This is a genomic window from Nonomuraea purpurea (assembly GCF_042650645.1).
Classification (GTDB): domain Bacteria; phylum Actinomycetota; class Actinomycetes; order Streptosporangiales; family Streptosporangiaceae; genus Nonomuraea; species Nonomuraea purpurea.
Window position 1 is genome coordinate 1 of record NZ_JBHSBI010000002.1, and the last position, 56,541, is coordinate 56,541.

A 56,541-nucleotide genomic window follows, 5' to 3' on the forward strand; every position below is an offset into this window, starting at 1 on the left:
GCTCCCGGTGGATGACCGGGTTGATAGGCCGGGTGTGGAAGCGCGGTAACGTGTGGAGCTGACCGGTACTAATAGGCCGAGGACTTGACCTCAAAGCATGGTTTGTTTTGGTGTGTGCTGCGCTCTGTTGCTCTTTGTGGGTTCAGGGCTGCGCCACATGGGAGAGAAACTTTTTTGCTCGCGTCCACTAAGCAATTCTGAGACAGCAAACAGCAGTGTTGTTTGTGTGTTTCATGGTGTTACGGCGGTTATGGCGGGAAGGAAACACCCGGTTACATTCCGAACCCGGAAGTTAAGCTTCTTTGCGCCGATGGTACTGCACTCGGGAGGGTGTGGGAGAGTAGGTCGCCGCCGGACAATCTTTAAAAGAAGGGCCCTCGGCCGTACTGGCTGAGGGCCCTTTCTGTTTTTCGTGGTGGGGGGTTTCCAGCTTCGGTTTCCGGGGTTGGGGGCCCTCCCTTTTTTGTTGTGTGGTTTGAGGGCTTCACGTTGGTCGCGTGGGGCCCCTTTTTTGTGGGGTTTTTGGGTTGTTCTTCTTGCTGCGGGTTGCTAGTTCGGGTGGTGATCGCTGTTGTCAGGGCCGCCTTGGGTCGAATGCGTCGGGGCGGGAGTTGTGGCCTCTGTTGAGGGTTTGACGGCCGCTTTGAGGCTTTGACGTCTGTTTCGGGTTGTGGTGTGGGGTTCGGGTTGTGGCTGTATGCCGGCGGTCGGCGGGTCGTGATCGGCTGGTGGATGATCGCGGTCCCGGCGTTCAAGTTGCTGTTCTGAGAACCGTTCCGGTCACTGTCCTGCTCTCTTGATCGCTGTCTCGCTGTCCTGCTGCCGTTCTGATCGCCGTTCCTGGGTTGCCCCCGGTGCTGTCCACTTCAGGCGCTGCCACCCGTTCTGGAGACCGTGATCCTGTCTCCAGGCCGTCGCTCGCCCCTTTGGGTGGTTCCCTGGGGTGGTGGCGGTTCGGGCGGGTGTCGTTCGGATTTGTGGTCGGCGATGTGTTCGCCCCGCGTCCGGAGCGCCTTGTGTGGTCAGTAGGGTTGAGGGGTGGATTATCGTGCGGTCGAACGTGCCATCATGGAGCGCGGCGTCGAGTGGGATTTCGAGCCGACGCTCGACAGGATCGCGGCACTTCTGGATCTGCTCGGCTCCCCGCAGCGGGCGTACCCGGTCATACATATCGCGGGCACCAACGGCAAGACGAGCACGGCGCGGCTCACTGAAGTGCTCCTCAGGGAGCGCAATCTGCGGGTGGGGCGGTTCACCAGTCCTCATCTGGTGTCGGTGCGCGAGCGGATCACCGTTGATGGGGAGTCGCTGAGCGAGGAGCGGTTCGCCGAGGTCTACGAGGAGATCATCCCGTATGTAGACCTGACCGACACGCAGGGCCGGCGCATCCAGTTCTTCGAGTTGCTGACCGCGATGGCGTTCGCGGCGTTCGCCGACACGCCCGTCGACGTGGCGGTGGTCGAGGCCGGCATGGGTGGGTCGTGGGATGCCACGAACGTGGCCGACGGCGTCGTTTCGGTGGTCACGCCCATTTCACTGGACCACACCGACCGGCTCGGGCCCGACATTCCCAGCATCGCCGGGGAGAAGGCGGGCATCATCAAGCCCGGCGCGACGGCGGTGCTGGCCCAGCAGGAACTGGCGGCGGCCGAGGTGCTGATGCGGCGGGCCGCCGACGTGGGCGCGGTGGTGGCGCGTGAGGGGCTCGAGTTCGGGGTGCTGAGCCGTGAGGTGGCGATCGGCGGACAGTTGCTGACACTGCGCGGCCTCAAGGGTGTATACGAAGAGGTCTACCTGCCGCTCTACGGGGCTCATCAGGCGAGCAACGCCGTATGCGCGCTGGCCGCCGTCGAGGCGCTGACGGGCGGTGACGACCCGCTCGACACCGATCTCGTACGCCAGGCGTTCGCCCAGGCGTCCTCCCCGGGGCGCATGGAGGTCATGCGACGCACACCGACGGTCGTGATCGACGCGGCCCACAACCCCGGCGGCATGCAGGCCACGCTCGAAGGGCTGCACGAGGCGTTCGACTTCGCCAAGGTGATCGGCGTGGTGTCGGTCATGCGCGACAAGGACGTCGACACGCTGCTCGAGCTGCTTGAGCCGGTGCTCGACCAGATCATCGTCACGCGTAACTCCTCGCCCAGGTCGATGTCGTCCGAGGAACTGGGGTCCATGGCCGAGCCGCTGTTCGGCGAGGACCGCGTGCACGTCGTGGACCGGCTCGACGATGCCATCGACAGGGGAATCGGCATGGCCGACGCCGAAGGCGAGTTCAGCGGCACCGGGGTGTTGATCACCGGGTCCGTCGTCACGGCGGGTGACGCGCGGAGGCTGCTGAAGGCGGATGGTTCGCGATGAACTTCCAGGTAACGCCAGGAATGCGCAGGTTGGGCGCCTCCGTGCTCGGCATGGAGGCCATCGTGGCGGGGCTGACCACGCCCGTGGCGATCAGCGTCGGCGGCGTGGCGCCTACGCTGGCCGTGACCGTCGGCATCGGGCTCGCCGTGCTGTGTGTGGTCGTCGTGGGCCTGCTCAAGCGGCCTTTCGGGTACGTCGCCGGCAGCGTCGTACAGGTGCTGGCCATCGCCACCGGGTTCCTCGTGCCCACCATGTTCTTCCTCGGCGCGATCTTCGCCGCGCTGTGGATCACGGCGATTATCGTCGCTCGCCGTGTCGAGGGCGCCACTTCCCGCTAAAGTCGGCCAACATGGCCGTCCCCCCGATCCAGCGGTCGCCCCATTCGGTCGGCGACAGACGCCCTTGGTTGCTCGAGACGTCACTCGGGCTGCTCGTCGTGGTAGCGCTGCCCCTGGCGATCGTCACGATCCCCAATACGCTCTCCGTCGTCGCCAAGCTGTTGCCCGGCGACATCGACCAGGTCGGGCTCATGCGCACGCACGGGCTTGCCCTGCCCGCCATGATGCTGACCGTGCCGTTCGCGGCCGTGGCGCTGCGCCGGGTTCCCGCCGCCCAGTTGCTGGTCGGCGCGCTGGCGCTGGTGGCGCTCTCCGACGTCGCGGGCGGCTACGCGGCCTCCGAGCTCATGGTCGGAGCGGCACGCGTGCTGCGCGGCATCGGCTCGGGTGCGGTCGTCGTGGCCACGCTGGCGGCGGTCTGGGACCGCGCGACGGCGCTGCGGGCCCTGTGGGTCGGCATGTTCAGCCTGAGTCTGCTCGCGGCGCAGGCGCTGGCCCTGTGGCCGCTCGACGACGTAAGCAGCTGGAAGGTCACGCTGCAGCCCTATCCCCTGGTGACCGGGGTGGCGCTCATGCTGGCGGCGACCCACCTGATCGCCTGGATGGCGCTGGGCCGTCCGGCCGAGCCTGGCCCCGACATCCGCGAGCGCGGCCGGTTGCTGCTGTCGGCGATGCCCGCGGCGGCGATCGCGGCCGCGGCGATCAGCACGGCGACCGAGGGCTGGCGGGCGATCCCGGTGATGTTGCTGGCCGGGCTGGCGATCGCCGGGCTGCTGGTGCTGGCCGCATTTGGTGCTGCACCGGGCAGGACGCAGGCCTACTCCATGGTGGCCGTCGGCGTCGTGCTGCTGCCGAGCGCGGCCCAGGTCACGATGGTGGAGATGGGTGGGCTCGGTGGGCCTGGGCTGAGAGGGCTCTGGGTGCCCTACACCGTGGCGGGAGTGCTCGCCGTGGCGGCCTCCGTCGCGGTGCGGCTGCTCGTGCCCGCCCCTGGGCGGTGGCTGGCGCCGTTGGGGCTGCTGACCATGGTGGTGGGGCTGTGCTCGCTGCGCCTGGTGGTGCCGTCGGCCGACGGGCTCGTGCTGATGCTTCCGTTCACGCTGCTCGCGGTGGGGGCGGCCGTGGCGTTGACGTCCGCGCTGCAGGGGACGAGCATGGGCGCGGCCGCGTTCGGGCTGTCACTGGGCGTTGCGGGGGTGCTGGCGGGGTTCCTGCTCGGCACCGGGGTGCAGATGGCCATGCTGGACGGAGTCGCCTCGGCGCAGGAACTCGTCGACGGCTTCGTCGGGGCGCTGCACCTGTGGGCGTTGATCGGCGGATTCCTGGTGGTGGCGGTGATCGTGCTCGCCTCCGTGATGACGCGCGGACCGGGGAGGAGGGCGGGGGCCGTGGACGACGACGGCTCCGATGTCCCGCCGTCAGGTCCGTCGGGGACGCGTGCCGCGAGTTCCGACACCCTGCCGTCCGACGTGCTGCTCGTTCGGGGAGCGCCTGATCCCGGGCCGGACGACGATGAGCCCACGGGAGTGGTGCCCTGTGTGGTGGCGCCCGTGTCCGCGTTCGACTCGATCAAGTCACCGGGCGAGGAGGAGGCCGCGTCCGCGATGCCGGCGAAGGCGCATTCGCCGGAGGACACCACCTCCGCCTAGCTCCGTATTTCGCACCTGCCGGTCCGTAACAGGTCAGCCGCCTTCGGCTTACCAGCCTCACTCCCATCCCTCGCACTTGCCGGAGCCGATGGCGACCGAGTCGAGGGCCGTTGTCAACCAGGCCCAGGGACACCCCTGCCGAAGTGCGGCGGGGTGGGGAATGGCGGGCAAGTTGTAGTGACGTGCGGAAAACGGGCTTGGCTCCCGTTTCTCCCCAAGGACACCCCTGCCGAAGTGTGGCGGGTGGGGAATGGCGGGCAAGTTGTAGCGACGTGCGGAAAACGGGTCTGGCTCCGCGAGATGAGGGTGGGGCGTGGGACGGTAAGCTGAGGCCCGGCCACGGCGACGTGTGGGCCCGTGCCCCGCGAAGCACCGCTCGCGGCGGTCCGTTGCCGCGACTTCAGACTGTTCGAAGGAGAACTCCAAGTGTCCGAGCGCACTCTTGTCCTGATCAAGCCCGACGGGGTTAAGCGCGGCCTCATCGGTGACGTGATCGCCCGCGTGGAGCGCAAGGGCCTCAAGGTCGTGGCGATGGACCTGCGCACCCTCGACTCCGACACGGCCAAGACGCACTACGCCGAGCACGCCGAGCGGCCGTTCTTCGGCGAGCTCGTCGAGTTCATCACGTCCGGGCCGCTCGTGGCGATGGTGCTCGAGGGGCCGCGTGCCGTCGAGGCATTCCGCGCGCTGGCCGGCCTCACCGACCCGGTCAAGTCGGCGCCCGGCACGATCCGCGGCGACCACGCCCTCGAGATCAGCGAGAACGTCGTCCACGGCTCCGACTCGCCCGAGTCGGCCGCCAGGGAGATCAAGATCTTCTTCCCGGACCGGTTCTGACCGAGCCCGCCCATGTCGCGCCCGCACAGCCGTCGCTGTGCGGGCGCGCCGGTTTTTGTCGGGCCTCTCGCGTAGGGTTGGCGGGCGTGGAGGTCATCTGACGGCGAGCTGATGTGTACCGTTTTGGAGCGTTCCATGCGCCGATGGGGCGCTGTGGGGCAATCCGGGCAAAATTGCGGTTGCGGTAGAGGCTGGAGATTTTTGACGGGCGCGAGGGCTCATTGCGCCCATCGGTGGGTACGTCACGTTACGATTCGAATTCGATCCGTAGTCATTCGCGAACGACGTTACGGAGGGCTCCGTTCCCCATGGGCAGCAAGCTCGCGTTTCTCGGCCGTGACATGGCGGTCGACTTGGGTACCGCCAACACGCTGGTCTACGTGCGCGGCCGGGGCATCGTGCTCAACGAGCCGTCAGTCGTAGCGATCAACACCGCCACCGGCAAGATCGTGGCGGTCGGCATCGAGGCCAAGCGAATGATCGGCCGCACACCAGGCAACATCGTCGCCGTCCGCCCGCTCAAGGACGGCGTGATCGCCGACTTCGACGTCACCGAACGAATGTTGCGATATTTCATCCAGAGAGTTCACAGACGCCGCCACTTCGCCAAGCCGCGCATCATCATCGCGGTGCCCAGCGGCATCACCAGCGTCGAGCAGCGCGCGGTGAAGGAGGCCGGCTACCAGGCGGGGGCCAGGAAGGTCTACATCGTCGAGGAGCCGATGGCCGCCGCCATCGGGGCCGGGCTGCCGGTCCACGAGCCGACAGGGAACATGGTGGTCGACATCGGTGGCGGCACCACCGAGGTGGCGATCATCTCGATGGGCGGCGTGGTCACCAGCCAGTCGATCAGGATCGGCGGTGACGAGCTCGACCAGGCGGTGATCGCGTACGCGAAGAAGGAGTTCTCGCTGATGCTCGGCGAGCGCACCGCTGAAGAGATCAAGATGGCCATCGGGTCCGCCTGCCCCGACGGCGAAGAATCGCATGCCGAGATCCGCGGCCGCGACCTGGTCAGCGGGCTGCCCAAGACCATCATCGTCTCCAGCCAGGAGATCAGGAAGGCGATCGAGGAGCCGGTCAACGCGATCGTCGACGCGGTGCGCACCACGCTCGACAAGTGCCCGCCCGAGTTGTCCGGCGACATCATGGACCGCGGCATCGCGCTCACCGGCGGTGGCGCGCTGCTCAAGGGGCTGGACGAGCGCGTCAAGACGGAGACGGGTATGCCCGTGCACCTGGTCGACAACGCCCTCGACTCGGTCGCCATCGGCTCAGGCAAGTGCGCGGAGGAGTTCGAGGCGCTGCAGCAGGTTCTTGTTCCGGAGTCGCGGCACTGATGAATGACTCGCGCCGGGCCCGGCTGATCCTCGGGGCGCTGCTGGCAGCGGCCCTGGTCATCCTGACCATCGATCATCGCACCGGCGACAGCTCACCGCTGCGCCCGCTGCGTGCGGCCGGGTCCTGGCTGTTCGGCACGGCCGAGCAGTTCGGCGGCGGGGTGGTGCGGCCGGTCGGCGACTTCGTGAGCGCCATCCTGAGCGCGCCGAGCGCCCAGCAGCGCATCGAGGTGCTCAAGGAGGAGAACGCCCGGCTGCGGGCGGGGCTGGTGGCGGGCAAGCTCGACGCGGACCGGTCCAAGCAGCTCCAGCAGATGCTCGGGCTGGCGGGGACCGGCGGATACAAGATCGTGACAGGCAACGTGGTCGCCAGGCGCGGGCAGCCGGGGTTCGAGGACGCCGTGCAGATCGACGTCGGCACGAGCGACGGGGTCCAGCCCGACATGACCGTGCTCAACGGCGACGGGTTGATCGGGCGGGTCATCCAGGCCTCCTCGCGTACGTCGACGGTGGTGCTGCTCAGCGATCCCGCCTCGGCCGTGGGGGCGCGGCTGGAGGGCGGCAAGGAGATCGGGGTCGTGCACGGGGTGGGGGAGAACGGACGGCTGGTGCAGTTTCGTCTGCTCGACTCGACCGCGCCGCTGACCAGGGGCGGGCGCATCGTCAGCTTCGGCTCCGAGAACGGGCGGCCGTACGTGCCCGGGGTGCCGATCGGGGTGATCGAGCGGGTGGAGTTGACGCCCGGAGAACTGACGCGCATCGCCTACGCCAGGCCCTTCGCGGATCTGACGGCGCTGGACGCGGTCGGCGTGGTCGTCCAGGCGCCCAAACGGGACCCGCGTGACGCGGTGCTGCCTCCCAAGGAGGGGGCGCGATGAGCGGGGCTCGGTGGGCGCTGACCCACGGGAAACCTGGGGCCGGTGGCGCTCGATTGGTGGTGGCCTGCGGGAGTGCTGTGGCCCGTGGTGCTCGGGAGGCAGTGGCCTGCGGGGGCTCTGGGGCAGGTGATGCCTCTGGGGTGATGACTCGCGGGGTCTTCGTGACGGATGGTGTCTCTGTGGCGGTGGCCGGTGGGGGTGCCGTGATGGTGGGTGCCGCCGGGACGGTGGGTCGCGGGAGTGCTTGGGCGGATGGTGCCTCTGGAGCGGTGGCCGGTGGGGGTGCCATGACGGGTGGGGTCGCCGGGACGGTGGGTCGTGGGGCCGGTGGTGGCTTTGAGGTGATGACTCGCGGGGGTGCGATGGCGAGTGATGCGCGGTGGGCGGTGGCTCGCCGGGGTGGCGTTCGGCCTGTCGTGGTCCCGGAGGGGGGCCTGGTGCGCTGCGGAAAGGGGATGCGGTGATCGGGGGGCTGGCCGTGCTGCTGGCGTTGCTGGCACAGGTCATGCTGGTCAATCGGGTGTCGCTGCCGGCCGGCGGGGCGCCTGACCTGGTGTTGCTGACCGTGGTGGGTTCGGCGCTGGAGCGCGGCCCGTCGTCGGGGGCGATGCTCGGGTTCTTCGCGGGGCTGATGGTCGACATCATGCCCCCGACGGCACACCTGGTGGGCCAGTACGCGTTCGTGCTGGCGGTCGTCGGCTACGTCGCGGGGCGCGGCGCGGGTGGGCCGGTGACGACCGTGGTGCTGTGCGTGCTGCTGGCGCCGCTGCTGGCGACGGTCGTGGCTGGGCTCATCTCCGATCCCCGCGTGACGTTGTCCACGCTGACCGAGCAGGCGCCCGTCACCATCGTCTACACGCTGCTGGCCGCCCCCATCGTGATCTGGCTGACCACCCGCGACGGGCACGCGAGGTTCTCGACATGATCAGGATGCGGGCTCGGCTGCTGGTGCTGCACGTCCTGGTGCTCACGCTGCTCGTGGTGCTGGCCGTGCGCCTGTGGCAGGTGCAGGTGGTGCGGGGGCAGGAGTTCGTCACGCGCGCGACGGAGACCAGGACGCGGGCGGTGATCGTGCCGGCGGTGCGCGGGCAGATCCTCGACTCGAAGGGGCGGCCGCTGGTCCGCAACAAGACCGCGCTGGTCGTATCCGTGGACCGCACCAGGCTGACCAGGATGCGCGACGGCGGCATCAAAGTTCTGACCAAGCTGTCGGAGGTGCTCGGCCGGCCGGTCTCGGACCTGCAGCAGCGGATCAGGCCGTGCGGGCCGGGGGTCGGCAAACCGTGCTGGACGGGGTCGCCGTACCAGCCCGTTCCGCTGGACGAGAAGGTGGACACCCGGCAGGCGCTGCAGATCCTGGAACGGCAGGAGGAGTTCCCCGGGGTGACGGCGGAGATCCATTCCGTCAGGCAGTATCCCGGGGGCAGGGCGGGGGCGCAGATGCTCGGCTACCTGCAGCCGGTCACCGAGGCGGAGCTGGAGAAACGCGAAGGGCTCAAGGCCAGCTTCTCCGGCGTCGACCTGGCTGGGCGCGATGGGCTCGAGTACGTCTATGACGACGCGTTGCGCGGCAAGTCCGGGCTGCGCCGGGTTCAGGTCGACAGGATGGGCAAGGCGCTCGGGGTCGAGGACCAGGTGATGCCCATCCCCGGCGATCATCTGGTGACCAGCATCGACTCGCGGGTGCAGGCCGTGGTGGAGAAGGCGCTGGACGACGCCATGAAGTCGGCGCCGGCGGCCGACGGCGGCGCCGGGGTGGTGCTCGACGCGCGTACCGGACGGGTGGTGGCGCTGGCCAGCGCGCCCGGCTACGACCCGGCGATCTGGGCGGGCGGGATCTCCACCCGCGGCTACCAGCGGCTGCTGTCGGACGAGTCAGGCAAACCGCTCGTGTCGCGGGCGATCAACGGGCAGTTCGCGCCCGGTTCCACGTTCAAGATCTCGTCGGTGTCGGCGATGTTGCGGGCCGGCTATCCGCTGAACGGCAACTACTCGTGCCCGGGGTCCTACGCGGTCGGCGGACGGGCGTTCAACAACTTCCGCGGCGTCGGGCTCGGCACGCTCAGCCTGCACACGGCGCTGGTCAAGTCGTGCGACACGATCTTCTACCGGGCCGCCTACGAGCAGTACCTCAAGGACGGCGGGCGCAGCCCGAAGAAGACGCCGAAAGAGATCTTCTCCAACACGGCCAGGTCGTTCGGGTTCGGCAGCCCGACCGGCGTGGACCTGCCAGGCGAGTCCCACGGCCGCATCCCCGACCGGGCCTGGAAGAAGGACATGTGGAACCGGACGAGCGCCACCAACTGCGAGCGGTCGCGCAAGGGGTACCCGGAGGTCAAGGACAAGGCGCGGGCGGACTTCCTCAAGCGGCTCGCGCTGGAGAACTGCACAGAAGGCTTCCTGCTGCGGCCTGGTGACTCGGCCAACTTCTCCATCGGCCAGGGCGACGTGCTGGTCACCCCGATGCAGTTGGCCAGGGCGTACATGGCGCTGGTGAGCGACGGCAAGGTGCGCAGCCCGCGCATCGGGTGGGCGCAGGTGCGGCCCGACGGCAAGGTGGTCCGCACGATCCCCGTGCCCGTGGTGGGCAAGCTGCCGATCAGCGAGAAGGAGCGGCTCTACATCAAGAACGCGCTGAGCCAGGTCGCCCAGGACGGCACCGCGGCGGGCGCCTTCGCCGGTTTCCCGATGGACAAGGTGCGCGTCGGCGGCAAGACCGGTACGGCGGAGGTGTGGGGCAAGAAGGACACCTCGTGGTTCGCCTCGTTCGCTCCGACGAAGAACCCGCAGTACGTGGTGGTCGTCATGGTCTCCCAAGGTGGCATGGGAGCGGAGACGGCGGCCCCGGCCGTGCGGGCGATCTACGAGGGCATCTACGGCATCAAACGGGAGAAGGCGGCGGTTCCGGGCGGGCGGCTGCAGACGAGGCTGCCGGAGTTCCGGCCCGATGGGACGGTGGCCAGGGGATGACGACCGTCCAGAGGGCCGGTGCGCAGGTGACCCGCACCAGGTTGTCGCCCAGGTGCTGGTTGACGACCGTCCAGGGGGCGGGGGTGCGGGTGGCTCATATCAGGTTGTCGTCCGGGGGTTGGCTGACGACCGTGCAGAGGGTCGGTGTGCCGGAATGAGCGCCAGGACCGTGGCCATTCGGAGGCCCTCGCTGCTGCGGAGGATCGCCGGTGAGGAATCGCCCGTCAGACGGCTCGACGGGGTGATGCTGGTCGCGGTGCTGGGACTGTGCGTGATCGGCACGCTGCTGGTCTGGTCGTCCACCAGGACGTGGGCTCCCGGCTCCACGGGACTGGTGAAGAAACACCTGCTCAACGAGGTCATCGGCGTGGTGCTGTGCGCGCTGGTGGCGCTGGTCGACCACCGGGCGATGCGGGCGTACGCGCCGCTGGTGTTCCTGGTGTCACTGGTGGGGCTGGTGCTGGTGATCACGCCGCTCGGCGCGACGATCAACGGGTCGCACTCGTGGATCCTGCTCGGCGGCGGGTTCGCGGTGCAGCCGTCGGAGTTCGCCAAGGTGGGGCTGCTGCTGATCATCGCGATGCTGCTGGCGCAGCCGGGCGAGGGCACCGATCGGCCGCGCGGGCTCGACATCGTGCTGGTGCTGGTCGCGGCGGGGATCACGATGGGGCTGGTCATGCTGCAGCCCGACCTCGGCACCGCGCTGGTGCTGGCGGTGATCACGGCCGCCGGGCTGGTGATCGGGGGAGTGCGCAAGCGGTTGATCGCCGTGCTGACGATGGTGGCGGCGGCCGGGATGTTCTCGGTGTTCTACTTCCAGCTCCTGGAGCCGTACCAGGTGGCGCGCTTCACCGCGTTTGTCGATCCGAGCGTCGATCCGCGCGGGGTTGGCTACAACAGCACGCAGTCGCTCATCGCGATCGGCTCGGGACAACTCCTGGGCAAGGGGCTGCTCGGCGGCGGGCAGACGACCGGCAGGTTCGTGCCCGAGCAGCACACCGACTTCATCTTCACGGTGGCGGGGGAGGAGTTCGGGTTTCTCGGGTCGGTCACGGTCGTGCTGCTGCTCGGCGTGGTGCTGCTGCGCGGGCTGAAGATCGCCAGGCAGTGCGAGGACCGGTTCGGGACGCTGGCCGCGGGCATGATCGTGTGCTGGTTCACGTTCCAGACGTTCATCAATGTGGGGATGACGATCGGGATCATGCCGATCACGGGTCTGCCGCTGCCCTTCGTCTCCTACGGCGGCACCGCCACGTTCGCCAATCTGATTGCGATTGGGCTTCTCCAGGCCATCAGGGTGCGTAGACAGTCGTTTAATTAGAGGTATGAGCATGTTCTTGGCTTATTGCGATGAATGCGAGGCGCGGTTCCTGCTGCCCGCGAACCATGTCGTCGCCGTGCACAACCTCGCCGCCGGTGTGATCGCCGTCGAGCTGACCTGTTACGAGGGGCACCACATCATGGTGCTCAGCGGAAACGACATCGACATCCCCGGACCTGCCACCGTCTGATCGCCGCTACCCTGATGGGTATGTCTGTCGAGTCGATTTTCCCCCGCCTGGAAGCGCTGCTGCCCAAGGTGCAGAAGCCCATCCAGTACGTCGGGGGTGAGCTCAACTCGACCGTCAAGGACTGGGATTCCGCCGACGTGCGGTGGGCGCTGATGTATCCGGACGCCTACGAGGTCGGGCTGCCCAACCAGGGTGTGGCGATCCTCTACGAGATCCTCAACGAGCTGCCCGGAACGCTGGCCGAGCGCACCTACGCGGTCTGGCCCGATCTTGAGGCGCTCATGCGAGCCGAGGGCGTGCCGCAGTTCACCGTCGACGCGCACCGGCCGGTGCGCGCCTTCGACGTGCTCGGTGTGTCGTTCTCGACCGAGCTCGGCTACACCAACCTGCTGACCGCGCTTGACCTGGCCGGCATTCCGATGCTCGCGGCCGACCGGGGTGAGGACGATCCGATCGTGCTCGCCGGCGGCCACGCGGCCTTCAATCCCGAGCCGATCGCCGACTTCCTCGACGCGGCCGTGCTCGGTGACGGCGAGCAGATCTCCATCGCCATCAGCGAGGTCGTCCGCGAGTGGAAGGCGGAGGGCCGGCCCGGCGGCCGGGACGAGCTGCTGATGCGGCTCGCCGAGTCGGGCGGGGTTTATATACCGAAATTTTACGATGTGGACTACCACCCGGACGGGCGCATCCAGCGCGTCGCACCCAACCGCGCCGACGTGCCGTGGCGGGTGCACAAGCACACCGTGATGGACCTCGACGAGTGGCCCTACCCGAAGAAACCACTGGTGCCGCTGGCCGAGACGGTGCACGAGCGGTTCAGCGTGGAGATCTTCCGCGGCTGCACGCGCGGCTGCCGGTTCTGCCAGGCGGGCATGATCACGCGGCCGGTGCGTGAGCGTTCGATCACCACGATCGGCGCCATGGTCGACAACGGCGTCAAGGAGTCCGGCTTCAACGAGGTCGGCCTGCTGTCGCTGTCGTCAGCCGACCACTCCGAGATCGGCGAGGTCGCCAAGGGCCTGGCCGACCGCTACGAGGGCACCAACACCTCGTTGTCCCTGCCCTCGACCAGAGTCGACGCGTTCAACATCGACCTGGCCAACGAGTTCTCCAGAAACGGCAGGCGTTCGGGCCTGACGTTCGCGCCCGAGGGCGGTTCAGAGCGCATGCGCAAGGTGATCAACAAAATGGTCACCGAGGAAGACCTGATCCGCACCGTCACCACGGCCTATTCGCAAGGGTGGCGGCAGGTCAAGCTCTACTTCATGTGCGGGCTGCCCACCGAGCAGGACGAGGACGTGCTCGGCATCGCCGACCTGGCCAAGAAGGTCATCCAGGCGGGCCGGGAGGCCACCGGCAGCCGCGACATCCGCTGCACGGTCTCCATCGGCGGTTTCGTGCCCAAGCCGCACACGCCGTTCCAGTGGGCGGGGCAGGCCGACCACGAGACCGTCGACCGGCGGCTCAAGCAGTTGCGCGACTCGGTCAGGGGCGACAAGCAGTACGGCAGGGCCATCGGCTTCCGCTACCACGACGGCAAGCCGTCCATCGTGGAGGGGCTGTTGTCGCGGGGCGACCGCCGGGTCGGCGCCGTGATCAGGGCCGTCTGGGAGGACGGCGGCCGATTCGACGGGTGGAGCGAGCACTTCTCCTACGAGCGCTGGATGACGGCGGCCGAGAAGGCCGGGGTCGACGTCGACTGGTACACCACGCGCGAGCGGGAGGAGAACGAGGTTCTGCCCTGGGACCACCTCGACGCGGGGCTCGATCGCGAATGGCTCTGGCAGGACTGGCAGGAGGCCGTCTCCGGTGCCGAGGTCGAGGACTGCCGCTGGACTCCGTGCTACGACTGCGGGGTTTGCCCCACGATGGGCACGGAAATTCAGATCGGCCCCACGGGGCGGAAACTCCTTCCTCTGACGGTGGTCTAGCGCGCTCAGTGGGCGAGCCGTGCCTCGGCGTACACGTACACACGTCGGCGCGGCTTATCCTGAGACGAAGGAACTCTTACAAGGGAAGGACGACAAGGCTCTGAAACCTGTTCCAGAAGGGCCTCCGCCCGCGCCCACGGTGCAGCGCCTGCGTGTGCGTTACGCCAAGCGCGGCCGTCTGCGCTTCACCAGTCACCGCGACATCTCGCGGGCCGTCGAGAGGGCGGTTCGCCGTGCCGGCATTCCGGTGGCTTACAGCGCGGGCTTCTCGCCCCACCCGAAGATCTCCTACGCGGGCGCGGCGCCGACCGGCGTCGCCAGCGAAGCCGAATACCTCGAGATCGGTGTTACCACGCCGTGCGACCCCGGCCAGGTCAGACAGAGCCTGGACGAGTCGTTGCCGCATGGGCTCGATGTGCTCGACGTTGTGGAGGCGGGGCAGGGTGGGCTGGCCGACCGCTTGGAGGTCTCCGACTGGGAGGTGCGGCTGCCCGGTGCCGATCGCGAGCTCGCCGAGGTGGCGGCGGAGAAGTTTCTCGCGGCGGGCACCGTGGAGGTCGAGCGCCTCACCAAGAAGGGCACCCGCCGCTTCGACGCGCGCGAGGCCGTCCTGGTGCTGACGGTTTCCGAGGGAGCAGATAGAACCGCAGCTCAGGTGCTTGGAGGGCCGTGTGTCATACTGCGCATGGTTGTTCGGCACATGACGCCTGCCGTTCGACCCGACGATGTGCTCACAGGGCTGCGCCTTGTGGCCGACTTCGCGCCGCCGGTTCCCCCCGAGGTGACCAGGCTGGCGCAGGGGCCGCTCGACGTAAGTACCGGTGCGCTTGCCGACCCGCTCGACCTGGACCGCGACAACACGCGCGGCGGCGAGGCGGGACCGGCGGGTGAGCACGTCGCCGGTTAAGGAGGTGCCCTGCGCGAGCCGGGCACGACCGCTGACAGGACTTGGCGCCGATACCCCCCTCCTGGGGGCATTGGCGGACAACGAGACACGAGGGCTCCTGCGCGGCGCGGCGACGCGCCCGGGAGCTGACGGGAGAGCGCCCGCATGCTCGAGAACGAGCCCAACGCCGGGGCCACGGGCCCTGACGGGGAGACAACTGAACAGCCCGAGGTGACCGTACGTCGCCGCTCCGCCAGCCGCCCCGCGGGTCCTCCGCCGGAGCTGCCCGAGGAGCCGACGGCCGGTCCTGTGACCATAGCCGCCGCCCAGACCGCGCCGTCCGTGGCGGAGGTGCAGGCGGTCCAGAGCAACGCCGCGCAGCGCGCGGCCGGCGAGCCGGGGGCCCAGCTCCTGGCGGACGCCGAGGCCGCGACCGCCGCGGTGGAGAGCCGGGTCGAGGCCGCCGTCGCCGAGGCTGTCACCGATGCTGTGAACGAGAGCGCGGCCGAGGCCGTGGCGGAAGACAAGCCGAAGAGGGCCGCCAGGACGCGGTCCACCGCCACGACCACGCGGCGGCGTACGACGAAGAAGGCCGCCGAGGAGGCCCAGCCGGAAACCGCGGGAGCGCTCCCCGAGGGCGCGCCCGCGGAAGAGGTGGCTCCGGTGCGGCGCAGGACCCGCAAGAAGGCGGAGCCCGAGGCCCCCGTCGCCGGCGAGGCCGAGGTGGTCGCGCCCACCGGCGGGGCCGAGGCCGCCGCGCCCTTCGGCGCGGAAGGCGCGGAAGAGGCCGAGGTACGGCCCACGCGCCGGCGTGCGGCCACGCGCAAGAGCGTGACCTCCCGCGGCCGCGGTGCCGCTGCCGAGGCCGGTACGCCTGAGGAGGCGTGGTCCGGTGGTGCCGATGCGGCGCGTGCGGGTGCTGAGGTGGGCGTCGGAGGCGGCGCCGCGGCGGCGCCTGCCGGTGCTGAGGCCGGGGCCGGGGCGGCTGCGTCCAATGGTGCGCAGGCCGATGGCGCGCGGGCCGGCGCGGCCGGTGGCGCGCGGAACGGTGGCGTGACTGGCGGTGCGCGGAACGGTGACGTGGCTGAGGCCGCGCGGGCCGGTGGCGCTGTTGCCGGTGGCACCAGGGATGGGGCCGAGGCCGGTGGTGCGTCCTCCGGCGGTACTGCGGCCTCTGGTGGCACGGCCGCCGGCGGTGCTGCGGCCGAGGCCGGCGAGGGCGCCGACGAAGACATCATGGAGAGCCTGCCCGAGGACGAACCGCTCGACGACGAGCCCGCGGGTGAGGACCTCGACGAGGAGACCGCACGGCCGAACCTGCTCGCCGACCCGTTCGGGCTGTCCGCCCGCCGCCAGGACGAGCCGGACACCGCCTTCCAGCGGCCCGCCGCGATCTTCGCGCCGCTGTTCCAGGCGCCCGACCCGAGCAGGGCCAAGCCCGCCGTGACCCGGCGCGCCGAGCCGCCGCAGCCGCCCGCGGAGCCGGCCGAGGCCGAAGAGCCGGTTGACGAGTCCACGACCGAGGACGAGACCGACGCCGACACCTCCGACGAGCAGGAGGAGGAAGGCGGCAGCAGGCGCCGTCGCCGCCGTCGCGGCGGCAGGGGCCGCGGCAAGGCGCGCGAGCGCGACGAGGGCGAGGACGGCGAGGAGTCCGAGGAGGACAACGACGAGGAGCAGGGCGAGGAGGCCCAGGAAGAGGAGGTCTCCAGCTCGCGCCGCCGTCGCCGTCGCCGTCGCAGGGGTGGCGACGAGGGCGCCGAGCCGGCCAGCGATGACCCGCCGAACACGGTGGTGCGCATCCGCGCGCCGCGCTCCGGGCGTGCGAGCTCGCTCGACACCGCCACCGACGGCGTGCAGAGTGTGCGCGGCTCGACCCGGCTGGAGGCCAAGAAGCAGCGCCGCCGTGAGGGGCGCGAGCTCGGCCGCAGGCGTCCGCCGATCATCACGGAGTCGGAGTTCCTGGCCCGCCGCGAGTCCGTCGACCGGATGATGGTGGTGCGCCGCCAGGGCGACCGCACCCAGATCGCGGTGCTCGAGGACGGCGTGCTCGTCGAGCACTACGTCAACCGCGAGGCCAGCCAGTCCTACGTCGGCAACGTCTACCTCGGCAAGGTGCAGAACGTGCTGCCGTCGATGGAGGCCGCGTTCGTCGACATCGGCAAGGGCAGGAACGCGGTCCTGTACGCCGGCGAGGTGAACTTCGACACCGCCGGGCTCGAAGGCCAGCCCAAGCGCATCGAGGCGGCGCTGAAGTCGGGGCAGTCGGTGCTCGTCCAGGTCACCAAGGATCCGATCGGGCACAAGGGCGCCCGCCTGACCTCGCAGATCAGCCTGCCGGGACGCTACCTGGTGTACGTGCCGGACGGCTCGATGACCGGCATCAGCCGCAAGCTGCCCGACAAGGAGCGCACGCGGCTCAAGAGCATCCTGAAGAAGGTCATGCCGGAGAACGCCGGTGTGATCGTCCGCACCGCGGCCGAGGGAGCTTCCGAGGACGAGCTGGCCCGCGACGTGGCCCGGCTGTCGGCCCAGTGGGAGAACATCCAGAAGAAGGCCAAGTCGGCCAGCCCGCCCGAGCTGCTGTCGGCCGAGCCCGACCTGACGATCAGGGTCGTGCGCGACGTGTTCAACGAGGACTTCACCTCGCTGGTCGTGCAGGGTGGCGAGGCCTGGGACACGGTGGACGAGTACGTCAAGTACGTCGCGCCGCACCTGGCCGAGCGCCTGTCGAAGTGGGACGGCGAGCAGGACGACGTGTTCGAGTCGTACCGGATCGACGAGCAGCTCGCCAAGGCGCTGGACCGCAAGGTGTGGCTGCCGAGCGGTGGCTCGCTGGTGATCGACCGTACCGAGGCGATGACCGTCGTCGACGTCAACACCGGCAAGTTCACCGGCCAGGGCGGCAACCTCGAGGAGACCGTCACCAGGAACAACCTGGAGGCGGCCGAGGAGATCGTGCGCCAGCTCAGGCTGCGCGACATCGGCGGCATCATCGTCATCGACTTCATCGACATGGTGCTGGAGTCCAACCGCGATCTGGTGCTGCGGCGGCTGCTTGAGTGCCTGGCGCGCGACAGGACCAAGCACCAGGTGGCCGAGGTGACCTCTCTGGGGCTGGTCCAGATGACGCGTAAGCGGGTCGGACAGGGGCTGCTGGAGGCGTTCTCGACGCCGTGCGACTGCTGCAACGGGCGTGGCCTGCTGGTGTCCACGGAGCCGGTCGAGGCCAAGCCCGAGCCGCGTGGCACGCAGGGCAAAATGGCGATCGAGAAGGCGGTCACCGACAAGGTTTCCGCGGCCAAGGACACCTCCAGCCGTGATACCGTGACCGGTGCGCTTGAAGACGTCCCGGTTGACGACGACCAAGCCGGCCAGACTTCCGGCAGGGGGCGGCGACGCTCCCGCCGAGCCAAGTCAGCCGAGTAACTTCGGCAGGCTTCCGACGATCCGTCCGGTTCGCCTAGGAGACCGTTAATCCGGTACCCTGGTGAATCGGTGCGTCAGGTGACGCGCCCTGTTGGCGCGCTTACTCGGTTCGTCGGTTTGAGACAGATCGAATGACAGGCGCAGCATTCGGCGGTCATCTCGTGGGATGACTGTGGCAACAGCGAGTCAGTAGAAGGGTTCCGCGGTGTACGCGATCGTTCGTTGCGGCGGCAGGCAGCAGAAGGTCTCCGTCGGTGACGTCCTCGAGGTGGACAAGGTCGCCGGCGAGGTCGGCTCTTCGGTATCGCTGCCGACGGTGCTCGTCGTCAACGATGGCGACGTGACGACCGAGGCGGGCAAGTTCATGGTCAGCGCCGAGATTCTCGGCGAGACCAAGGGCCCGAAGATCCGCATTCTGAAGTACAAGAACAAGACCGGTTACAAGAAGCGCCAGGGTCACCGTCAGCGGTACACCCAGGTGAAGATCACCGGCATCGACCAGGCCTGATCGGGGAGTTCAGAGATGGCACACAAGAAGGGCGCGTCGTCCACCCGGAACGGCCGTGACTCCAACGCTCAGCGCCTGGGCGTCAAGCGCTTCGGCGGCCAGCTGGTCAACGCGGGCGAGATCATCGTCCGTCAGCGTGGCACCCACTTCCACCCCGGCGACAACGTCGGCCGTGGTGGCGACGACACGCTGTTCGCGCTGGCCGCCGGTCACGTGCAGTTCGGCAAGAAGCGCGGCCGCCGGGCCGTGAGCATCGTTCCTGTCGCGGCTGCGGAGTAACTTCCGAAGCCTTTGAGCTTTGCTGTCAAAGGGGTGGATCCTTCGATCCACCCCTTTGCGCATGTAATACATGGAGGAAGTGCGGGATGCCGGACTTTGTGGACCAGGTGGTCCTTCACATCAGTGCCGGTGACGGGGGAAACGGCTGCGCCTCCATCCACCGGGAGAAGTTCAAGCCGCTCGGTGGCCCCGACGGGGGCAACGGCGGGCGGGGCGGCGACCTCGTGCTCGAGGTCGACCCCAACACCGCGACCCTGCTCGACTATCACCGCAGGCCGCACCGCAAGGCCGAGAACGGCAAGCAGGGGCAGGGCTCCAACCGCGACGGCGCCAACGGCACCGACGTGATCCTGCCCGTCCCGAACGGGACCGTCGTGAAGGACGCCTCCACGGGTGAGGTGCTGGTCGACCTCATCGGGGCCGGCACCCGCTACGTCATCGCGGAGGGCGGCCACGGCGGGCTGGGCAACGCGGCGCTGGCGTCGACCAAGCGGAAGGCGCCCGGGTTCGCGCTGTTGGGCGAGCCGGGTGACACGCTCGACGTCATGCTGGAGCTCAAGAGCGTCGCGGACGTGGCGCTGGTCGGGTTCCCGAGCGCGGGGAAGTCCTCGCTGATCGCCGCGCTGAGCGCGGCCAGGCCGAAGATCGCGGACTATCCGTTCACCACCTTGATCCCCAACCTGGGGGTGGTGACGGCCGGCGAGAACGTGTTCACCGTCGCCGACGTGCCCGGCCTGATCCCCGGGGCGTCGGAGGGGAAGGGGCTCGGGCACGAGTTCCTTCGGCACGTGGAGCGGTGCGACATGCTCGTCCACGTCATCGACTGCGCGACCCTGGAGCCGGGCCGGGATCCGATCACCGACTACGAGGTGATCGAGGCGGAGCTGGCGGCGTACGGGAAGCTTGATGACCGGCCGCGGCTGGTCGTGCTGAACAAGGCCGACGTGCCCGACGCCCGCGAACTGGCGGAGCTGGTCGGGCCCGAGTTCGAGGAGCGCGGGCTGCGGGTGTTCACGATCTCCGCGGCTACGCACGACGGGCTGCGGGAGCTGGCGTTCGCCATGGGCGAGTGGGTGGCGGCGGCCAGGGCGGCCAAGCCGGTCGAGGAGCCCACCCGGCTGGTCATCAGGCCCAAGCAGCTCGGGGACGCCGGGTTCAGGGTGCGGCGGGTCAATGAGAACCTGTTCCAGATCACCGGTGAGAAGCCGGAGCGGTGGATCAGGCAGACCGATTTCAGCAACGACGAGGCGGTGGGCTACCTCGCCGACCGGCTGGAGCGGCTCGGGGTGGAGGAGGAGCTGGCCAAGGCCGGCGCCAGCGCCGGGGCCGAGGTCGTCATCGGGTCGATGGAGGGCGGGTACGTCTTCGACTGGCAGCCCACGCTCAGGGCCGAGTCGGTGCGGCAGGGGCCCCGGGGCTCCGACAACAGGCTCAGCGGTTAGGAGGCCCTTGGGGCGGGCTGAGGCCCGTGGTGAGGGCGCGGTGACCGTGGGAGGGTGCATCTGTGCCCGGACGTGGTGACGGGGCCTGTGGCCGCGTCACGGCGTCGGCCAGAAGGTGCGCCGGGTGTGACGCGAGTGGCCGGTGCTGCGGGAGCGGTTCCACGCCGCCTGCGGAGGGACGCCGCGGCCGCTGCGGGAGTGGTCCCGCCCTGCCTGCGAGGTCCTGCGCCGGCTGACGGGGGAATCGCCGGGTCTGTCGCTCGGATAGGCTGCCAGACGTGCGGGAACAGATCAGCTCAGCGTCGAGGATCGTCGTCAAAGTAGGCTCCTCCTCGCTCACCACCCCCGAGGGCATGATCGACGTCGACCGTGTCGATGCCCTGGTGGACGTGCTGGCGGCGCGCCGGCGTACGGGAACGCAGATCGTCCTGGTCTCCTCAGGAGCCATCGCCGCGGGCCTGGGCCCGCTCGGGCTGAGCGCGCGACCGCGTGATCTGGCCACCCAGCAGGCCGCCGCGTCCGTCGGGCAGGGCGTGCTGGTCGCCCGCTACACCTCTTCCTTCGCCCGCTACGCTCTGCGCGTCGGCCAGGTGCTGCTGACCGCCGACGACATGATGCGCCGCGCCCACCACGCCAACGCCCAGCGCACTCTCACCAGGCTGCTGGAGCTGGGCATCGTGCCCATCGTCAACGAGAACGACACGGTGGCCACCGACGAGATCCGCTTCGGCGACAACGACCGGCTGGCGGCGCTGGTCTCCCACCTGATCAGGGCCGACGCCCTGGTGCTGCTGTCGGACGTCGACGCTCTCTACGACGGCCCGCCCAGCCGCAGCGGCACCCGGCGGCTGGCCGAGATCCGCGGGCCGGAAGACCTGGCCGGCGTCGAGCTGGGCAAGAACGGCGCCTCGGTCGGCACCGGCGGCATGGTGACCAAGGTCCAGGCGGCCAGGATCGCCACCGGCGCGGGTGTCCCCGTCGTGCTCACCGCGGCCGCCCACGCGGCCCAGGCGCTCAGCGGCGCCGACATCGGCACCTACTTCCACCCGGGAGGCCGCCACCCCGGCACGCGCCTGCTCTGGCTGGCGCACGCCACCACGGGGCGGGGCCGGCTTCACCTCGACCAAGGGGCGGTCGAGGCCATCGTGGCGCGGCGCAAGTCGCTGCTGCCCGCGGGGGTGACGTCCGTGGAGGGTGAGTTCGCCGCGGGCGATCCGGTGGATCTGTGCGCGCCCGAGGGGCTCGTGGTGGCCAGGGGGCTGGTCAACTTCGACGCCACCGAGATCCCCGACCTGCTCGGCCGTTCCACCAGGGAGCTGGCCAGCGCCCTCGGTCCGGAATATGAACGCGAGCTGATCCACCGCGACGACATCGTCATACTGGAAGCCCATAGCTGATGAGAGCCGAGCCATGACTACAGAGTTCCTGAAGGTCGCCCAGGCGGCGCGAGAGGCCGCCGCCGAGCTGGCCCCGTTGCCCCGGGCGCCGAAGGACGGGGCGCTGCGCGCCATCGCCGACGCCCTGGTCGCCCACGCGGCGGAGCTTGTCGCGGCCAACGCCGAGGACGTCGAGCGGGCCAGGGCGCAGGGCACGTCCGAGGCGATGATCGACCGGCTGCGTCTCGACGAGGGCAGGATCGCGGCCATCGCCGAGGCCGTGCGCCAGGTCGCCGACCTGCCCGACCCGGTCGGCGAGGTGGTGCGCGGCGCCACGCTGCCCAACGGGCTGGAGTTGCGCCAGCTCAGGGTGCCGCTCGGCGTGATCGGCATCATCTACGAGGGCCGCCCCAACGTCACCGTCGATGCCGCCGCGCTCTGCCTCAAGAGCGGCAACGCCACGCTGCTGCGGGGCTCGTCGAGCGCCTACTCCTCCAACGTCGCCCTGGTGAAGGTCATGCAGGACGCGCTTGAGGGCACCGAGGTGCCCTCGGGGGCCGTTCAGCTCGTGCCGGGGCAGAGCCGCGACTCGGTCAAGGAGCTCATGCGGGCCCGGGGGCTGGTCGACGTGCTGATTCCGCGCGGCGGGGCATCGCTGATCAACTCGGTGGTCGAGGAGTCGACGGTGCCGGTGATCGAGACCGGCGTCGGCAACTGCCACGTCTACGTCGACGCCGAGGCCGACGTGAACCTGGCCGTGCAGATTCTGGTCAACGCCAAGGCGCAGCGGCCGTCGGTGTGCAACGCGGCCGAGACGTTCCTCGTGCACGAGAAGATCGCCGACGTGTTCGTGCCCGCCGCGCTGGCGGCGCTGCGCGAGGCGGGCGTGACCGTGCACGGCGACGAGCGGATCGCCGGCTACGGCGCAGACGTCGTGCCCGTCACCGACGACGACTTCTTCACCGAGTTCCTCTCGCTCGACATCGCCGCCGCGGTCGTCGGCTCCCTGGAGGAGGCGGTGGCGCACATCAGGAAATACGGCTCCGCCCACACCGACGCGATCGTCACCAGGTCCCAGGGGGCGGCGCGCAGGTTCGTCGCTCTGGTCGACTCGGCGGCGGTGGCGGTCAACGCCTCGACCAGGTTCACCGACGGGGGCGAGTTCGGGTTCGGGGCGGAGATCGGCATCTCCACGCAGAAGCTGCACGCGCGCGGCCCGATGGGGTTGCCCGAATTGACGTCGACCAAGTGGGTGTATACGGGCGAGGGGCATTTGCGCACGTCAGAGGGTACGGTGGTGGCCGGTTAGTCGGCGTGTCGGCCTGACCGTAACCGGGCGGCCTGGGTTGACTGGGAGGCATGGACATCGTGGTCGCCCTCATCTTCTGTGCCGTGGTGCTGTTCGGCGCCGATCGGCTGCTGCTCTGGCTCGAGAGCCGGGGCCATGTCAACTGGCGCAGGAGGCGTCGCAGGCCGCTGTCGGAGGAGCCCACGGCCGGGCTCGACAGCATGCTCTCCGACCACAGTCATCGCTAATCCTTCGGCGTGCCTCAAGCGATGACTCGGGTCCCGGCGCTAGGGTTGTGTCCCTTATGGGCGGGCCGGGCAGGGAGAGACGGTGAGCAAGCTCGGCAAGGTCGGGCCGTACACCTTGGTCGAGCGGCTTGGCCGGGGCGGCATGGGCGAGGTCTACCTCGCCACCACCCGCCGGGGCGAGCGCGTCGCGCTCAAGGTCCTGCACGACCTGAGCGAGGACGAGACCGCCCGCATCCGGCTTGAGCGGGAGGTCCGGGCGCTGCGCCGGGTCGAGAGCCCGTATGTCGCCAAGGTCCTCGACGCCGACCTGAGCTGCGCGCGGCCGTACCTGGTCATGGAGCAGATCGAGGGCGCCACGCTGCTCGATCGCGTCCGCCAGAGCGGCCCCCTCGACGTGTCCCAGCTCGTGGACCTGGCCCAGGGCATCGCCGCCGCGCTGGCCATCACCCACGCGGCCGGAGTCGTGCACCGCGACCTCAAGCCGAGCAACATCATCATGGGCGCGCAGGGGCCCGTGCTGATCGACTTCGGCATCGCGCAGGTGCTCGACGCGACCCGGCTGACCATGACGGGCACGTTCCTCGGCACGCCCGGCTACACCGCGCCGGAGATCTTCGCCGACGAGCACGTCGACTCGCCGGCCGACGTGCACGCCTGGGCGGCGACCGTGGCGTTCGCCGCTACTGGGCGGCCGACGTTCGGGCGGGGGACGGCCGAGGCGCAGATGTACGCGGTGCTGAACGGGCAGGCCGATCTCAAGGGCGTGCCCGTTCAGCTGCTGCCGCTGGTGCGGGCCGCGCTCAACCGGGAGCCGGGCAAGCGGCCGACGGCGGCGCTGCTGGCCGATCGGCTGTCACGGCTGGCCAAGGCCACGAGCGGGGCCGATCCCGAGCCCGTCAGGTCGGCGGCCGTGGCCGAGGAGAGCAAGGCGAGCCGGGCGGAGGAGTCGGCCCGCGGCGAGGCGAAGCCCTCGCGCAGCAGGCCGAACACCGCGGAGAGCAAGGTGCCCGCGCCACGCGCGCGGGCCGGCGCCGACGGCAAGGGCGCGGCCGTGCGCGCCGCGCCCGACGGCAAGAGCGCCGCTGCCAGGACCCGCGCCGCGCCCGAGGGGAAGGCCGCGACCCGCAGCCGTGCCGGGGCGGAGGCGAAGGTGCCCGCTCCGCGCGGCCGCACGGGCGGCGACGGCAAGGCCACCGGGCCGCGCCAGCGTACGCCCGCGGCGGTCAGGAACCGGACGGAGGTCAGGAGGAAGGCCGCGCTCAAGGCCGAGTCGGCCACCACGCTGCCCGCGGGCAACGGCGCGCTGCTGCTGCTCGCGGTGCTGGCCGTGCCGTGCGTGGTGGCCTCGGTGATCTGGCCGATCGCCTCGATCGCGATCACGACGGTGTTCGTGGTGCTGACCAGGACGCTCTGGATGAGCCACTGGACGGTCAGGAAACGCAGCTCACGGCGTACCCGGATGACGCTGCGCGTGCTGCTCTTCCCGCTCGCGTTCTCGGGGGCGGCGCTGACCGCCGTGGTGTGGCCGGGCGTGCCCGTCGCGGTGGCGTCGGGCGGCGCGCTCTGGCTGACCGGCGGCGGCCAGATCGAGTCTGACTGGTGGCAGCAGCCGGCGCCCGTGACGGTGGCGGGCGTGGTGTTCGGGATGCTGTGTGGCGGCATCACCGGGCGCGAGATCGAGCGGATCGGCCATCGGCTGCCCGACCTGCGCAGGGAGGGGCTGCGCGCCCTGGCGGTGCTGGGCGGGTTCGTCGCCCTGTGCGCGGCCGCCGTACGCGCGATCGCCCTGCTGCTCTGACCCGCCGCCGCTCTCGGAGGAGGGCCACGGCGGGTCACCGCGGCTGATCAAGCAGGATCGGCCGCGATCCTGGGCTCAGCCCTGGCCGCCGTCGCGGCGGGAGAAACGGTTGAAGATGCGCTCGCCCGCGTTGACGGCGCCCTCGGCCACGTCGCGCAGCACGCCGATGAACGGGTCCTGCGACTGCGACCAGGACGCGCGGTAGGACTCGGCCGCGGCCTTGATCTCGTCGGTCACCCGTGCGTTGGAGTCGTCCTCCCTGCGCGGGTAGTCGCCGCTCAGGATGCGCTCGTACTCGCCGCTGCGCTGCCACTTGTCCAGCTCGGCCACGCGCACCACGGCGAACGGGTGGGTGGTGCCGAGCAGGTTGAGCACCTTGAGGAAACCGTCGCGAAGGTCGCCCGCGGTGTCGTATTCCTGGTACTGCGCCAGGAACGCCTCGATGTTCATCTCGTGGGTGTAGTCGCCGCCGGCGAGCTTCATCAGCGCCCTCTTGGCCGCCTCCGGGTCCTGGCCGGTCAGCAGGCCGCCGCGGTCGGAGGACAGCTCCGACTTGCGGTACCACTCCTCCAGGCCTGCGACGATCGCCCGCAGGCCGATGTAGCCGAGCGGGATCCAGGCGACGCGAGTGGCCAGAGTGGTGAGGATGTCGAGCATCGTCCGGTAGACCGCGTGTCCGGACAGGATGTGCGAGGTCTCGTGGCCGATGACGAAGCGCTGCTCCTCCTCGTTCATGAGGTTGAGCAGGCCGGTGGTCACGACGATGAACGGGTCGTCGAAGCCGATGGCCTTGGCCTGGACCTGCGGGTCCTGCTGGACGTAGATCTCCGGGATCCGGTGCAGGTCGAGGGTGTAGGCGGCATCGCGGCCCATATCGTAGAGGGAGCGGAACTGGGTCTCACTCACTCGCACGGCCGACGCCAGGTACATCAGGCGCAGCCGGCGTTCGCTTACTAGGCCGGACATCTGCTTGAGAACCGTATCGAACCCACTCAACTTGCGCAGAGCGACCAGGGCGGACCGGTCTGCGGGGTGTTCGTAGGCTCGGGACGAGATGCCGGGCAGTTGGACGCGGTTGCGGTCCGGGGTGGTCGTCATGCCCGGCATGCTACGTCCGCAACTCATGTGGTGCGCGGTCATCACGAAGGGGGGTCCCATCATGTTGTCCGAATGCCTCCGCGTAAGGTCCGTTTCATGATGAATGCGCCTGGTGTGCAGGGGATGCGGAGAGTAGGAGTGATGGGTGGGACGTTCGACCCCATTCATCATGGTCACCTCGTCGCCGCCAGCGAAGTGGCCCACCACTTCGATCTCGACGAGGTCGTGTTCGTGCCGACGGGACGGCCCTACCAGAAAACCGAGCGCGAGGTCTCGGCCGCCGAGGACCGCTATCTCATGACGGTCATCGCGACCGCCTCGAACCCCCGCTTCTCCGTCAGCAGAGTGGACGTGGACCGCCCCGGGCCGACGTTCACGATCGACACGTTGCGCGATATCGCGGAGATTTACGGCCCTCGAACCGAGCTCTACTTCATCACCGGCGCCGACGCGCTCGGCGCCATTCTCGGCTGGCAGGACGCCGACGAGCTGTTCCAGCTCGCCCATTTCGTCGGTTGCACGCGCCCCGGGCACACACTGCACGATCCCGGCCTGCCCGAGGGCCGGGTGACGTTGCTGGAAATTCCCGCACTGGCCATTTCGTCGTCCGAGTGCCGGCAACGTGTGGCTAAAGGGGAGCCGATTTGGTATCTGGTACCCGACGGAATCGTGCAGTACATCAACAAACGAGGGCTGTATCACGCCGAGGGATGAAGGTCTCCGTGCCGTACGTGAGGGGTTTCGGCCTGGAAGGGTACCCTCAACGTATGGGCATGCTGCCGACACAGGAGGACAGACCCGCATCGTGACCGCATCTGACAGATCCGTCCAGCTCGTGCGCATCGCCGCGGAGGCCGCGGCCGACAAGCTGGCCGATGACATCCTCGCATACGACGTGAGCGAACAGCTCGTCATCACCGACGCCTTCCTGCTCTGCTCCGCCACCAACGACCGCCAGGTCCGCGCCATCGTCGACGAGATCGAGGAGCGGCTGCGCACCGAGGCCGACGCCAAGCCCGTCCGCCGCGAGGGCGAGCGCGAGGGCCGCTGGGTCCTGCTCGACTACATCGACATCGTCGTACACGTCCAGCACGAGGAAGACCGTACGTTCTACGCGCTCGAGCGCCTGTGGAAGGACTGCCCGGCCATTTCGCTGCCGGAGAGCGTCATGCAGGCCAACCTGCAGCGGGCGCGCACTTGAGTAAAAGGATCGTATGTCTGCGGCATGGGCAGACCCTGTGGAACGTTGAGAAGCGCTTCCAGGGACATTCCGACATCCCCCTCGACGAAACCGGCTTGGCGCAGGCCGCCAGGGCCGCTTCGTTGCTGGCGTCGCTACGCCCAACCATGATCGTCTCCTCCGACCTCCAGCGGGCCAACGACACCGCGCTCGCGCTCGGCCGCCTCATCGGGCTCGACGTGACCGTGGACAAGGACTTCCGCGAACGCGGCGGCGGGCAGTGGGAAGGTCTCACGCGCGACGAGATCGCCACGCGCTGGCCCGAGGAGTACGCCGCCTGGGAGGCCCCGGACGGTGAACCCGTCACCGACGTGGCCACCAGAGTGTCGGCCGCCATGCGCCGGTGGGCGGCCAAACTCGACGACGAAGGACTGCTGGTCGTGGCCTCCCACGGGGCCGCGCTACGGCTCGGCATCTGCGAAATCCTCGGACTGCCCGAGGAGCTGTGGCCCGCGCTGGGCGGCCTGGGCAACTGCTCCTGGTCGGTGTTGCAGGAGGGACGCAAGGGATGGCGGCTCCTGGAGCACAACGCCGGCACCCTGCCGGAGCCCGTCAGCAGTGACGACAAACCGGAAGCGTAGGAAGGCTCGTACGGCTCGGGGGCCGTACGACCGCCCACCTGGATCGAGGTTCGTGGTGGAGTCGTCGGCATGGGACAAGAACGCATCACCGAGATCGTGCCAGGGGTCCACGCGTGGGTACAGCCCGACGGCACGTGGTGGGTCAACAACGCCGGAGTGGTGACCGGCGACGAGGGCACCGTGGTGATCGACACGTGCGCCACGGAGCAGCGTACCCGCAGGTTCCTGAACGCGGTCGCCGCGGCCACCGGCGACGCGCCCATCCGGGCCGCGGTCAACACCCACCAGCACGGCGACCACACCTACGGCAACTGCCTGCTGCCCCGCCAGGCCGTGATCATCGGCCACGAGAACGTCCGCGAGGCGGTCCTGGCCGACTCCATCATCGACCGATGCCCGCCCTTCTGGTCGCCGGTGCCCGACTGGGGCGGGGTCAGCAGGCGGCCGCCGTCGCTCGTGTTCCGCTCAGAGCTGACGATCTACGACGGCGGGCGGCGGATCGACCTGCGCCATCCCGGGTACCGGGCCCACACCGACGGCGACGTGGTCGTGTGGCTGCCCGACGAACGCGTGCTGTTCACCGGCGACCTGCTCTTCCACGGGCTGACACCGCTGGTGCTGATGGGGTCGGTGGAGGGGGCGCTGCGGGCGCTGGACTGGGTGGCGGACTTCGAGCCCGCGCACGTGGTACCCGGCCACGGGCCGCTCGCCGACGCGGCCACGCTCCCCGGCATCCTGGCCGATCACGAACGGTACTACCGGTTCCTGCTCGACGTCGGGCGCAAGGGGCTGGAGGACGGGCTCAGCCCGCTGGAGACGGCCAGGCGCGCCGACCTGGGCGCCTTCGAGGGGTGGGCCGACGCCGAGCGACTGGTGCTCAATCTGCATCGGGTGTACGCGGACGCGGCGGGCGCCGACGTGGACATCATGGCGGCGCTCCGCGACGCCGTGAGGTGGAACGGGGGGCCGATGCCGACGAGGGTGTGACCTGGGTGGGAGGCTCGATGGCGCTGGGTGGTGCGCGATTAGGCGAATCGGCGCGGATGGCTATATGCTCTCGGAGCGCCGCAACGGGCGGACCCGGAGCGGTGATCAGGGGCTATGGCGCAGTTGGTAGCGCGCCTCCATGGCATGGAGGAGGTCTGGGGTTCGAATCCCCATAGCTCCACCCACGTGGTGTAATTCGCTCAACGGCGGTGTTCTTCGCGACACCGCCGTTCTGCGTTTCTTGACCTCGCCGTGGCGGCATCCAGGCCGCCCCGCTTCGATACGGTCGACGCCGCTCTCGGGGCGTGTGCCGGTCTTCAGGTGAAGTGCTCCTTGAGGATCACTCCGTGGACGCCGGTGGTCCTGTCGACCACCTGTGAAATCTCGAAGTCGGCCGCGGCCGACAGGTAGGCATAGGCGACGGCGCGGTCCATGCCCTGGTCGTGTTCGAGGAAGTCGAGCGCGTTGACCACCGCCCGGCGCATGGCCACGTCGAGGTCGTTCCCCTGGCCGTTCTGGGAGCCGTCGGGGTCGGACAGCCCGATCGGCACCCACGACTGGGCGGTTTCGGCGAAGGGGTAGCGGAAGGCGACAGAAGGGGCGTCCCCGGATCCGGCCTTGCACACGGTGAGCCGGAATGTGGCGCGCAGCGAGCCCTCCATGGCGGTCAGCGCCGCCTCTCCGCCGCCCATCGCGTGGTGCGGGTCGCCGGTGTAGAAGAGCGCCCCTTCGGCGAACACCGGCAGGTAGAAGGTCGCGCCGACGCCGAGCAGGTTGATGTCGATGTTGCCGCCGCCGAGGGTGGGCGGGATCGAGTTGAGCGCCGGATCCGTCAGCCGGTCCGCCGTCGCGAAGGCGACGCCCATCATGCCCATGAACGGGCGCAGCGGGAAGGTCACCTCGCCGGCGTTTCCGCGCTTCATGACGCCGCTCGGCACGCCCTTGCGCCCCCGGCGTACCGGTGTGAACACCGACACGTTGCCATAACCGGTCGGATCGCCCGTGGGCCGTCCGTCGGCAGCCACGGGCGGCATGACCTCGTCCAGGGTGATCCCGTCCGGTGCGCCGCCGCCGGACGTCCTGGCCAGCGCGCCTTTTCCATGGCGGCTCGACACGACGCCGTACGGCACGCGCGGCAACATCGACAACATCTCGACCTTGAGCACGTCGCCCCGCCGCGCGCCGTCCACGTGGATCGGGCCCGTCACGACGTGCGGTCCGTCGACGTCGAAGTCGCGGGCCGTACGGGAGTAGTCGCGGGCGATCGCGATCGCGTCCTGGAGCACGTTCGCGCGGGGGACGCCGTGCTCGCCGAAGTAGGAGACGGGGTCGCGGCCCTGGTCTTCGAGGATGCCCTCGTGGGAGACCGAGTCGACGGTGACCGTCTCGCCCGAGCGCATGCGGAGCACGGGCGGGCTGTTGAGCGCCGGGACGTACCCCCATCTGACCTGCTCGACTGTTGAAGGCAGATAGTGCTTGCCGTGGATCGGGCCCTTGCGGGGCTGGAGGATTTCGCGGGGGAGTGTTGTGGCCGAGGCGGGTGGGGTGGCGGTGGTAAGTGCCGTTCCTGTCATGATCGCCGCTGCGCGGAGGAAGTTTCTGCGGCCCAGTTTGCTGATCAGAGCGTCGCGGACGTCCGGTACTCTCATGGCTTTCTCCCTGCGGCCCTCGGTGGATCGCACACGATCGTGTAGTACGCCTGTTACGTCCCTGTGTGCGGGAGATTTCCGTGGGCCGGTTTCCGTTGGCGGGGCCCTTGGGAGCTGGTGTCCGCCCAGATGATCCGTCCGAACGTTGCGCAGTTGGTGGCAAGATCCGCTCGGACTGTGAAAGGGGTGTGTTCGCGGCTCCTCACAGCGGAGGGCGCGCCGGTGGGGTTTACTCGTTCTGCGGCCAGTAGGGGGCCGAGAGCTGGGCGGCGGAGGTGATGGCGGTGCCGTCGAGTTCGACGATGCTCAGCTCGATTCCACCGATGGGCCACTCCACGGCGAGTTCGAAGGTCTCCGGAGGTGGTGAGGGCCAGAGCCACAGCCCCACGGTGGTGACACCCGCTTCTTCGTCGCCGCTGCGCATCGACACGCCACCGAGCAGCCAGGAAAGCTTCGGGCCCCGTGGGGGCTCCTGCGTGAGCTGGGTTCTGTCGAAACGCTGGCCGACGGTGGTGACCTTGGTGCCGTCGGCGAAGCGCACGCCGAACCGTAGCAGGTTGTCCGGTAGCTGACCGGCTCTCAGCCCGGTGACCATGTGCTGGTACACGGACAGTTGGAGGGCTTTGAATTCATCGAAGGACAGGGTGTGGCGCCTGGTGACGATGTCCACGTTCATCAGGCAACCAGTGCTGAACGCCTGGATCGTCGGCAACGTGATGACGACGTTCGGCGTACGGGCCAGAACCAGATCGATGGCCATCAGCGCGCCCATTTCTTCCGCCGGTGGGGCGTACCAAGAGGGCAGGCCAGGCTTGGGCGGGCGAGTCGATTCTTCTTGCGCCGATAGGGGTTCGAAGAACATATCCCCACCATACGGAGAATCCTATGGGTGCGCGGTTTGTGGAATTTGAGGGATCACGTCGGATGGAAGCGGTGGGGTGGTGTGTGGATGTCGAATGAGAGGTGAGGTTGGGCGAGGATCGAGTGGGGTGGGGTGTCCGGGGTGATCAGACCCAGGCGTTCGAAGAGCGGGAAACGGGCGGTTGTGGCGGTGAGGTGGCGGGGGCGCATGACCGGGTGCCAGATGGTGTAGGCGCCTATTCGGCCGTTTCGGCGGCGATACCAGCCTTGGGTGGGGTGGGTGAGGCGTTCCAGCCAGTCGGATTCGTCCGTGAAACCGTCCAGGGTTGTCAGTGGCTTGGGGAGTTCGGTCGCGTCGCAGTGGGTGTCGCCGGCCTCAAGACGCCAGTGGGCTGGGGCTGCGGTCCAGTTCGCGGCGATACGGATGTGGGCGCGGCTCCATGGCATGCCCCAAAGGTGTTGCGGGATGGCCACGACGGGGTGGTCGAGGGTGGTGGCGAAGAACCAGACGCCTGGTTTGTCGTTCGCGGTGACGTAGGCGCGGTAGTTGATCTGGCCGCAGTTGATGGATGCCTGGGGGAGGAAACGGAAGTGGAAGTCGCGGTCTCGGAAGGCGACGGCGGAGATCAGGGTTCCAGGGCGGCCGTCGGCGAAGGTCATCCGCATCGGGGTGAAGCCGGGAGGAAGGTGCTGGATGAGGGCGTCTGTGGACACTCGGTAGCTCACGATGGCGAAGTCGTCCAGCTCTGTGCGTGCGTGGTACCAGCGCGGACGAGGCTGGGGCGTCCCGGCGAAGCTCATGTCCGAAAGCGTATGAGCGGCCATGGCGGTCGGTGCGGCGGCCAAGCAATTGCCTGGCCGCCGCACCGGCGCGTTCTTATCTCAGTGCGTACGCGCGATCGATCGTCTGTGTGACCGAGCCGCCCGCCGAATCGGACGCCGTCACTCGCAACGATACGAATCCGCTCGTCTGTCCGAGCGCCGGATGCGAGAGTTCCACCCGGAATCGCCCGTCACCGCGCTTCTTCACCCGGGAGGCTTCGCTCCAGTTCGCCCCGTCATCGACGGAGTACTCCACCTTGACCCGGTTGACGGAGGGTGCCCGGCGGGTGGCGGAGTGGGCGGCTGCCCGTAGGTCGAAGGCGAAGGGGGATCCGGCGGCGGCCCGGTTCAGCAGGTCGAGCGGCAGGTCGTAGGTGACCTGGACGGCCGGCTGGAACGAGCAGCCCGTCCCGAACGTGCACGTGTAGCCCCGGGGCGCCCCCGACGACGGCGCTGAAGAGGGGAAGCGCGTGGTCGTGGTGACCTTTCTGGACAGTGCGCGGTCGGTGGTGTCCACCGCCTCCAACCGGTACGTCCCGGCCGTTCCCGGTACCGTGAACGAGCGCGGTAGACGCCCCTGCACCGGCACCTCCTGCTCCTCGACGAACAGCCGGGGCGCCGACGTGGTGGGGCCGAGGCCGCTGTAGTGGCGGGAGTCGGAGTCCAGCCACTGTTCGGCGGGCACGAAACGGTCGCCGTCCCGGCACAGCGCGCACGGCACCTTGGCCGGGTAGCCGTCCGGCACGTCGGCCGCCCCCGGGACCAGCGGCGCCTTGAACCACTCCTCGGAAATCCGCCGGTCGCGGCCGGTGAAGCGGTCGGCCGAGTAGAGGTCCAGGCCGTTGTTGGTGATCGTGCGCGTCCAGACGACGTCGTCGGAGACGGGGCCGAAGTACTCGGTGCGGGCGACCGGCATCCGCAGCGACCCGCCGTACACCATTCGTCCGGGTTCCTCGCCGGTTGTCGACTCCGCGTACTCCCAGCCGCTGCTGTCGGGTTTGTCGGCGTGGTAGGCGGTGTCGATGCGGACGAGCCGGTTCGTGTCGGCCTTGACCGGACGTGCGGGCACCCGTCCGCGTTCGTCGAAGCGCAGGTGGTAGACGACGTCCGGCCCCGTGTACGGCTCCAGCCGCAGCGACAGCGGCCCCTTGCCGAGTTCGGCCCGTACGGCCCGGCCCTCGGCGGCGGTCAGGCCCATTGTGCGGAACGACGATCCCCAGGACGGCACCCGCGCCCTGGCGCCGTCGGCGTCGAGGTAGCCGAGGATGCCGGCCGCGCCCCGCCTGTAGGCGTTCAGCGCGGCGTCGTCCATCTTCGCGCTCGCGGTGACGTATGGCTTGTCCCCGCCCTCGACCGGAATCCCGGCCAGGACGACCTTGCCGGTCACGTCCACGGTCTCGAAGTCCTCCGGCCGTCCTTGGCCGACCCAGACGACCGGGTATGTCGTGGTGGTGGTCACCTCACGCATGGGGTCCATGTCGTACATCGGATGCAGCGCGAGCTTGCCGGCCGTCACCGAGCTGAGCACGGGCGGTTCGAGGTTCCACTGGTGGGAAAGGCGTAGCTTGCCCGCCTTGACCGAGGAGACCGGCGAGACGTACAGGTTGTTCCCGCCGCCCGAGGCTCCCGCGTACAGCGAGACCGGCTGGGTGCGGTCGGTGAACGTGCGCACGTAGTACGCCTGCGCGCCCCCGTCCAGCGCCTTGTCGGTCTCCGGTCGGAGCCGGACCGTCTTGCGGGCGTCGAGGGTGACGGTCTCGTCCCCGTCGAGGCGGACGTTCTCGATCGCCCAGCTGATGCGGTTGGTGAGCTTGCGCTCGTTGACGACGCCGATCACCTCGTAGTCGCCCGCGGGCAGGGAGAACTCGCCCGCGCCCGCCCAGTCGGTGCGGGTGAAGTAGTACCCGTACGGGTTGAACGGGTCCTCGGGGCTGTTGCCCCGCTTCAGCGGGATCGCGTACACAAGGGGCTCGGCCTGCCACTCGGGGAAGAACTCCTTGGTCCCGTACGAGTTGACCAGCGACACCCCGAGCCGGTGCGTGGCGGGCCCCGTGTAGTAGCTGAACGGCGTGACCACCTGGACGTCCCCGCCGCTCGCGGTCACCCAGCCGCCGTACGCGCCCGTCTGGCCCGCCGACGGGTCGACCGTGAGGTCCACCGTGGCGGTGCCACCGGCGGGCACGGTGACGCTCCGGGCGCCCAGCTTGATCGCCTTGCCGGGGGCGGGCTTGCCGCTCCAGCCGCGCGTGTCGAGCGAGACGGCCAGCGTGACCGGCTCCTTGCCGGTGTTGCGGTAGGTGATCTGGCGGGTGGCGGGCTTGCCGAGCAGGCGGAAGTCGACCACCGACGTCGCGAACACGCTCTGGGTGACCGCGCGGGCCACGTCCACCCGGCCGCTGCCCTGCTCGAACCAGTTGTTCCCGTCGGTGCGCGCGGCCGTCGAGGTCAGCGCGTCCCGCAGCTCGCCGGCCTGCCAGTCGGGATGCTGCTGGGCCAAGATCGCCGCCGCGCCGACCACGTGCGGCGTCGCCATGGAGGTGCCGCTGAGGGTGGTGTACTTGTCGTCGCCGGGAAGGGCGGGCAGCGAGGAGCCGGACGAACGGGCGGCCACGATGTCCACGCCGGGGGCGACGATGTTCGGCTTGACCGCCGCGTCGTCCAGCCGGGGGCCCCTGCTGGAGAACTCCGCGAGGGTCGTGCCGGTCGTCTTGTCCACCGCGCCCACGGCCAGCGCCTCGTCGGCCGCCGCGGGGACCTCGACTTCGAGCGCTTTGCCCCGGTTGCCGGCGGCCGTCACGAACAGCGTCCCGTGCTTCTTGGTGAGTTCGTTCAGCGCCTGGCTCATCGGGTCGGTGCCGTTGCCGCAGCAACTGCCCAGGCTCAGGTTCACCACGTCGGCGCCCTGCGTCGCGGCCCACTCCATGCCGGCGATCGCCCACGACCAGTCGCCCCGGCCGCCGTCGTCGAGCACCTTGCCGACCAGCAGCGAAGCGGCGGGCGCGACCCCCTTGTACTTCTCTCCCGCGCCCGCGATCGTCGAGGCGACGTGCGTGCCGTGCCCCTTCTTGTCGGCGATGTCGGCGGAGCCGGAGAAGTTCTTGGTGGCGATGATGCGTCCGGCGAAGTCCGGATGATTCACATCGATACCGGTGTCGAGCACGGCGACCTTGACGCCCTTGCCGTCGAAGCCGCGCTCCCAGCCGGTGGGTGCGCCGATCAGCGGGACGCTCTGGTCGAGCGACACCTCCGTCTTGCGGTCCAGCCAGATCTTGCGGATCCCGGTGGCCGACCTGCCGAGCGAGCCCCTGTCGGCGCGCAGCCCCGCCCAGAACGTGTCGGCCTCGCCGGTCGCCACGGTCATCGCGGCGCCGTTGATGCTGTCGAGCGCCCTCACGTTCTCGCCGGCGGGAAGGGCTTCGGCGGAACGCGCGAGCGCGGCGGGAGCCGGGTCGCCCGCGTAGGTCACCAGCAGCGGGATCGCCTTGTCACGCTGGTCGTTGGCCAGCGTCTCGACGTCGAACAGCTCCTCGTCGAGCTCTCCCGCGGCGACCATCGAGGCGGCGTCGGAGGGCAGGACGAGGTAGCCGCCGTCCCGGCTGGGCAGCGTGGCGAAGGTGACGCTCGCGCCGTCCGCCCTGGGCGCCTGCTTGATGGCGATGGAGGGGACGCCGTTGTCCGTGGGCGTGTACTCGACGACGTCGCCCGTGATGAGCGTGAGGGTGGTGGCGGCCGGCTGGGTCTCAGCGGGTTCCGCGGCCACGGATGCCGCCTGGTCGGGCGGCGCGGCGGCGCTGGGGGCGACGCCGGCGGCGAACACGAGCGCGAAGCCCGATAAGGCGGCCGCGAGCCGGTTGTGCGCGTGGGACAAGACATGCCCTTTCGATCATGAGGGAGACAGCATCGGGAGCGCTCCCAAACTTTCCGAAAGGCCATATTTCCATGACGTGATCAGCTCAATCGTGATCTTGCCTGGTAGTCGGGCGGCGACTTTGGGCGACGGGGGCGGAGGCGTTCGAGAGCCGAACGCCTCCGTCCGCTCCTCAGCCGCAGGCGGCGCCGTTCAGCGAGAACGCCGACGCCGCCGACGTGTTGCCGGTGTGCGTCGCCTGGAAGCCGAACGACACGGACGCGCCCGGCGCGACGGTGCCGTTGTAACTCACGTTCCTGGCCGTGACCTGCCCGCCGGACGGCGTGATCGTGGCGTTCCACGCCGAGGTGACCGTCTGCCCGGCCGGGAGCGTGAAGCCCAGGGCCCAGGACGACAACGGGGCCGAGCTCGTGTTGGCGATCGTGACCTCGGCCGTGAAGCCCGTGCTCCAGGAGTTCATCTTGTACGTGACGCGGCAGGCCCCGGGCTCAGGCGTCGGCGTGGGGGTCGGGGTCGGGGTGGGGCCGCCCGCGTCGAGGCCGAAGAAGGCGATCGTGGCGGCGGCCATCCCGCCCATGGGCAGGTTGTGCCCGACGCCCTGCAGGCTGATCGCCTCGACGGGGACCGTCGTGCCGGTGCCGCCGTACCTGGTCCTGGTCCAGTTGGCCTGGGGCTGGTCGGTGCGGCTCGGAGTCTGGCTCAGGCCGTGAACGTTGGTCCACTGCTTGATCTCCTCCTGGAAGTTCGGGTAGCGCAGCGTGGAGTCCTCGGTCCCGTGCCACACCTGCATACGCGGCCGGGGACCGCTGTAGCCGGGGTAGGCGGCGCGTACGAGGTCGCCCCACTGCTGCGGGGTCTTCGTGATCTGGCCGTTGGCGCAGGCGCTGTTCCAGCTCGACCCGTCGGTCGTGGCGAAGCAGCCGAACGGCACGCCCATGTACGCCGCCCCCGCCTTGAAGACGTCGGGGTAGTCGCCGAGCAGGACGTTGGTCATCATGCCGCCCGACGAGGCGCCGGTCACGAACGTGCGGTCGGGATCGGAGCCGTAGCGCTGCTGGACGTACCTGACCATGGAGACGATGCCCACCGGGTCGCTGCCGCCGTCGTGCCGCAGGGCCTGGGGCGAGGAGACGTCGAAGCAGGACCCGCTCCTGGTCGCCGACGGATAGATCACGATGAACTTGTACCGGTCGGCCAGCGAGGCGAACTCGGTGCCGGAGTAGAAGGCCGGGCCTGAGCCCGTGCAGTAGTGCACGGCCACCAGGAGCGGCGGGCGGCTGCCGACGCCGTCGGGGACGTACAGGTGCATGCGTAGGTTGCTGGGGTTGGTACCGAAGCCGGTCACCTCGGTCAGTTGCGCCGACGCGGCCGGAGGCGCCGCGATCAGGCCCGCGACGAGCAGCGTCGCGGCGGCGATCAGGGCGCCTACGATCCGGGCTCTCAGATTCATCGGGTTCCTCTCGTTCGCCTGAAACATTGCGATTTTGAAGAGAAACTTTCTGCACGGCAATGTGCCTGGTGAGTTGTCCCGCGTTGCGAGTGGTTGACCTGCGGTGGGGCGGAGGGTTGCGGGAGGTGGTGATGAAAGTTTCGGAGGTGCATTCTCTACCTGGCGGACATGAAAAGAACTTTCCAGACATATGAGAATGAGGAAAATTTATTCCGAATTGCTCTTGACCTTGGTCGTTGACAGTGGGAAAGCTGTGGCTGGAGAAGCTGCAGTGAAAGGACCCCCCCGAATGGTCACTGTCCGCGCCTTCGCGTCCGGAGACGAGCTCTCACTGGTAGACGCCTGGAACCGGAGCATGCAGGGTGACCCGACCACCTCAGCCTGGTTTCGCGACTGCGTCCTGCTCGACCCCAACTTCGACCCCGAGGGCCTGCGCGTGGCCGTCGCCGGCGGGCGGGTGGTGGGTTGCGCGTACGCCGTCCGCAGGCTCGTCCCGCTCGCCCCCGGCACCGATCTGGAGCCCGACCTCGGCTGGATCCCCTTCTTCTTCGTGGTCCCCGAGCATCGCGGTGGCGGGCTCGGACGGCGGCTGGTGGGGGAGGCGGTGGCGTTCTTGGAGCGCACCGGCCGGACAAAGATTGATTTTTCGTCGTATACGCCGAACTACGTGCTGCCGGGCGCCGACTCCGAGCACTACCCGGACGGCTTCCGCCTGCTGAACGGGCTCGGCTTCACGACGCTGTACTCGCCGGTCGCCATGGACCGCACGCTCGTCGGCTACGTCACCCCCGACGAGGTCCACGAACTGCGCGCCACGCGTGAGAGCGAGGGATACGTCGTCCGCCGCCCGTCCGACGGTGAGTTGCCCGAGCTCATCCGCTTCGCGGCGCAGGTGTTCAACCCCGACTGGGGTGAGGCGATTCGCCTGCATCGCAACCCCGAGCGCATCCTCATCGCGAAAAAGGACCGCATCGTAGGGTTCGCGCTCTACGCCGCCTACCGGGGCATCCCCGAGCGGTTCGGCCCGTTCGGCGTCGACCCCGGCGAGCGCGGCACCGGCCTGGGCAAGATCCTCCTCCACCTGACGATGACGATGATGCGGGCAGAAGGGCTTCATTCGTCGTGGTTCCTCTGGACCGGCGAGGCCAGCCCGGCCGGCCGCCTCTACACCAAGGCGGGCTACGAGGTAACCCGGCGTTTCCACGTGATGAGGCGGGCGTCGTGAGCGAGCCGACAATCGAACACGGCACGCATGGGTTCCGCGCGACCCACGTTCTGGCGATCGGCGCGCACGCGGGCGACCTCGACCTGACGGCGGGCGCCGTCCTGGCCCAGCACGTCCTGCGCGGGGACACGGCGACGCTGCTTCACCTGACGCTCGGCGAACGCGGCCACCCCCGCATGTCGGTCGCCGACTACGCCGCGCAGAAGCGCGAGGAGGCCGAGACGTTCGCCGGCAGGATCGGCGCGGGCGTGCGCTTCCTCGACTACGAGGACGGCCTGCTGCCGGAGGACGAAGAGGTCAAGATGCGGGTCGGCGACCTCATCAGGGAGCTGCGGCCGGACGTCATCCTGACCCATTGGAGCGCGTCCATCCACAAAGATCACGCTCGTACCCACAGGATCGTCGAGGACGCCCGCTTCTACGGCGGCCTGAAGACCCTCGAACGCGACCTGCCCGCCTCCTGGGCGAGCGAGCTCTACTACGCCGACAACTGGGAGGACGCCGAGGGTTTCACCCCCGACGTGTTCGTGGAGATCGGCGAGGAGGCGTACGAGATCTGGTCGCAGGCGATCACCGGCTACGCCTACGCCAGGGGCGAGACCTACGGCTTCCCGTACGTGGACTACTACCGCGCGCTGACGATCGTGCGTGGCGCGCCTGCCGGTTTCGACCGGGCCCAGGCCTTCGCCGCCCCGAAGGGCTCGCGCGACCTGCGCACGAAGTATTTCGGAAAGGCATCCTCGCGATGAAACGCATTCTGGCCGTCGTCGCGGCCCTGGCCGTCGCCGGCTGCTCCGGCAGCGGCTCCACCGCAGGCAAGAGCGGTTCGAGCGCGCCGCCGCTGGTCGTCCACGCCGTGGACGCGGGCACGTTTCAGGAGGACTTCAACCCCTACCACCTCGAAGGCGTGAACTTCGGGACGAGCGGGATGATCCACGAGACCCTCATGTACTTCAACAAGCTCAAGCCCGGCGAGATCACGCCCTGGCTGGCGCTGAAGCACGAGTGGTCGGACAAGGGCAAGTCGGTCACGTTCACGCTCCGCCAAGGGGTGAAGTGGACCGACGGGCAGCCGTTCACCGCCGACGACGTGGCCTTCACCTTCCAGATGCTGAAGGACCACCCGCAGCTCAACAGGAACGCCCTGGAGATCGCGGGCGCCGAGGCGCTCGCGCCGGACAAGGTGCGCATCGACTTCGAGGACACCTCCTACGCCAAGCTGTACAACATCGCCGGCAACTCGCCCATCGTGCCCGAACACCTGTGGAGCAAGCAGCAGGACCCGGTCACGTTCACCAACCCCAAGCCGGTCGGCACCGGGCCCTACACGTTGTCGAAGTTCTCCGCGCAGCTCTACGAGATGGAGAAGAACCCGTCCTACTGGCAGCCCGGCAAGCCCGAGGTGCCGCTGCTGCGCTTCCCCGCCTACACCGCCAATGCTCTGCAGACGGCGCTTCAGCAGGGCGAGGTCGACTGGGCGGGCGCGTTCGTGCCGGACATCCAGAAGATCTTCGTGCAGGGCAAGCCAGAGCAGAACAAGTTCTACTTCCCGCCCGAGGGCGTGGTGACGCTGCTGCCGAACCTGACGAACCCGATCCTGGGCAGACCCGAGGTGCGCCAGGCCATCAGCCTGGCCGTCGACCGCGACAAGATCGTCCGGGTGGCCGAGCGCGGCTACACCAAGGTCGCGCACCCGACCGGCGTGCCGATGCCCGGAGGCGAGGCGTACGTGCCACCCGAGCACCGCGCCGCCGCCTTCAAGGTGGACGTGGCCGCCGCCAAGGAACTGCTCAAGGGCGTCGATCCGGCGAAGCTGAGATTCACGCTGCTGGTGCCCTCGCCGTTCACCGACTGGGTGAACGCCGCCCAGCTCATCCGCGAGGACCTGGCCAAGGTCGGCATCACGGTCGAGACCAGGGGAGTGGCGTTCCAGGACTGGGTGTCCAAGGTCGGCAAGGGCGACTACGACCTGTCGATCAGGGCCACCCCGTCCGGGCCGACGCCTTATTTTCAGCTCCGCTCCATGCTCCACGGCAGCCTGGCCAAGCCCGTCGGCGAGGCCGCCACCGGCAACTACGAGCGGTGGAAGGACGCCGAGACCGACAAGCTCATCGACGCCTACGCCGCCACCGAGGACGAGGCCGAGCAGCAGAAGCTCACGCAGGGGCTCGGCAAGATCATGGTGGACAAGCTCCCGACGCTGCCGCTGTTCTACAGCCCGGCCTGGTCGCAGTTCCGCACCGACAAGTACGTCGGCTGGCCCTCCGAGCAGGACCCGTACGCGATGCCGTCGCCGTACACCTCGCCCGACGCGGCCGTGGTGCTGCTGCACCTGCGGGCCACATGAGGTTCCTGGCCCGGCGGCTCGGCTTCTACCTGCTGACCGCCTGGGCCGCCATCACGCTCAACTTCCTGATCCCCAGGCTCATGCCGGGCGATCCGGTCGAGCTGCTGGTGGCCCGGATGAAGGGGAACGTCGAGCCGGCCGCCATCGACGCGATGCGGCGGGCGTTCGGCATCAGCGACGCGAGCCTGTGGCAGCAGTACCTGGATTATCTCGGCAATCTCGCTCAAGGGGAGCTGGGCCGCTCGATCACCTTCTTTCCCACCGAAGTGTCCACGGTGATCGCCGACAGCCTGCCGTGGACGGTCGGGCTCGTCGGCGTCGCCACGCTCATCAGCTACCTGGTGGGCACCTCGCTCGGCGTGCTGCTGGCGTGGAAGCGGGGCACCTGGCTCGACGGGGTGCTGCCCGCCGCCACGTTCATGCACGCGGTGCCGTACTTCTGGGTGGCGCTGGCGCTGGTGTTCGTCTTCGGGGTGACGCTGCGGTGGTTCCCGGTCAGCCGGGCGTACGGGCTGGACGTGATGCCCGGCTTCACCGGGGAGTTCGCGGGAAGCGTGCTCTACCACGCGGCACTGCCCGCCGTGACGATCGTGGTCGCCTCGATGGCCGACAGGATCCTCGGCATGCGCAACGTCATGGTCACCACCCTGGGCGAGGACTACGTCGTGATGGCCGAGGCCAAGGGGCTGACCAGCCGGCGGGTCATGTGGGCGTACGCGGCCCGCAACGCGATCCTGCCGAACATCACCAGCTTCGCCCTGTCGCTCGGCTTCGTCGTCGGCGGCTCGGTGCTGACGGAGATCGTCTTCTCGTACCCGGGTATCGGGTCGATGCTCCTCAAAGGGGTCGAGAACGAAGACTTCCCGCTCATGCAGGGCATCTTCCTCGTCATCTCACTGGCCGTGCTCGTCGCCAACTTCCTGGCCGACCTGGCGTACGTGGTGCTCGACCCCCGGACCAGGCAGGAGTCCGAATGAAGATCAAGACAGGGATCGGCATCCTGGCCTTCTTCACGCTGATGGCCCTGTTCGGGCCGCTGCTCATCGGCGCCGACCCGGCCGCGACCAGCGAGGCCGGCCTGCAGGGCCCCTCGGCGCGGCACTGGCTCGGCACCACGCAGACCGGGCAGGACGTGCTGACCCAGATCGTGTACGGCGCCCGCGTCTCGATGGGCGTCGGCGTGCTCTCCGCGATGATCGCCACCGTGATCGCCGTCGCGGTCGGCCTGGTCGGCGGCTACGTCGGCGGCGCGGTGGACGAGGCGCTGTCGGTGCTCACCAACATCTTCCTGGTGCTGCCCGCCCTGCCGCTGATCATCGTGCTGGCCGGCTACCTGCCGCAGCGCGGGGTCGCCTCGGTGGCCGTGGTGATCGCGGTGACCGGCTGGGCCTGGGGCGCCCGGGTGCTGCGCGCCCAGACCCTGTCCGTACGGCGGCGCGACTTCGTCCAGGCCGCGCGGGCGAGCGGCGAGGGGCCGCTGCGCATCGTGTTCTTCGAGATCCTGCCGGTGCTGCTGCCCGTCATCGCCACCAGCTTCCTGGCCACCGTGGTCGCCGCGATCCTGGCCGAGGCCGGGCTGTCGTTCCTCGGGCTGGCCGACCTGTCCACGGTGAGCTGGGGCAGCATGCTCTATTTCGCACAGAACGGTCAGGCGCTGCTCATCGGGGCATGGTGGTGGTTCATCCCGCCCGGCCTGTGCATCGCGCTCATCGGCACCGGGCTGGCGCTGGTGAACTTCGGCATCGACGAGATCGCCAACCCCCGCCTGCGGACCGTCAAGGCACGTCGGAAGGCCCGCGCATGAACGTCATGGAGATCCGCGACCTGTCCGTCGACTACCTGTCGAACTCCGGCGCCGTGCACGCGGTCGCGGGCGTCTCGCTCGACCTGCGGCGCGGCGAGATACTCGGCCTCGCGGGGGAGAGCGGCAGCGGCAAGTCCACGCTGGCGGGCGCCGTGGCCCGGCTGCTGCGCCCGCCCGCCGCGATCACCTCGGGCTCCGTCACCTACCACCGCCAGGACGGCACCGCCGTCGACGTGCTGGCCCTGGGCGGGAACGCGCTCAGGGCGTTCCGGTGGAAGGAACTGGCCGTCGTCTTCCAGAGCGCCATGAACTCTCTCAACCCGGTCAGCACGGTCGGCGCCCAGATCGACGACGTCCTGCGCGTCCACGTGCCCGGCATGTCCCGCGACGACCGCGCCGAGCGCACGACCGAGCTGCTCAAAGGCGTCGGCATCAGCGCCGACAGGCGGCGCTCCTACCCGCACGAGTTGTCCGGCGGCATGCGGCAGCGCGCCGCCATCGCCATCGCGCTCGCGCTCAACCCCGAGATCATCATCATGGACGAGCCGACGACCGCCCTCGACGTGGTGATCCAGCGCGACATCCTCCACGAGATCAGGACACTCAAGGACGAGTACGGCTTCGCGGTCGTCTTCATCACCCACGACCTGTCACTGCTCATGGAGATCTCCGACAGGATCGCCATCATGTACGCGGGCCGTGTCGTGGAGACCGGCACCGCCAAGGAACTGCACCGGGCGCCGCGGCATCCGTACACGCTGGGCCTGCTCCGCTCGTTCCCCCGCCTGCGCGGGCCGCGCGAGGAACTCCTGGGCATCCCCGGCACCCCGCCCGATCTGAGGGCGTTGCCCACCGGATGCGCCTTCCATCCGCGTTGCGGGCGGGCCATGGCGGAATGCTCGTCGGAACTGCCCGTACTGGACGACGGGGTGGCGTGCCTGCTGAACGGCGGCCACGGTTTGGAGAGTCATGATCGTTCTTGAGGGGCGGAACCTCACCAAGCACTTCACCGCCGCTCGCGGGCCGCGCGGCCGGCTCGGCAGGAAGCCGCCGGTGCGGGCCGTGGAGGACGTCTCGATCGCGCTGCGGGCCGGCTCGGTGACCGCGCTGGTCGGGGAGAGCGGCTGCGGCAAGAGCACGGTCGCCCGGCTGCTCGCGCAGGTGTACCCGGCCACGTCAGGGGAGGTGCTGCTGCGTGGCGAGCCCGTACGGGCGCATCGCGGCGCGGCCTTCCGCGACTACCGGCGGCAGGTGCAGCTCATCTTCCAGGACCCGTTCGCGTCCCTGAACCCCTTCCATCGTGTGCGCTACCACCTGGGCAGGCCGCTGCGCATCCACGGACACGCCCGCTCGTCCACGCACGAAAGGGAACTGGTCGCCGAACTGCTCGAACGCGTCAGCCTCACACCGGTCGAGCAGTTCATGGACAAACTGCCGCACGAGCTGTCCGGCGGGCAGCGGCAGCGCGTGGCCATCGCGCGGGCGCTGGCGGTGCGGCCCGTGGCCCTGATCGCCGACGAGCCCGTCTCGATGCTCGATGTGTCCATCAGGCTCGGCGTGCTGCGGCTGCTGGAGCGGCTGGCCGCCGAGAGCGGGCTGGCGCTCCTGTACATCACGCACGACATCGCCGGCGCCCGCTACTTCGCCGAGGACATCACCGTGATGTACGCGGGGCGGCTGATCGAGAGCGGCCCCAGCGAGCAGCTCACGCAGGAGGCGCGGCATCCCTACACGCGGCTGCTGCTGGACTCGGCGCCCGACCCCGACCGGGTGACGCCGCCCGAGGCCACGCGGCACGGCGAGCCGCCCAGTCTGATCGACCCGCCGGGCGGGTGCCGGTTCCATCCGCGGTGTCCGGTGGCGTTGCCGGTCTGCTCGCAAGAGGCGCCGGAACGTACCGAACTGGGCGACGGCCACTGGACGCACTGCTGGCAGGCCCGCTAAAGGGAGGTCCGGTAGCGCGCCGCCAGCGCCGCGGCCGTCTCGCCCAGCCGCGCCCGCAACTCGGCGGGCGCGAGCACCTCGGCGTCGGTCCCCAACCGGAGGAACTCGGCCAGCGCGTGCTCCACCGACTCGATCGGCACCGTGACCCGCGTCCAGCCCTCCTCATCCGGCGGCTGCGCGCTGTCCCTGGCCGCCGCCACCACGCCCGGCGTCATCAGGTTGGCCAGCCGTTCCAGCCCGCGCGGCGACAGCCGCACCACCGCCTCGCCCTGCCTCAGCCGGGCCTCGAACTCGGTCAGGTACTCCTGCCAGTAGGCCGCCAGGTCGAAGCCGTCAGGACGGGTGAAGCCCTCGGGGAGCGGGCGCAGGTCGAGGATCTGGGAGACGCGGTAGGTGCGGATCTCCTCGCCGGAGCGCGCCACGAGATACCAGCGCCCGGCCTTGACGATCAGCCCGTACGGCTCCAGCCGCCGCGCCACCTCCTGCGGCGCCTTCCACCGGCGGTATCTGATCTGGATGACGCGCTCGTTCCAGACCGCGTCGGCCACCGCGGGCAGACAGGGCACCGGCTCGCGGTCGCGGTACCACGTGGGGGCGTCCAGGTGGAAGCGCTCCTGGATGCGGCCGGCCCGGTCGCGCAGTTCGACGGGGAGCGCGGCCATCAGCTTGAGCTGGGCGGCCGCGACCACCGCGCCCAGGCCAAGCTCGGCCGCGGGACCCGGCAGACCCGCCAGGAACAGGGACTCGGCCTCGTCCGTGGTCAGCCCGGTGAGCCGGGTCCTGTAGCCGTCGAGGAGCTGGTAGCCGCCGTTCGGGCCCGCGTCGCCGTACAGGGGGATGCCGGCGGAGTGCAGGGACTCGACGTCGCGGTAGACCGTGCGCACGGAGACCTCGAGCCGCTCGGACAGCTCCCGCGCGGTCATCCGGCCGCGCGTCTGCAGGAGCAGCAGGATCGAGACCAGCCGGGAAGCACGCACAATCGCTGACACTACCTGTCAGTGGTCACGCCTTACGTTCGGTTGCGTGAACGATTTCGACTTTTTCGCCGGCCGCTGGAACGTCGTCAACAGGCGGCTCGTGAAGGCCCTCGCCGGCAGCGACGAATGGGACGAGTTCCCCGGACATTCGGTCGCCACCCGGCACTTCGACGGCGCGGCCAACTTCGACGAGATCGCCTTCCCGACGAAGGGATTCAGCGGGCTGACCGTGCGCGTCTACAACCCGGACACCCAGAAGTGGGCCATCCACTGGGCGAGCAGCACGAGGGGCGTGCTCGACACCGTGCCCATGGTGGGTGGGTTCGAGGGGAATCGAGGGGAGTTCTATGGAGAGGAGAACCATGAGGGCAGACGGGTGCGCTGCCGGTTCATCTGGACGGTCGCCGGCCCCGACGCGGCCCGGTGGGAGCAGGCGTTCTCCTCGGACGACGGGCTGACCTGGGAGACGAACTGGACCATGGACTTCACCCGAGCCTGACCACGTTCGCGGCCGGGAGTGCGCGGGTCGAGGTGTCGGCGTTGCCGCGGATCCACAGCAGCGCCGCCACCGCGACGGCCGCGATCAGCAGCACCAGCCCGCCGGCCAGGATCACCCACCACCAGGCCGACTTCGGCGGCTTGGCCTCGTAGTGCGGCACGTCGGGGAGCATGTCCGGCGTGTACGGCAGCCGCTGCGTCCTGAGCGGTTCCGGAGATGGGTGCGGGGTCTGGGAAGGTGGGGTGGCCGGGGGTGGGGCGGGGTGCGGGAAACGGCGCCTGATCGTCTGGTTGGGATCGAAGTCCTGGCCGCCAGGTTGCTCTCGAGTCATGATCCCCTCGGAAAGTGTCGGCTTACGCGGACATTGTCACACTTGCACCCCCAGCCCCGTCCACGATGCATGACTTCTGTACTCGTGACAGGCGGCAGCGGACGGCTCGGCCGGGCCCTGCTCGGAGTTCTGGCCGGAGCCGGGTTCGACGTGCGGGCGACCAGCAGGACCGCCAGACCGGCGGGCGACGGCGTGCGATGGCTGGTCGCGGACCTGACGACCGGCATGGGGGTGACGGAGGCCGTGGCCGGGGCGGACACGATCGTGCACCTGGCCTCGGCGCCGTACAAGGGCAGGTACACGCTGCGGGTGGAGCTCCATGGGACGTCGCTGCTGCTGGCGGCGGCCCGTGAGAGCGGGGCGCGGCATCTCGTCTACACCTCGATCGTGGGGGCTGACCAGGTGCCATGGGGATATTTCCGGACAAAGGTGCGAGCAGAGCGGCTCGTCCGGGGCGGCGGCGCGCCGTGGACGATCGTGCGTCTCACGCAGTTCCACGGGTTCGTGGACCAGGCGTTGCGCGGGATGGCCAGACTCGGCGTCCTGGTCGCCGATCCCGGGATCCCGGCACAGCCCGTGGACGTCGCGGACGCGGCCGCGCGCCTGGCGTCGGTTGTCAGGCGCGGCCCCGGTGGCGAGATCGAGGAGTACGGCGGGCCGCAGACGCTGACCATGGCCGAGGCCGCCGAGACCTGGCTACGGGTCCGCGGGCTGCGCAGGCCGGTGCTGCGGATGCGGGTGCCCGGCGGGCTCGGCCGCGCCTTCAGAGCCGGTCACCTGGCCACGAAGGCGCAGCCGACCGGCGAGATCACGTGGGAGGACTACCTGCGGCGCCCCTGAACCGCCGGCCTTCGCCGAAAGGCCGCAGGGCTTCCGGCTTCAGCGCGGGCCTTCGCCGTAGGGCGGCTGGGGCGGCGTCTGCCAGCCGGGCTGCTGGCCTGGTTGGTGCCCCGGTTGGTGGCCGGGCTGCGGGCTCTGCCGGCCCGGCTGCTGCTGCCACTCGGACGCTGGCTGCTGCCATGCGGGCCCCTGCGGCCCGGCGGGCGTGGGCGGGTTGCGCCGCGCGACCACGGCCCAAATCAGCAGCCCCGTGCCGATCACCTCGAAGAGCAGCGAGAGCACGTTGCCGACGGTGAAGAGCATGTTGAGGCTCATGCCGAACGTGTCGCTCAGCATCGGGAGCGCCAGGCCGCGCAGGGTGTTGAACACCAGCCCGAGCAGCAGGACGATGCAGCCCACCATTCCGATCGTGGCGGCGGAGCCGTGGTTGCGTCTGCCCATGGCGGTCATGACGATGCCGGCGAGCAACAGGACACCCATCACGGCGAACGCGATGAGACCAATGATCAAAAGGGACGTCGTGTCGGTCATCTCGGTCATCAAGAACACCGTACATGAACGTTTCCCGGCCTCACGAGGGGGCGCGTAGTTCCTCCACCGCCCGGCTGAGCGTGTTCAGGTCGAGGGGGCCCTGGTGACGCCGGCCGTTCAGGAAGAGGGTGGGGGTGCCGCGCACGCCGCTCTCCCGGCCCGACTCCTCGTCGCGGGCGATCCTGGCGACGTGCTCGGGCACGTTCGTCCAGGGCTGGACGGCCAGCTCGGCCGCGTAGTGTTCGAGGTCGGCGTCGGTGAGGAAACGCTGGTTGTCGTAGAGGATGTCGTGCATCTCCCAGAACCGCCCCTCGTCGGCCGCCGCCTCGGACACGATCGCGGCGGGCGCCGCCCGCGGGTGCAGGGTCCGCAGCGGGAAGTGCCGGAACACCAGCCGCACGTCCTTGGGGTACTTTCTGCGCAGTTCCTCCAGGACCGGATGGAGCCGCCCGCAGTAGGGGCACTCGAAGTCGCCGTACTCCACGATCGTCACCTTGGCGTTCTCAGGACCGCGCACGCGGTCTTCGGGCCCGACCGGCTCCGACAGCAGCTCGGGCAGCTCCTCCTCGGGCTCGGCCTCGGGCGGCGCGCACACCCCGCCCCGGTCCCAGGCCAGGCGGAAGATCACCCAGCCGAGCACGGCGGACATCAGCGACCCCGCCAGGATCCCGATCTTCGCCTGGTCGTGGATGACCGGATCCTTGAAGGCCAGGTCCACGATGAACAGCGCGACCGTGAACCCGATCCCCGAGACGGCGGCGCCGCCCAGCAGCTGACCCCAGACCAGGTTCCCCGGCAGCACGCCCCATCCGAACCGCAGCGGCAGCCACGTGCCGAGCGAGATGCCGACGAACTTGCCGACCAGCAGCCCCAGCGCCACGCCGATGGCCACGGGGGAGGTGAGCGCGGCCCGCAGGGTCTCGCCGTCGAGCCGGACCCCGGCGTTGGCCAGGGCGAAGACCGGCACGATGACGAAGGCGCTCCAGGGCTGGAGCCGCAGCTGCAGCCGCTCGTTGACGGAGACCGCCCGCTGGACCCGCCGCGCGGCCTCCCTGGCCGCCTGCGCGCTGGGCTCGCTGGTGAACTCCTGTACGGCCTCCCCGGCGAGCAGCAGCTTGTGGTCGCTGGGCGCGTAGACGAACACCAGGACGCCCAGCGCGATGCCGACCAGCGTCGGATGGATCCCGCTCTGCAAGGTCGCCACCCAGAGCGCGAACCCGAGCACGATGTAGGCCGGCGCCCGCCAGATCTTCAGCCACCGCAGCGTCACGATGGCCGCCAGCAGCGCGGCGGCGGCGAACAGGGCGGGAAAGGAGACGCCCGCCGTGTAGAACAGCGCGATGATCATGATGGCCAGCACGTCGTCCACGATCGCCAGCGTCAGCAGGAACGCCCGCAGCGGATCGGGGCACCGGGCCCCCACGACGGCGAGCACGCCCAGCACGAAGGCGGTGTCGGTGGCGATCGGCACCCCCCACCCGCCCGCGCCGGGCCCGCCGAAGTTGAACAGCAGGTAGACGCCGGCGGGCACGAGCATGCCGCCGAGCGCCGCGATGGCCGGGACGGCGATCAGCCGCCTGTCCCTCAGCTGCCCGAGCCGCACCTCATAGGAGACTTCGAGCCCGATGAGGAAGAAGAAGACGGTCATGAGGCCGTCGTTGACCCAGTGGCGCAGGTCGAGGGAGAAGGAGGCGTCGGCGAAGGAGATGCCCATCGGCGTGTGCCAGAAGGCCTCGTAGGTGTCGCCCCACGGCGAGTTGGCCCACAGCAACGCGAGCACGGTGGCGGCCAGCAGCACGCTCGTACTGCCCGCCTCGGTCCTCAGGAACGCCCGCAACATCTGGAAACTCCCCCGGAACCGATCCTAGAGGCCGCCGATTCTCCGGCTTCCCGCAGGGACCCGCTCTCGTAGGATGATGATGTGCGCGGTCTTCTTCGCTCCGTGTGGAACGAGCCGCGTCCCCCCGACCCGCCCCGGCGGGTATGGCGGGACTGGGCGCTCGTGGGTGTGCTTCTCCCGGTCGCGGTGCTCGAAGGGGCCCTGCGGACGGACCTCCCGTGGCGGGCCGTCGCCATGGCCGTCACCATCGGGCTGATCCCCACACTGCTCTGGCGGCGCACCAGGCCGCTGCTGGTGGTCACGATCGTCTTCTCCGCCACGACGCTGGCGCCCTTGCTGACGGGCGGGGTCCGCGTGGAGACGAACACGATGGCCTTCCTGCTGATCGTGGTCTACGCGCTGTTCCGGTGGGGGTCGGGGCGCGAGGCCGTGCTCGGGCTGGCGACCATGGTGGTCGCGGTCGGCATCTCGGCGCTCTGGTACGACCTGGTTCCCGGCGACGCCTTCGCCGCGTTCGCGGTCATGTCGTCGGGCGTCGGGCTGGCCGTGGCGCTGCGCTACCGGGCCAGGGCGCGGATGCGCGAGTTCGACCAGGTCAAACTGCTCGAACGCGAGCAGCTCGCCCGCGACCTGCACGACACGGTCGCCCATCACGTCTCGGCGATGGCCATTCGCGCCCAGGCGGGCCTGGCGACCTCGGCGTCCCATCCTGACGCCGCGACCGACGCGTTACGGGTGATCGAGGCCGAGGCGTCGCGCACGCTGGCCGAGATGCGGGCGATGGTCCGCGTGCTGCGTCGTAGTGAGCCGGCGGAGCTGGCCCCCGGCCGGCAGATCGCCGATCTGGCGCAGCTCGCGGGCAGGGCCGAGGCCGGCCTGTCGGTCGACGTGCGGATTCTCGGCGACCTCGACGACGTCCCGCCCTCGGTCGGTGCCGCGATCTACCGCATCGCGCAGGAGTCGGTGACCAACGCCAGGCGGCACGCCCGCCACGCCAGTCGCATCGAGGTCAGCGTGGCCGCCGACGACGCTTCGGTGCGTCTGCGCGTCAGCGACGACGGCGACAACTCCTCGAATCGCCCGATCTCCTCGGCGGGCTACGGCCTCATGGGCATGATCGAACGCGCGGGGCTGCTCGGCGGCACCTGCGAGGCCGGCCCGAACCCCGGCCGGGGCTGGACCGTGACCGCCGAGCTGCCCAGGGCGGGGGCGTCGAGGTGAACATCAGGGTGGTCGTCGCCGACGACCAGGAGATCGCCCGCACCGGGCTGCGGATGATCCTCGACGCCCAGCCCGGCATCGAGGTGGTCGGCGAGGCCGCCGACGGCCGGCGGGCGGTTGAGCTCGCCCGCCGCCTGCGGCCCGACGTGTGCCTGTTCGACATCCGCATGCCGAGCCTCGACGGCATCGAGGCCACCCGCTCGGTGGCCGGGCCGTCCGTCGAGGATCCGATCGCGGTCGTCGTCATCACCACCTTCGACCTCGACGAGTACGTCTACGCCGCGCTCAGGGCCGGCGCCAGGGGCTTCCTGCTCAAGGACGCGGGGCCCGACCTGCTGGCCCAGGCCGTCAGGGCCGCCGCGGGCGGCGACGCGCTCATCGCCCCGAACGTCACCGCGCGGCTGCTGGCCGCCTTCGCCGGTTCCGGCCGGGCCGGCAGGCCGATCAAGCCCATCGAGGCCCTCACAGGGCGGGAGGAGGAGATCCTGGTCACCGTGGCGCGCGGGCGCACCAACAGCGAGATCGCCGACGAACTGCACATCTCGCTCAGCACCGTCAAGAGTCACATCGCGCGCCTGATGACCAAGCTCGGCGTGCGCAACCGCGTGGAGATCGCCATGTGGGCCTACGAGACCAACCGCGTCAGGTTCTGAACCAGCCGATCGGCCACGGAAAAGGTCGTACTTTCGGCTGTAGAACAGGCATGCGGGCATTGCCGACACTGGGGTCACAACCACAGCGATTCGGAGAATCCGATGAAGGCGTTCGTCCTGAGCTCCTACGGCCCGCCCGACAACCTCCAGCTCACCGACCTGCCCACGCCCGCTCCCGGCCGAGGCGAGGTGCTCATCCGCGTGCGCGCCACCTCCGTCCAGCCCTACGACTGGCACTTCATGCGCGGAGAGCCGTACCTGGCCCGCGTCATGCCCGGCGGCCTCGGGCTGCGCCGGCCGGCGCTGCCCGTCCTCGGCGCCGACATAGCGGGCCTGGTGGAGGCGGTCGGCCCCGGCGTGACCGGGTTCGGCCCGGGCGACGAGGTGTACACGATGTCCAAGCAGGGCGGCTTCGCGCAGTACGCCTGCGTGCCTGCCGACGACCTGGCGCCCAAGCCGCGGAACCTGACGTTCGAGGAGGCGGCGGCCGTGCCGCTGGCGGCCGGCACCGCCCTGCTGGCGCTGCGCGACGACGGTCAGGTCAAGAAGGGGGACAACGTACTGATCAACGGGGCCTCCGGCGGCGTGGGGACGTTCGCCGTGCAGCTCGCCAAGGCGTTCGGCGCGCACGTCACCGGCGTCTGCGGGCCGCGCAACATCGACCTGGTGCGCTCACTCGGCGCGGACGAGGTGATCGACTACTCCAAGGAGGACTTCACCCTCGGCGGGCGGCGCTACGAGGTGTTCCTGGACATCGCCGGCAACCGTCCTGCCTCGGCCGGCCTCAGGATGCTGACGCGTAAGGGCGCCTACGTCCTGGTCGGCGGCCGCTCGGGCCGCTGGGTGCAGCCGGCGGGGCGGATGTTCTCGATCATGGCGAGGGGCCCGTTCATCTCCCAGCGCGTGCTCAGGACGGACGTGGTGAACCGCACGGACAACGGGCGCAACCTGATGACGCTGACCGAGCTCATCGAGGCCGGCAAGCTCACCCCGGTCATCGACAGGAGCTACACGTTCGAGGAGATCCCCTCGGCTGTCAGGTACCAGGAGGAGGGGCATGCGGCCGGCAAGGTCGTCGTCACGCACTGATCATCGGAAGAACAGGTAGAAGGCCGCGTCGCGCGCCAGCAGGAAGCCGACGATCGCGATCGTCCAGCTCAGGGCCGACTCCGCGTGCTTGGCCAGCCAGGCACGCAGCCGCTCCAGCTTCGGCTCCGCCCAGGACCCGGCGAATCCGCGCAACCCCATGAGCACCAGCGTCGGCACGATCATGATCAGTACGTACGCGGCCAGCGTCGGCACCCACTGCGCGGCGGTCAGTTCCGAGGTCGTCATCAGGCCGATCGCCGCCAGGTAGGGCACCATCGTGGCCACCTCCAGCACCCCGGCGGTCAGCCCCAGCAGCACCATGACCCTGGGCCCGCCCACGCGCGGCTCGAAGCGGCGTTCCGGTTTGCCGAGCTTCCTGCGCCGCTTGGGGTCGAACCGGAAGCTCAGCACGAACAGTCCCACGCCGATCGCGAGCTGCGCCCAGCGGGCGGGGGCGCTGTGCAGCGCGTCGCCGAACTGGTCGAGCGCCGCCGACAGTCCCAGCATGAGTGCCACGCCCACCAGGAAGTAGAAGACGGTGACGGTGGCGAGGTAGATCAGCAGTCGCGACACCCACGACCGGCCCGGCGCCAGCAGCAGGAACAGGGGGATGCCGAGCGTGCCGAAACTGGTGCTGTCGACGATCGCGAGGCCCGCGAGGGCGAGCAGCAGTCCGATGGTCATGCGACGATCATGGCGGTGCGGGGCCGGTGATCACCTCCTCCGGCGGGGTGAACCCGGTGTACATCCTTGTGCGCATTCACCGCTCTTCGGCGGCGGCGCTCTGCGCCCACTCGGCCCAGTCGGCCAGGGCCTGGTAGAGGCGGTGCCCGGCTTCGGCGGCGATCCGCAACGAGCGGGTCTGCGGCCCGTCGCCGAACTCGCCTCGGTCTTTCGCCTCGGCGAACCCCCGGTACCGCGCGGCCTCCTGGGCGAAGAAGGCCGCCTCGGTCTCCAGGTGCCTGCGCAGATCCTGCGGCTCCATCAGCCAGAAGAACGCCGAGCGCAGCAGTGACTGGATCCGCAGCGTGTGGTCGACCTCGCCCGAGGTCAGCCACTCCCGGATCGCGCGCAGCCCCTCCTCGGTGATGCGGTACGCCTTGCGCCGGCGCGGCCCCTCGCTCTCGACCTCGATGAGCCCTTCGGCGGCCAGCCGGTTGAGCTCGGCGTAGATCTTCGGCTGCTGGGCCGGCCACACGGAGCCGAGCATCTGCTCGAAGCGGCGTGCCAGGTCGTAGCCGCTGGCCGGGCCTTCAGCGAGCAGGCCGAGCAGGCCGTAGCGCAACGACATCCACACACTCCTCACGTCCTCCTCCATCTTGACAGGTCCTCGGGAACGCGGGCACTCTTCACATGTACCTAAGTACATGTCCCTAGGTGAGTATGGAGGAGGATCTTCATGTCGAAAGCCGTTCTGATCACGGGGGCGTCGGGAGGCATCGGCCAGGCCCTGGTCAAGGCCGCCGCCGACAAGGGCTACACCGTCTTCGCCGGCGTGCGCGGCGAGACGCCGGCCCTGGCCGGGCAGGGGAACGTGCGCCAGGTGAGGTTCGACGTGACCGACCCTGACGCCGTCGCGGCCGCCGCCAAGCAGGTCGAGCGCGAGGCAAACGATCGAGGGCTGGCAGCCGTGATCAACAACGCGGGCGTGATCGTGCGGGGGCCGGTGGAACTCGTGCCACCCGCGGAGTTGCGCCGCCAGTTCGAGGTCAACACCTACGGCCCGGCGTTCGTCACCCAGGCGTTCCTTCCGCTGCTGCGGACGGGCGGCGGCCGGGTGATCAACATCAGCGCGGCGACCGCCAGGCAGCCCATGCCGTTCATGGCGGCGCTGTCGGGCAGCAAGGCGGCCCTGGCGGCGATGTCCCAGGCCCTGCGCATGGAGCTGGCCACGTGGGGCATCCCGGTCGTGCTCGTCGAGCCGAGCAGCACCGCCACCGAGATCTTCGACAAGGCCGACGACGCCGCCAGGGCCGCGCTCGCCCTGGCCGACCCCGGCAGGGTCGCGCTCTACGCCGCCCACCTGGCCGCGGTCGGCAAGGCCATGGCCGCTCAGAAGCCGGGGCAGGTCGAGCCCGTGGTGCGCACGGTGCTGGCCGCGCTGCAGGCCCGCAGGCCCAGGCGCCTGTACGTGGCGCCTGGCGACGCCCGCCTGGTGGGCCTGCTCACCCATCTGCCCGCGGGCCTGCGGGAACGGCTGGTCACCGGCACCCTCGGCCTCGCGGGCGGATGAGCGTCTTTCAGAGACCGCGCAGATACGCCAACGACGGGGCGAAGAAGTACTCGCCGCCCTTCATCGTGACCGTCTGAGCCACCTGGGCCTGTGGCGGCGACAACTCGGGCTGACCCCACGCCTTCGGGAAGGAGACCTGGAGGTCGCGCGGACCCTGCCCGATGACCGGGTCGAGGCCGGTCCCCGGTTTCTGGAACTTCGGGTTGTTCGCCCACTTCTGCTGGGTGAACTCGAACTGGCTCACCAGCGCGCCGTTGAACGCCATGAACAGCAGCCCGACGCCCCCGGTCGGCCGGTCCTGCGGCGGCGAGTCGTCCCAGGGCTGGTCGGTACGCGTGCCGTAAGTCTGACCGCGCCTGGCCATGAGCACCTCACGCCCGAACGAACGCGGGTTCGTCTTCCTGATGTGCGCGCTGAAGGGGCACCTGGTGCCGTCGTCGCCGTCATAGACGAAGTCGTTGGGCACCGGCCCGCCGCTCGGCTTGGGCTTGCTGGTCAGCGGCGTGCCGTCCCTGAAACGGCCGACGAGCATGGCGCCCGCCCGCTCGCGGTCGATGCCGGTCAGGCTGAGGCCGTTGGCCAGGTCCTGCTCGATCTGCCTGAACGCCCGCACGTTCTGCTCCAGCTTCCTGAAGACCAGGTAGCTGCCGTGGTGCTGGACGGGGTTCGGCGAGAGAGGGTCGGGCAGCAGGGCGTTGCCCAGCGGGAAGAACGGGTTCCACACCGTCGCCGGCTCCGCGTCCACGTCGTCCTTCAGGAACAGCGGCTGGCTGCGGCCGTCCACGTAGCCGAAGTGCTCGATGCCGTCGCCGGCCGGGTTGCGCAGGCCCAGCCCGATCTCCTTGCCGAGCACTTGGGCGCTGGCCGGCAGCTCGCCGAGGATCTCCTCGCGCAGCGCGTCCACCGTGCCGGGCGTGGCGTCGCCGATCAGGATGACGGCGTGGATCTCCAGCCGGTACGCCTGCTCCCACTCCTCCACCGGCGGGTCGGAGACCAGGGTGATCCGCTGCTTCATCCCGGCGCGGAACGTCTCGTCCGCGAACAGGCTCACCTCGGCGTCGGAGTGGCCGAGAGCGTGGTAACCGGCCTGGCTGACGCCGACGCCCACGTAGGGCGTGCCCTCCATGCCCGTGACGACGAAGTCGCGCAGCTCCTCCAGATGCGTGCGCGCCGACTTCATCTTGGTCGAGGCGAGGTTGCGCAGGAACGCCTTGCCCTCGGCCGCGTCGTTGAACTGCACCAGCAGCACGGACATGTGCTCGCGCACGTGCGCGTGCAGGATGTTCGGCTGGAGGTTGTCGAGCATGGCCTTGGTGTCCGCGTCGAGCGTGGGCGAGTCCCAGGCCAGGGGGTGTTGATTTTCCAGGTCGACAGGCATCGTC

50 protein-coding genes, 1 tRNA gene and 2 rRNA genes are annotated in these 56,541 nt (G+C 69.7%); 40 read left to right on the forward strand and 13 right to left on the reverse strand.

What is annotated here, in order from left to right:
- The 22 genes from ACFOY2_RS03540 to ACFOY2_RS03645 form a co-directional block, all read left to right on the forward strand.
- A 23S ribosomal RNA gene (locus ACFOY2_RS03540) occupies positions 1-92 on the forward strand; the annotation flags it as partial.
- A 148-nt stretch (positions 93-240) separates the two neighbouring features.
- A 5S ribosomal RNA gene (gene rrf / locus ACFOY2_RS03545) occupies positions 241-357 on the forward strand.
- A 711-nt stretch (positions 358-1,068) separates the two neighbouring features.
- Positions 1,069-2,361, forward strand: coding sequence for a bifunctional folylpolyglutamate synthase/dihydrofolate synthase (locus tag ACFOY2_RS03550; protein WP_379526987.1), 1,293 nt, complete (start codon positions 1,069-1,071; stop codon positions 2,359-2,361).
- A complete protein-coding gene (locus ACFOY2_RS03555; RefSeq protein ID WP_379526455.1) occupies positions 2,358-2,699 on the forward strand; it encodes a DUF4233 domain-containing protein in 342 nt (113 codons plus the stop codon). The genes ACFOY2_RS03550 and ACFOY2_RS03555 overlap by 4 nt, the downstream gene beginning before the upstream one ends.
- 68 nt (positions 2,700-2,767) lie before the next feature.
- Positions 2,768-4,348: a hypothetical protein gene (locus ACFOY2_RS03560; protein ID WP_379526456.1), complete on the forward strand. Its 1,581-nt coding sequence runs from the start codon at positions 2,768-2,770 to the stop codon at positions 4,346-4,348.
- Positions 4,349-4,774: 426 nt separating this feature from the next.
- Positions 4,775-5,185 carry a nucleoside-diphosphate kinase gene (gene ndk, locus ACFOY2_RS03565; RefSeq protein WP_357826262.1) on the forward strand — a complete coding sequence of 137 codons (411 nt, stop codon included), beginning with the start codon at positions 4,775-4,777 and terminating at the stop codon, positions 5,183-5,185.
- A 308-nt stretch (positions 5,186-5,493) separates the two neighbouring features.
- Entirely contained in the window at positions 5,494-6,525 is a 1,032-nt protein-coding gene (locus tag ACFOY2_RS03570) for a rod shape-determining protein (protein ID WP_357826265.1), read from the forward strand.
- The gene (gene mreC / locus ACFOY2_RS03575; protein WP_379526457.1) at positions 6,525-7,403 is read left to right on the forward strand and encodes a rod shape-determining protein MreC; all 879 of its coding nucleotides are present in this window, start codon (positions 6,525-6,527) and stop codon (positions 7,401-7,403) included. The genes ACFOY2_RS03570 and mreC overlap by 1 nt, the downstream gene beginning before the upstream one ends.
- Before the next feature lie 460 nt (positions 7,404-7,863).
- The gene (mreD, locus tag ACFOY2_RS03580; protein WP_379526458.1) at positions 7,864-8,328 is read left to right on the forward strand and encodes a rod shape-determining protein MreD; all 465 of its coding nucleotides are present in this window, start codon (positions 7,864-7,866) and stop codon (positions 8,326-8,328) included.
- A complete protein-coding gene (mrdA, locus tag ACFOY2_RS03585; RefSeq protein ID WP_379526459.1) occupies positions 8,325-10,373 on the forward strand; it encodes a penicillin-binding protein 2 in 2,049 nt (682 codons plus the stop codon). The genes mreD and mrdA overlap by 4 nt, the downstream gene beginning before the upstream one ends.
- 169 nt (positions 10,374-10,542) lie before the next feature.
- Positions 10,543-11,694 carry a rod shape-determining protein RodA gene (rodA, locus tag ACFOY2_RS03590; RefSeq protein ID WP_379526460.1) on the forward strand — a complete coding sequence of 384 codons (1,152 nt, stop codon included), beginning with the start codon at positions 10,543-10,545 and terminating at the stop codon, positions 11,692-11,694.
- A gap of 4 nt (positions 11,695-11,698) precedes the next feature.
- The gene (locus ACFOY2_RS03595; protein WP_379526461.1) at positions 11,699-11,884 is read left to right on the forward strand and encodes a hypothetical protein; all 186 of its coding nucleotides are present in this window, start codon (positions 11,699-11,701) and stop codon (positions 11,882-11,884) included.
- Between the two features lie 20 nt (positions 11,885-11,904).
- Positions 11,905-13,815 carry a TIGR03960 family B12-binding radical SAM protein gene (locus ACFOY2_RS03600; protein WP_379526462.1) on the forward strand — a complete coding sequence of 637 codons (1,911 nt, stop codon included), beginning with the start codon at positions 11,905-11,907 and terminating at the stop codon, positions 13,813-13,815.
- Between the two features lie 139 nt (positions 13,816-13,954).
- Positions 13,955-14,722 (forward strand): TIGR03936 family radical SAM-associated protein, encoded by a 768-nt coding sequence (locus tag ACFOY2_RS03605; protein ID WP_379526463.1) that lies wholly within the window; start codon positions 13,955-13,957, stop codon positions 14,720-14,722.
- Positions 14,723-14,866: 144 nt separating this feature from the next.
- The gene (locus ACFOY2_RS03610) at positions 14,867-18,130 is read left to right on the forward strand and encodes an Rne/Rng family ribonuclease (RefSeq protein WP_449290124.1); all 3,264 of its coding nucleotides are present in this window, start codon (positions 14,867-14,869) and stop codon (positions 18,128-18,130) included.
- Between the two features lie 205 nt (positions 18,131-18,335).
- Positions 18,336-18,638: a 50S ribosomal protein L21 gene (rplU, locus tag ACFOY2_RS03615; protein WP_103963887.1), complete on the forward strand. Its 303-nt coding sequence runs from the start codon at positions 18,336-18,338 to the stop codon at positions 18,636-18,638.
- A 15-nt stretch (positions 18,639-18,653) separates the two neighbouring features.
- Positions 18,654-18,917: a 50S ribosomal protein L27 gene (gene rpmA, locus ACFOY2_RS03620; protein ID WP_379526464.1), complete on the forward strand. Its 264-nt coding sequence runs from the start codon at positions 18,654-18,656 to the stop codon at positions 18,915-18,917.
- A gap of 86 nt (positions 18,918-19,003) precedes the next feature.
- Positions 19,004-20,359, forward strand: a complete 1,356-nt coding sequence (obgE, locus tag ACFOY2_RS03625; protein ID WP_379526465.1) for a GTPase ObgE — start codon at positions 19,004-19,006, stop codon at positions 20,357-20,359.
- 278 nt (positions 20,360-20,637) lie between these two features.
- Positions 20,638-21,756: a glutamate 5-kinase gene (proB, locus tag ACFOY2_RS03630; RefSeq protein WP_379526466.1), complete on the forward strand. Its 1,119-nt coding sequence runs from the start codon at positions 20,638-20,640 to the stop codon at positions 21,754-21,756.
- Positions 21,757-21,769: 13 nt separating this feature from the next.
- A complete protein-coding gene (locus tag ACFOY2_RS03635; RefSeq protein ID WP_379526467.1) occupies positions 21,770-23,044 on the forward strand; it encodes a glutamate-5-semialdehyde dehydrogenase in 1,275 nt (424 codons plus the stop codon).
- Positions 23,045-23,094: 50 nt separating this feature from the next.
- On the forward strand, positions 23,095-23,271 hold the full coding sequence (locus ACFOY2_RS03640; RefSeq protein ID WP_379526468.1) for a hypothetical protein: 177 nt from the start codon (positions 23,095-23,097) through the stop codon (positions 23,269-23,271).
- 82 nt (positions 23,272-23,353) lie between these two features.
- Positions 23,354-25,069 carry a serine/threonine protein kinase gene (locus ACFOY2_RS03645; RefSeq protein WP_379526469.1) on the forward strand — a complete coding sequence of 572 codons (1,716 nt, stop codon included), beginning with the start codon at positions 23,354-23,356 and terminating at the stop codon, positions 25,067-25,069.
- A 75-nt stretch (positions 25,070-25,144) separates the two neighbouring features.
- Here ACFOY2_RS03645 and ACFOY2_RS03650 read toward each other — a convergent pair whose 3' ends face one another.
- A complete protein-coding gene (locus ACFOY2_RS03650) occupies positions 25,145-26,176 on the reverse strand; it encodes a M48 family metallopeptidase (RefSeq protein ID WP_357826299.1) in 1,032 nt (343 codons plus the stop codon).
- Between the two features lie 87 nt (positions 26,177-26,263).
- Between ACFOY2_RS03650 and nadD the strand changes: the two genes are divergently transcribed.
- From nadD to ACFOY2_RS03675, 5 genes are all read left to right on the forward strand, one after another.
- Positions 26,264-26,881, forward strand: a complete 618-nt coding sequence (gene nadD, locus ACFOY2_RS03655) for a nicotinate-nucleotide adenylyltransferase (RefSeq protein ID WP_379526470.1) — start codon at positions 26,264-26,266, stop codon at positions 26,879-26,881.
- A gap of 91 nt (positions 26,882-26,972) precedes the next feature.
- Positions 26,973-27,368 (forward strand): ribosome silencing factor, encoded by a 396-nt coding sequence (gene rsfS, locus ACFOY2_RS03660; RefSeq protein WP_127935454.1) that lies wholly within the window; start codon positions 26,973-26,975, stop codon positions 27,366-27,368.
- On the forward strand, positions 27,365-27,988 hold the full coding sequence (locus tag ACFOY2_RS03665) for a histidine phosphatase family protein (protein ID WP_357826304.1): 624 nt from the start codon (positions 27,365-27,367) through the stop codon (positions 27,986-27,988). The genes rsfS and ACFOY2_RS03665 overlap by 4 nt, the downstream gene beginning before the upstream one ends.
- A gap of 69 nt (positions 27,989-28,057) precedes the next feature.
- Positions 28,058-28,975 carry an MBL fold metallo-hydrolase gene (locus tag ACFOY2_RS03670; protein WP_379526471.1) on the forward strand — a complete coding sequence of 306 codons (918 nt, stop codon included), beginning with the start codon at positions 28,058-28,060 and terminating at the stop codon, positions 28,973-28,975.
- A gap of 108 nt (positions 28,976-29,083) precedes the next feature.
- Positions 29,084-29,156, forward strand: a tRNA-Ala gene (locus ACFOY2_RS03675).
- Between the two features lie 136 nt (positions 29,157-29,292).
- On the opposite strand, the gene ACFOY2_RS03680 is transcribed toward ACFOY2_RS03675, so the two are convergent.
- The 5 genes from ACFOY2_RS03680 to ACFOY2_RS03700 form a co-directional block, all read right to left on the reverse strand.
- The gene (locus ACFOY2_RS03680; protein ID WP_379526472.1) at positions 29,293-30,624 is read right to left on the reverse strand and encodes an acetamidase/formamidase family protein; all 1,332 of its coding nucleotides are present in this window, start codon (positions 30,622-30,624) and stop codon (positions 29,293-29,295) included.
- 229 nt (positions 30,625-30,853) lie between these two features.
- The gene (locus ACFOY2_RS03685; RefSeq protein WP_379526473.1) at positions 30,854-31,384 is read right to left on the reverse strand and encodes a hypothetical protein; all 531 of its coding nucleotides are present in this window, start codon (positions 31,382-31,384) and stop codon (positions 30,854-30,856) included.
- 155 nt (positions 31,385-31,539) lie between these two features.
- On the reverse strand, positions 31,540-32,286 hold the full coding sequence (locus ACFOY2_RS03690) for a DUF2071 domain-containing protein (RefSeq protein ID WP_379526474.1): 747 nt from the start codon (positions 32,284-32,286) through the stop codon (positions 31,540-31,542).
- Between the two features lie 76 nt (positions 32,287-32,362).
- Positions 32,363-36,175: a S8 family peptidase gene (locus ACFOY2_RS03695; RefSeq protein ID WP_379526475.1), complete on the reverse strand. Its 3,813-nt coding sequence runs from the start codon at positions 36,173-36,175 to the stop codon at positions 32,363-32,365.
- Positions 36,176-36,347: 172 nt separating this feature from the next.
- On the reverse strand, positions 36,348-37,625 hold the full coding sequence (locus ACFOY2_RS03700) for an extracellular catalytic domain type 1 short-chain-length polyhydroxyalkanoate depolymerase (protein ID WP_379526476.1): 1,278 nt from the start codon (positions 37,623-37,625) through the stop codon (positions 36,348-36,350).
- Positions 37,626-37,914: 289 nt separating this feature from the next.
- Here ACFOY2_RS03700 and ACFOY2_RS03705 point away from each other — a divergent pair, with 289 nt between their 5' ends.
- From ACFOY2_RS03705 to ACFOY2_RS03735, 7 genes are read left to right on the forward strand one after another with little or no spacing between them, the layout of a single operon-like run.
- The gene (locus ACFOY2_RS03705; protein WP_379526477.1) at positions 37,915-38,850 is read left to right on the forward strand and encodes a GNAT family N-acetyltransferase; all 936 of its coding nucleotides are present in this window, start codon (positions 37,915-37,917) and stop codon (positions 38,848-38,850) included.
- Positions 38,847-39,599: a PIG-L deacetylase family protein gene (locus ACFOY2_RS03710; RefSeq protein WP_379526478.1), complete on the forward strand. Its 753-nt coding sequence runs from the start codon at positions 38,847-38,849 to the stop codon at positions 39,597-39,599. Before ACFOY2_RS03705 ends, ACFOY2_RS03710 begins: the two co-directional genes overlap by 4 nt.
- Positions 39,596-41,197, forward strand: a complete 1,602-nt coding sequence (locus ACFOY2_RS03715; protein ID WP_379526479.1) for an ABC transporter substrate-binding protein — start codon at positions 39,596-39,598, stop codon at positions 41,195-41,197. Before ACFOY2_RS03710 ends, ACFOY2_RS03715 begins: the two co-directional genes overlap by 4 nt.
- Positions 41,194-42,174 carry an ABC transporter permease gene (locus ACFOY2_RS03720; protein WP_379526480.1) on the forward strand — a complete coding sequence of 327 codons (981 nt, stop codon included), beginning with the start codon at positions 41,194-41,196 and terminating at the stop codon, positions 42,172-42,174. Before ACFOY2_RS03715 ends, ACFOY2_RS03720 begins: the two co-directional genes overlap by 4 nt.
- Positions 42,171-43,001, forward strand: a complete 831-nt coding sequence (locus tag ACFOY2_RS03725) for an ABC transporter permease (protein ID WP_379526481.1) — start codon at positions 42,171-42,173, stop codon at positions 42,999-43,001. The genes ACFOY2_RS03720 and ACFOY2_RS03725 overlap by 4 nt, the downstream gene beginning before the upstream one ends.
- Positions 42,998-43,984, forward strand: coding sequence for an ABC transporter ATP-binding protein (locus ACFOY2_RS03730; protein ID WP_379526482.1), 987 nt, complete (start codon positions 42,998-43,000; stop codon positions 43,982-43,984). Before ACFOY2_RS03725 ends, ACFOY2_RS03730 begins: the two co-directional genes overlap by 4 nt.
- Positions 43,971-44,945, forward strand: a complete 975-nt coding sequence (locus ACFOY2_RS03735) for an ABC transporter ATP-binding protein (RefSeq protein WP_379526483.1) — start codon at positions 43,971-43,973, stop codon at positions 44,943-44,945. The genes ACFOY2_RS03730 and ACFOY2_RS03735 overlap by 14 nt, the downstream gene beginning before the upstream one ends.
- Here ACFOY2_RS03735 and ACFOY2_RS03740 read toward each other — a convergent pair.
- Positions 44,942-45,922 carry a helix-turn-helix transcriptional regulator gene (locus tag ACFOY2_RS03740; protein ID WP_379526484.1) on the reverse strand — a complete coding sequence of 327 codons (981 nt, stop codon included), beginning with the start codon at positions 45,920-45,922 and terminating at the stop codon, positions 44,942-44,944. The two genes, ACFOY2_RS03735 and ACFOY2_RS03740, sit on opposite strands and share 4 nt — an antisense overlap.
- Positions 45,923-45,968: 46 nt before the next feature.
- Here ACFOY2_RS03740 and ACFOY2_RS03745 point away from each other — a divergent pair, with 46 nt between their 5' ends.
- Complete coding sequence (locus tag ACFOY2_RS03745) at positions 45,969-46,421, forward strand: hypothetical protein (RefSeq protein ID WP_379526485.1); 453 nt, start codon at positions 45,969-45,971, stop codon at positions 46,419-46,421.
- Here ACFOY2_RS03745 and ACFOY2_RS03750 read toward each other — a convergent pair.
- Positions 46,408-46,752 carry a hypothetical protein gene (locus ACFOY2_RS03750; protein ID WP_379526486.1) on the reverse strand — a complete coding sequence of 115 codons (345 nt, stop codon included), beginning with the start codon at positions 46,750-46,752 and terminating at the stop codon, positions 46,408-46,410. The two genes, ACFOY2_RS03745 and ACFOY2_RS03750, sit on opposite strands and share 14 nt — an antisense overlap.
- Positions 46,753-46,821: 69 nt before the next feature.
- On the opposite strand from ACFOY2_RS03750, the gene ACFOY2_RS03755 reads away from it, so the two are divergent.
- The gene (locus ACFOY2_RS03755) at positions 46,822-47,592 is read left to right on the forward strand and encodes an SDR family oxidoreductase (protein WP_379526487.1); all 771 of its coding nucleotides are present in this window, start codon (positions 46,822-46,824) and stop codon (positions 47,590-47,592) included.
- 39 nt (positions 47,593-47,631) lie between these two features.
- Here the strand turns inward: ACFOY2_RS03755 and ACFOY2_RS03760 are convergent, their stop codons facing one another.
- Together ACFOY2_RS03760 and nhaA are read right to left on the reverse strand one after the other, a co-directional pair.
- Complete coding sequence (locus tag ACFOY2_RS03760) at positions 47,632-48,132, reverse strand: hypothetical protein (protein ID WP_379526488.1); 501 nt, start codon at positions 48,130-48,132, stop codon at positions 47,632-47,634.
- Between the two features lie 31 nt (positions 48,133-48,163).
- The gene (gene nhaA, locus ACFOY2_RS03765) at positions 48,164-49,963 is read right to left on the reverse strand and encodes a Na+/H+ antiporter NhaA (RefSeq protein WP_379526489.1); all 1,800 of its coding nucleotides are present in this window, start codon (positions 49,961-49,963) and stop codon (positions 48,164-48,166) included.
- Between the two features lie 81 nt (positions 49,964-50,044).
- Between nhaA and ACFOY2_RS03770 the strand changes: the two genes are divergently transcribed.
- From ACFOY2_RS03770 to ACFOY2_RS03780, 3 genes are all read left to right on the forward strand, one after another.
- Complete coding sequence (locus ACFOY2_RS03770) at positions 50,045-51,184, forward strand: sensor histidine kinase (protein WP_379526490.1); 1,140 nt, start codon at positions 50,045-50,047, stop codon at positions 51,182-51,184.
- Positions 51,181-51,837 (forward strand): response regulator, encoded by a 657-nt coding sequence (locus ACFOY2_RS03775; RefSeq protein WP_379526491.1) that lies wholly within the window; start codon positions 51,181-51,183, stop codon positions 51,835-51,837. Before ACFOY2_RS03770 ends, ACFOY2_RS03775 begins: the two co-directional genes overlap by 4 nt.
- Positions 51,838-51,939: 102 nt before the next feature.
- Entirely contained in the window at positions 51,940-52,926 is a 987-nt protein-coding gene (locus ACFOY2_RS03780; RefSeq protein WP_379526492.1) for an NAD(P)-dependent alcohol dehydrogenase, read from the forward strand.
- Here the strand turns inward: ACFOY2_RS03780 and ACFOY2_RS03785 are convergent, their stop codons facing one another.
- Both ACFOY2_RS03785 and ACFOY2_RS03790 read right to left on the reverse strand, forming a co-directional pair.
- On the reverse strand, positions 52,927-53,610 hold the full coding sequence (locus ACFOY2_RS03785; protein WP_379526493.1) for a GAP family protein: 684 nt from the start codon (positions 53,608-53,610) through the stop codon (positions 52,927-52,929).
- Positions 53,611-53,686: 76 nt separating this feature from the next.
- A complete protein-coding gene (locus tag ACFOY2_RS03790) occupies positions 53,687-54,217 on the reverse strand; it encodes a PadR family transcriptional regulator (RefSeq protein ID WP_379526494.1) in 531 nt (176 codons plus the stop codon).
- Positions 54,218-54,325: 108 nt separating this feature from the next.
- On the opposite strand from ACFOY2_RS03790, the gene ACFOY2_RS03795 reads away from it, so the two are divergent.
- Complete coding sequence (locus ACFOY2_RS03795; RefSeq protein WP_379526495.1) at positions 54,326-55,159, forward strand: SDR family NAD(P)-dependent oxidoreductase; 834 nt, start codon at positions 54,326-54,328, stop codon at positions 55,157-55,159.
- Between the two features lie 7 nt (positions 55,160-55,166).
- On the opposite strand, the gene ACFOY2_RS03800 is transcribed toward ACFOY2_RS03795, so the two are convergent.
- On the reverse strand, positions 55,167-56,537 hold the full coding sequence (locus ACFOY2_RS03800; RefSeq protein ID WP_379526496.1) for a Dyp-type peroxidase: 1,371 nt from the start codon (positions 56,535-56,537) through the stop codon (positions 55,167-55,169).
- Positions 56,538-56,541: the final 4 nt, after the last annotated feature.

What these genes read in the sequence shown, in the direction of transcription:
- ACFOY2_RS03550 (WP_379526987.1), top strand. Translation starts at nt 1,069, where the DNA reads ATGGAGCGCGGCGTCGAGTGGGATTTCGAGCCGACGCTCGACAGGATC.
- ACFOY2_RS03555 (WP_379526455.1), top strand. Translation starts at nt 2,358, where the DNA reads ATGAACTTCCAGGTAACGCCAGGAATGCGCAGGTTGGGCGCCTCCGTG.
- ACFOY2_RS03570 (WP_357826265.1), top strand. Translation starts at nt 5,494, where the DNA reads ATGGGCAGCAAGCTCGCGTTTCTCGGCCGTGACATGGCGGTCGACTTG.
- mreC (WP_379526457.1), top strand. Translation starts at nt 6,525, where the DNA reads ATGAATGACTCGCGCCGGGCCCGGCTGATCCTCGGGGCGCTGCTGGCA.
- mrdA (WP_379526459.1), top strand. Translation starts at nt 8,325, where the DNA reads ATGATCAGGATGCGGGCTCGGCTGCTGGTGCTGCACGTCCTGGTGCTC.
- ACFOY2_RS03595 (WP_379526461.1), top strand. Translation starts at nt 11,699, where the DNA reads ATGAGCATGTTCTTGGCTTATTGCGATGAATGCGAGGCGCGGTTCCTG.
- ACFOY2_RS03600 (WP_379526462.1), top strand. Translation starts at nt 11,905, where the DNA reads ATGTCTGTCGAGTCGATTTTCCCCCGCCTGGAAGCGCTGCTGCCCAAG.
- ACFOY2_RS03610 (WP_449290124.1), top strand. Translation starts at nt 14,867, where the DNA reads ATGCTCGAGAACGAGCCCAACGCCGGGGCCACGGGCCCTGACGGGGAG.
- rpmA (WP_379526464.1), top strand. Translation starts at nt 18,654, where the DNA reads ATGGCACACAAGAAGGGCGCGTCGTCCACCCGGAACGGCCGTGACTCC.
- obgE (WP_379526465.1), top strand. Translation starts at nt 19,004, where the DNA reads ATGCCGGACTTTGTGGACCAGGTGGTCCTTCACATCAGTGCCGGTGAC.
- ACFOY2_RS03635 (WP_379526467.1), top strand. Translation starts at nt 21,770, where the DNA reads ATGACTACAGAGTTCCTGAAGGTCGCCCAGGCGGCGCGAGAGGCCGCC.
- ACFOY2_RS03640 (WP_379526468.1), top strand. Translation starts at nt 23,095, where the DNA reads ATGGACATCGTGGTCGCCCTCATCTTCTGTGCCGTGGTGCTGTTCGGC.
- ACFOY2_RS03650 (WP_357826299.1), bottom strand. Translation starts at nt 26,176, where the DNA reads ATGCCGGGCATGACGACCACCCCGGACCGCAACCGCGTCCAACTGCCC.
- nadD (WP_379526470.1), top strand. Translation starts at nt 26,264, where the DNA reads ATGATGAATGCGCCTGGTGTGCAGGGGATGCGGAGAGTAGGAGTGATG.
- ACFOY2_RS03670 (WP_379526471.1), top strand. Translation starts at nt 28,058, where the DNA reads ATGGGACAAGAACGCATCACCGAGATCGTGCCAGGGGTCCACGCGTGG.
- ACFOY2_RS03680 (WP_379526472.1), bottom strand. Translation starts at nt 30,624, where the DNA reads ATGAGAGTACCGGACGTCCGCGACGCTCTGATCAGCAAACTGGGCCGC.
- ACFOY2_RS03685 (WP_379526473.1), bottom strand. Translation starts at nt 31,384, where the DNA reads ATGGCCATCGATCTGGTTCTGGCCCGTACGCCGAACGTCGTCATCACG.
- ACFOY2_RS03690 (WP_379526474.1), bottom strand. Translation starts at nt 32,286, where the DNA reads ATGAGCTTCGCCGGGACGCCCCAGCCTCGTCCGCGCTGGTACCACGCA.
- ACFOY2_RS03700 (WP_379526476.1), bottom strand. Translation starts at nt 37,625, where the DNA reads ATGAATCTGAGAGCCCGGATCGTAGGCGCCCTGATCGCCGCCGCGACG.
- ACFOY2_RS03705 (WP_379526477.1), top strand. Translation starts at nt 37,915, where the DNA reads ATGGTCACTGTCCGCGCCTTCGCGTCCGGAGACGAGCTCTCACTGGTA.
- ACFOY2_RS03715 (WP_379526479.1), top strand. Translation starts at nt 39,596, where the DNA reads ATGAAACGCATTCTGGCCGTCGTCGCGGCCCTGGCCGTCGCCGGCTGC.
- ACFOY2_RS03720 (WP_379526480.1), top strand. Translation starts at nt 41,194, where the DNA reads ATGAGGTTCCTGGCCCGGCGGCTCGGCTTCTACCTGCTGACCGCCTGG.
- ACFOY2_RS03725 (WP_379526481.1), top strand. Translation starts at nt 42,171, where the DNA reads ATGAAGATCAAGACAGGGATCGGCATCCTGGCCTTCTTCACGCTGATG.
- ACFOY2_RS03730 (WP_379526482.1), top strand. Translation starts at nt 42,998, where the DNA reads ATGAACGTCATGGAGATCCGCGACCTGTCCGTCGACTACCTGTCGAAC.
- ACFOY2_RS03735 (WP_379526483.1), top strand. Translation starts at nt 43,971, where the DNA reads ATGATCGTTCTTGAGGGGCGGAACCTCACCAAGCACTTCACCGCCGCT.
- ACFOY2_RS03750 (WP_379526486.1), bottom strand. Translation starts at nt 46,752, where the DNA reads ATGACTCGAGAGCAACCTGGCGGCCAGGACTTCGATCCCAACCAGACG.
- ACFOY2_RS03755 (WP_379526487.1), top strand. Translation starts at nt 46,822, where the DNA reads ATGACTTCTGTACTCGTGACAGGCGGCAGCGGACGGCTCGGCCGGGCC.
- ACFOY2_RS03760 (WP_379526488.1), bottom strand. Translation starts at nt 48,132, where the DNA reads ATGACCGAGATGACCGACACGACGTCCCTTTTGATCATTGGTCTCATC.
- nhaA (WP_379526489.1), bottom strand. Translation starts at nt 49,963, where the DNA reads ATGTTGCGGGCGTTCCTGAGGACCGAGGCGGGCAGTACGAGCGTGCTG.
- ACFOY2_RS03780 (WP_379526492.1), top strand. Translation starts at nt 51,940, where the DNA reads ATGAAGGCGTTCGTCCTGAGCTCCTACGGCCCGCCCGACAACCTCCAG.
- ACFOY2_RS03785 (WP_379526493.1), bottom strand. Translation starts at nt 53,610, where the DNA reads ATGACCATCGGACTGCTGCTCGCCCTCGCGGGCCTCGCGATCGTCGAC.
- ACFOY2_RS03790 (WP_379526494.1), bottom strand. Translation starts at nt 54,217, where the DNA reads ATGTCGTTGCGCTACGGCCTGCTCGGCCTGCTCGCTGAAGGCCCGGCC.
- ACFOY2_RS03795 (WP_379526495.1), top strand. Translation starts at nt 54,326, where the DNA reads ATGTCGAAAGCCGTTCTGATCACGGGGGCGTCGGGAGGCATCGGCCAG.
- ACFOY2_RS03800 (WP_379526496.1), bottom strand. Translation starts at nt 56,537, where the DNA reads ATGCCTGTCGACCTGGAAAATCAACACCCCCTGGCCTGGGACTCGCCC.